Here is a 54,713-nt window from a genome sequence, read left to right on the forward strand (position 1 = left end):
GCCGAAGTGAACGACAGTCAGGGAAACTTCAACCGTTGGTGGCTGTGGACCGACCTCGACACCCCCGGCGGCAGCCAAGGCTGGGTGTCGGCCTACTACCTGTCCGGCCAGGGAAACGATCAGGCCGACTACTGGAACGGGAGCCGCTGGGCGTCCATCCCGGACTGCTGACCCAAGATCGAAGGCAACCCCGGCGGGATCGGGGTTGAAACACCACATCGATTTCCCTGGAGCACAGATCTGACACCGCACGGGCCGAAACGTGCTCTCCGGGAAGCGGGGGCTGCGCACTCTTTCATTCTCGTCTCAGTACAACACTCCACAACCAATGGGGGATCCATGAGGGCCAAACGAGCCGTACTCAGAACCGCTTCCACACTCGCCATGGTGTCCGCGCTCGCGATGGGGACCTCACTGTCGGCACACGCCGCGAGCTACTCCGTCAGCTATGGGGCCAACTACGCAACCTACGACACCTCGACCCAGCGGTTCGAAGTCTGCGACATGGAACGAGACGGCAACGAGGTCTACATCTACTTCGGCAACGAGTACGGCAGTAACGAAACCGGAGAGTACGCCGACTACAACGGAAGCCAGGGCGGCTGCGGCAACGGAAGCGTTGGATTGTACAAGTACATGAACATCTGTGAAGACAGAGTCGGCTGGGACGAGTGCCGCTCGGTGACCCTGGAGTCGTAGGAAGCCGTTGTCGTATCCCGATCGAGGGTGCTGATCGAACAAGGCCCCGGCGGGGCGATCGTGGGCCAGTCGTTCCATGAAGGTCGATGAGGGGCCCGTTCGATCGGACGGGCCCCTCGCTGTTGTTCTCCATGCGACCTCCAAGCCTTGAGGTGGTTCTACCTCGCTCGTGACCTGCCCCACCGGGAGCTTCGTGTGCTGGCCTGCCCATCCGGTGTTCCAGAGTGATCAGGGGGCCCGCAGGTCCCCGCGTGGCGGGTCGCCGAACGCGACGAGCAGGCTGTCACCGCGTGGAAGGAGAGGACCCGGAGGGAGGTAATGGGCCCGGGCGGCCTGCAGGGCCACGTCTGCTTCGAGGGCGAGGCCGACTTCACCCACAGACCGCCCAAGGGCCGGACCTGGGGCCGGGGCGGCCGCACCTCGCGTCGTGACCATCAGCGGCCGCCGCTCGGTACGGCTGTCTGGGTGGCCGGGCTGATCGCGATGCGGGCAGGGTCAGGGGGAGGGTCCGGATCATGCACGCCATCCTGGTTGACGGCACTGTCAACGTGACACGGCGGGTTCCGGCGGGACCACCCGCGGAGTGCTGGGCGGGGGGAGAGGGGGGAGGGGGGCGGCCCGAAGGGGAACCGCGCCGCCCCCGCCCAGCGCCCGGTGGACGCCGCCCCCCGTCAGCCGCCCACGTAGACGTCCTCCACGTAGCGGCCGTCCGCCACCAGCCCCCGGAGCCACTCCGAGGCCGTCGACCCATCCTTCCCGCTGTACCGGACGTACAGCTGCCGGAAGGCTTCGCGGACGCCCGGGGCCATGCGGGAGCCGTCACCGCAGACGTGGATGCGGGCGCCCGCCTCGGTCAGCCGCCAGACCTCCTCGCCCTCCGCCTCGATCCGGTGCTGTACGAAGCGGACTTCGCCTTCGGGTGCCAGTGAGAAGGCGGGGCGCATGGACACGGTGCCCTCGCGGTCGGCGTCCTCCAGCTCCGCTCGGTGGAGGTAGTCCACATCCGGGTGATCGCAGCCGAAGTAGCAGAGCGCGGGGGCCAGTTCGGCTCCCGACGCACGGAGCGCGCGACGGTCGGCGATCGCCCCCCGGAAGGGCGCGAGGCCGGTACCCGCGCCGATCATGATGACCGGCGTCCGCTCGTCATGCGGAATGCGGAAGGCCTCCCGGCACGGCTGTACCCGGGCGAGGATCGTGTCGCCGGGACGTACCCGGTGCAGGTACGAAGAGCCCACTCCGCGGAACACTCCGTCCCGGCCGGAGCGGTGGGGGGCCTCCAGGAGCGAGATCATCAGGTCTGCCTGCTCCGGACCTGCCGACGGGGACGAGGAGATGGAGTAGTGGCGGGGCCGCATGGGCTCCAGCAGCTCCAGCAGTACGGGCCACGGCAGACGGCCCCGGAGCGCGGGGTGCTCCTCGACCAGGTCCACGAGGCTGCCCGGGCGGGCTCCGTCGGCTCCTGCGGCCTCTGCCGCGATCCGTTCCAGCGCGGCCTTCTCCGGCGGGCACGGGTTGTGCGCCGCGAGGAGGGCTGCATGCTCGGCCGTCACCGGGGCCTGGAGCTCGACGTACCGGGCGAGCAGTTCGCGTACGGCGACGGGGCGGTCGAGCGGCAGGGTGGTCCGGCCGGGGCGGTGGGAGCGGATGTTCAGCACCGCGCCCAGGTCGGCGCCCAGGACCCGGGCCGCCCGCTCTACCTGGCCGGGGTCGTTGGCCGGGAGGACGGCCAGGTGGTCGGCGGTACGGTAGCGGACCCCTTCGGGAAGCCTGACGCGCAGGAAGCGCTTCGACCTGCCCGCCGGGTGGCCGAGGTCGGCGAGGTCCCCGGTGTGCGTCACCGTCATCGGCTGAAGGTCGTGTCGCCGGGCCAGTGCGTCGAGCGGTTCACCCGTGACCTCGACGACGTCGTACGCCGGGCCGGGCGGCTCCTCCGCCCGGGAGGGGGCCACGGATGCCGGGTCGCCGTAGCGCTCCAGCAGCGTACGGCGCAGGGCGGCGGTGAAGCCGCGTACCGCTCCTGCGAGGTCCCCGGAGGCGTCGGCTTCGGCACGGTCCATCAGCCGCGTCGCACCCGCCGAGGCGAGGCGGCCGTCGATGAGCGCGGGTACCTGCTGGTAGGTGGCTGCCCAGTTGCGGTCCCCGACGCCCAGGACGGCGTAGTGCACGCCTTCCGCGGCACCGGGGCCCGCCTGCGTCAGCCACGAGACGAATCCGGCCGCGTCGTCGGTGGGCCGTCCGTTGTACGACGCCGCGACGACGACCAGTGGCCCGTCCGTCGGCAGCCCACCGTCACGGTGGTCGTCGAGTGGCGCGACACGCGTCCCGAAGCCCAGTTCCGCTGCCGTTTCGGCCAGGTCTTCCGCGTACGCGCGGCAGGTGCCGAAGTTGGATCCGTACAGCAGCGTCAGCGTCGTACCGGGAACGGTCCGGGTGGGGGAGGCCCCCGCGGCCGGCGCCTCCGTGTCTTCGCCGTGGCCGGCCGGGAGGACCGCCCCGAGGGCCGTACGGTTGCGGGAGCGGTCGGCCGGGGTGCGCCGGCCCAGGGCCAACGTGAACCCGTCGGGCTTGAGCGTGAGCGTCTCCTTGATGCGCAGGTCATACCGCCCCTGGTCGATGAAGCGGTAGCGGTGGACCAGCATGCCCAGCAGCATCGTCGCCTCGTGGAGGGCGAACTGCCGTCCGATGCAGGCGCGTTCCCCGGTCCCGAACGGCTTGTACGCGTGCGGGGACCGGGCCGCCTCCGCCTCGGCGGCGAAGCGGTCCGGGTCGAACTCCTCGACGTTGTCGCCCCACACCGGGTCGCGGTGCAGCATCGGGGTCAGCACCAGCATCCGCTGCCCCGCCTTGACCGGGTAGCGGCCGCCGATCACGGTGTCGGCGCGCGCCTCGCGTGCGAACGCGGCGGCGGTCGGCCACAGCCGCAGCGCCTCGTTGAGGACCTGGCGCACGTAGCGCAGCCTGCCGATGTCCTCGAAGGCGGGCTCGGGGTCAGGGTCGTCGCCCCACAGCGCGTCGGTCTCGGCCTGGGCCAGGTGCAGCACCGCCGGGTTCTTCATGAGGTGGTACAGCGCGAACGAAAGGGTGCCCGAAGTCGTCTCGTGGCCCGCGATCAAGAACGTGATCACCTGGTTCCTGATGTTCGCCTCGTCGAGCACCTCGCCGGACCGGGGGTGCGGGGAGCCCAGCATCAGGCCCAGCAGATCGTCGGTCGAGGTGTCCCCCGAGGCCTTGCGCTGCTCGATCACCTCGTCGACGACCCGGGCCAGGTAGGCGGCGTCCGCGGCGAACGCCACGTCCTCGGCGGTGTGGTCCGCGCCGGGCACCCGGCCGAGTTTGGCCTGGCTGTGGGCGAGGGCCCGGACGAGTGCCTGGACGAACGGGTGCGCCTGCTCACGCTCGAAGGACGCGAAGTCGTAGCCGAAGCCGGACAGGCCTATGGTGTCCAGGGTCATCCGGGTCATGTCCTCGGCGACGTCGACCGGGGCGGACACGCCGGCGCCCGCGGTGAACCGCGCGTCCCAGGAGCCGATGAGCCGCTTGGCGACCCGCAGCATGTGCGGGTGGTAGGTGCGCATCGAGGTGAGGGCGAAGGCCGGGAGCAGGATGTCGTGCGCCTTGGCCCAGTTGGGCTCGTCGTTGTACGCGGTGAACAGTCCGTCGGCGGCGACCTCGCGTACGTTCTCCAGCGCCGGACCGATGCCCTTGACGAAGCGCTGCTCGTCGGAGAGTTCCTCCACCAGCGCCGCCGCACTCACGAACACGGTCTCCCGGTCGTGGAAGCGCTGGACGAAGACCGGACCGAGCCGGCGCGCGTGCCCCATGGCCGTCTGCAGCGGGGTGCTCGTCATCCCCGAGTCGCTCACGTCGACGACCGGCAGGTGCGCAGCGTCGTCGTCGAGGGGTCCGGTGCCGGTGGTGTGCGATTCACTCATGGCGTCTGCCTCTTCTGGTCACGTCATTGCCTGGACCTGTGCACCCGCTCGCTGATCGGATGCGTGTCGTGTCCACGGTGACGCGGCCGCCGGGGCGATCGCGTATGACGACTACCTATTCTTGTAGTGGTGTTTTCCGTTCCGGGGCTTGATCGGGGGCAGTTGGCCGTGGCAGAGGGAGAGCGCGTGACACAGCCGTCACGGCATGCGCTGGGCGAGGCGGCGGCGGCTTGGCGGTCACGTTTCGTCAGCCTGTTCGACAGGGCGCCCGTGGCACTGGCGATCAGCGACGCGTACGGTCTGATCCTCGGCGCGAACCCCGCGTTCGCCTCCGCATGGCAGCTCCAACCGGGAAAACTGGAAGGCCGCCGACTCCTCGACATCCTCACTCCGACCAACGACCGGCAGCTGCGCAGACTGGACGAGGCCCTGCGCTCGCGCCGCAGGTCCCGCTACCCGGTTGAGGTGAGCTGGCAGGTCCGGGGGACGGCCCGCCACGGCCGGGTCACCGTCGAACCGGTCTCCGACCCGCAGGACGACATCCCCCGCCTGCTGGTCTCGCTGACCGAGGAAACGAGCGGAGGCCGGCCCGAGCTGCCACCGGAGGACCCGGCCGACGGCCTGAGCCCCCAGGAGGCGCGCATCCTGCCGCTCGTCGCGGCGGGGGCGTCGGGATCGGCCATCGCCCGCGCGGTGGGCCTCACCGTCGACGGGGTCAACTACCACGTGACCCGGCTCTGCCGGCGGCTCGAGGTACCCAACCGCCCGGCTTTGATCGCTCGCGCCTACGTCCTGGGCCTGCTGGACCCGACGGCATGGCCTCCGCGTGTGACAGCGGCCGGTCCGGAGCGGCCGTGAGCCTGCACCTCCGTGCCCTGCCGCGCACCTCGGATGCCAGGGGCGCGGCCCTTGGGCTGGCGGGGTTCGGGGGAGTCGGGCACGGGTGGGACGGGCAGGGGTGGGACGGGGAGGTCCGTGGGCGTGTCCGGGGCGACACCATCCGCCGCGCACCCGGCCTACGGCCCCAGCTGCCTCGCACGAGCCGCCTGCCTGACTTTGGTCTGAACCCGGTCTTGGTGGGTCAGCGGGCGAGGGAGACGGCGAAGGGTTCGAAGCCGTTTCGGCGCAGGATGTGGGGCACGATCAGGATCATGGCCTCGGTGGCGCGGGCTGTGGTGATACCGCCGAGGTCCTCGATCCGTTCGGGCTGCCAGCCCAGGTCTCCGAGCAGGCCGGAGACGGTCTTCTTCGCGTGTTCGTCGTCGCCCGAGAGATAGGCGGTCGGTGGGGTGGCCAGGGTTTCGGGCGCGGTCATGACCATGAACAGCATGGTGTTGAGGGTCTTGACCACGTGGGTGTCGGGGAGGGCGGCTTGGAGCCTCTCGGCGAGGCTGCTGTCGGGGTAGCAGAGCTTGCCGGGCAGGCCGTCAGCGGCGTCGCGGGTTGCGTTGGAGACGTCTACGAGGATCTTGCGGGCGAGTTCGGTGCGCAGGTCGGTGAGGCGCTCCAGGGAGCTGTCGCCGGGCGTCGCGTTGATCACGATGTCCGTGGTGCGGGCGGTGGTGCGCTGGTCGGCGAAGGCGATCCGCGGGGCGAGCCCAATGGTGCGGGCGGCGGTGTCTTCGGGGTTCCGGCTGCCGATGGTGACATGGTGTCCGGCTGTGGAGAGTTTGCCGGCGAGGTTGGTGCCGACGCGGCCGGCGCCCAGGATGCCGATGTTGGTCATGCGGTGGTGTTCCTTGCCGTATTGGGTGGGAAGGGCGGAGACGTCCGGTCAGGCGATGGGTGAGAGGACCTTGAGGGCGGCAGGGTGGATGCCGGGGGCGGCGGCCAGGAAGTCGCGGCTGCCCGTGTTCCAGGGTTCGCCCGCCAGGTCGGTGACGGTGCCTCCGGCCTCGGAGACCAGCAGGGCGCCGGCGACCAGGCCAGAGCGGACGTCGGAGAACTGCCAGAACGCGTCCGTGCGTCCGGCGGCGACGTGGATGAGCTGCATCGTGGCGGGCACGGACACGCGCACGACCAGGCCGTTGATGAGCATGGCGGTGACGGAGTCACCGATCCGCCGGAAGATGCGCTCGTCCTCGCCGGGCTTGGCCTGACCGGTGCCGACGAGCGCGGCGCCCAGGTCGGTCTTGGCGGACACCTTCAGGGGCCGGCCGCCCAGGCGGGCACCGCTGCCCGCGACCGCGGTGTACGTGTCGCCAGTGAGCGGCAGGTGGACGACGGTGAGCACCGGCTGGTTGTCGCGGACCAGGGTGGCGGTGACGGCCCAGTCCTCCATGCCGTGGACGTGGTTGATGTTGCCCTCGGCGGGGTCGACGACCCACCATTCCCCGGGCGGGAGCGCGCCGCCGGCCAGCTCGTCCTCGGCCCACTGCGACCCCGGCCGGGCCCGCAGCAGCGGTTCGCGCAGTACGTCCAGTACCGCGTCGTCGTTGGCGTGGATCTCCTCGACGACCTCGTCCAGACTCACGCCCCGGGCGTTCGAGGTGTGGCGGTCGCGCAGCGTGACGCCGGCGGCCTTCACCGCGGCGGTCACGTCGGACAGGAGCGTCGCGTCGGCGTCGAAGGGCATGACTGTGCTCATGGTGGGCTCCCTGGGGGATTGGTAGAAGCGGGGTGAAGCGGGGCGCTTGTCTCGCCCCGCACTTCGAAGGTAGGGCGCCCGATCATTAACAACAAGTGCATGCTAGACACTTGTAGAGTTACTGCCATGCAACTGGATCTGAACCTGCTCACCGCCCTGGACGCCCTGCTGGAGGAGGGGAGCGTCGCCGGCGCGGCAGCACGCCTCCACGTCACCGCACCGGCGATGAGCCGCTCCCTGGGCCGCATCCGCAAGGCCACCGGTGACCAGATCCTGGTCCGCACCGGCCGCAGCATGGTCCCCACCCCCCGCGCGCTGGCCATGCGCGCCGAGGTCCACACCCTCGTGCAGCGAGCCCATCAACTTCTTTCCGCGCAACAGGAACTCGACCTGGCGGCTCTGGACCGGGTCTTCACCGTGCGCTGGCACGACGCCCTGACCGCCGCGTGCGGCACCGCATTGACCAAGGCCGTCCACCGCCAGGCCCCCGGCGTCCGGCTGCGCCTGTCCGCCGAACCCGGGACGGACGACGCCGAGCTGCGCCGGGGCGAGGTCGACCTCGAATCGAGCTCCAGCGCCCCGACGCTCCCCGACATCCGCCAGCACCTCGTCGGCAAGGACCGGCTGGTCGTCGCCGTCCGACCGGGGCACCCGCTCACCGAAGGCCCGCCGAGCCTCGAGCGCTACGCAGCCGCCGAACACCTCACCGTCTCGCGACGCGGAAGCCTGCGCGACCCGATCGACGACGCCCTGACCACACGCGGCCTCCAACGGCGCGTCGTCGCCGCCGGGCCCACCACCGCCTTCGCACTGCAACTCGCCCTCGACACCGACCTGGTCGTCACCCTCCCCGACGCGGTCACCCGCACAGCCCGGGAACAACTCGGCCTGGTCACGCTGCCGCCGCCGATCCCGCTGCCCGACGTCCCCCTGTACCTGCTGTGGCACCAGCGCCACGACAACGACCGCGCCCACACCTGGCTGCGAGACCTGGCCACCGAAACCGTCCAGGCACTATTCACATCACCGACCGCCTCTCAGCAGCCCCTCACCAACCGGACCGGGCAGTGACGGATACGCCCGGGCAAAGGCCTGGTGCACCTCACTCCTGCTCTCGCGAACATCACCTATTCGTGCGAGCGTGCGACTCCCGATCTCACGCCTGGCCTCTACTCCTTCAGGAGCTTGCTTGTGGATGGTGGATGGCTGCAGATCCTCGGAAGCCCGGGTGACACCGGGCTGCCTGGCCTGGCCGAGGTCAACGCGATGCCCTCGATTTTCGATCCCGCTTGGCGGCCCGGCGCTGGTCTCGTGGTTGCGCACGACGTGGTGGGCGGGGTCTTCGCCCTTAACGGGGGCAACCCCGTGAGGCCGGTCGTCCTGGCGAGCCATGCGAGATCATCTACTTCGCCCCGATGCGCTCGGCTGGGAGGCCTTGGGCGCCGGCCACTCGGCGTGGCTGTCCTGGATCCTCTCCGGAGGACTCCAGGGGTTCTATGAATGCCTGCGGTGGGACGGCTGGCGCAGTGAGTTCTCCGTGCTGAACGGTCGGCAGGGGCTCTCGGTCTTCCCGCCGTTGTGGTCGGCCGAGGCCCGCCAGGATCTGTGAGCGACTAGGGCCTGTTGCGAAGGTGGGAGCCGGTGCATTGCGGGGTGCGAGCAGGGGGGACCGCGCGCCGAGCGGGCCGGACGGGCGTCCGGCGATAGGTTCTGGTGCCATGGCGGAACCCATTTACTACGTTGACCGCTCGGACATCCGCGAGGGTAAAATCGCGGAGGTCAAGCACGGGATGCGCGACCTGGCCACGTTCGTCGAGGCGCGCGAGCCTCAGCTGATCGCCTACCACTTCTACATCGATGACTCCGAGTCCACGATGACCGTGGTAGCCGTCCATCCTGATTCGGCGTCGATGGAGTTCCACATGGAGCTCGGCGGACCGAAGTTCCGCGAATTCGGCGCACTCATCCGCATGAGATCCATCGACGTGTACGGTCAGCCGAGCCCGGTGGTCGTGGACCAGCTCCGCCAGAAGGCCGAGATGCTCGGCGGAGGCACCGTCACCCTCCACACCCTGCAGGCGGGCTTCAGCCGGCTGCATCCGCCCCGGAACACCGGCTGAGGATCCATTGCGAAAGTGAATCTTGGTCGTGAATGATCACGTTTCGTGGGACGTGGTGATCTGACAAACGGCCAGTGAGGTCTTCTCGGCAACGTGACGGTTGCGGTGTGTGACAGGGTGCGGGTGCCCGCTCGCGGCCGAGTTCTGCGGTGCCAGGGTGAGTAGGACGTCGAACTCGTTGCCCTCGGGGTCTGCCATGACCACCCAGTTTCCGTCTGAGCCCTGGCCCGCATCCGTCTTGGTGGCGCCGAGGCCGAGCAATCTGGTCACCTTGTCCTCGGTGCTGCCGTCGACCGGGCTGACATCGAGGTGAAGCCGGTTCTTCACGGTCTAGCCCTCGGGCACCTGGATGAACAGCAGGGTGGGCGGCATCTGGAGGGCCCGGACATCCTCGACAGTCGGCACCCAGGAGCCGATCTCGACCTTGCCCTCGCTCCGGTCGATCACCTGGATCTTTGAGCCCTTCTTGCCGCGATCTACGGGATTCGGACCCCTCAGGTCCCCCTTTGAGGCCCACATGTTCGCCGGGTCGATCGCGCACCGGGACCAGTCCAGACCCCCACGTGCACCGAGTTCGTCCAGGACCACGCGGTGGAGCTTGCCCCAAACCCTGGCTCGGCTCCACCCGGTGAACCGGCGGTGCGCGGTCGGTCCAGACGGGCCGAGGGTCGACGGCAGCTGTCGCCAGGTACAGCCCGTCGTGGCCACGAACACGATCGCCGCCAGCACCTCGCGATCCCGGTGCCGCCGTCGACCGCCGCCCTGCGGACGCACCGGAGCGGCCGGGACCACCCGTTTGAACAACTCCCACAACCCGTCCGGAATCAGACGCTCCACCCACGTCATCACAACAGACAGCCTAGTGATCAAGCCACTTGGAACGCCCTCTGAGACCAGGTACGCGCGTACGGGCTTCCCGCGCCCGAGAGCGGAACGGCGCCGCGCGCCGGCGGGCTTCCCGGAGCGCCGGAGAACCGTTGGCGAGACTCGCTGGACCTGTCGGGTCAGCCCGGGCTCCGGCCGTCGTCGCTGAGGCTCGAGGGCAGGGGGCCGGCGAGGTAGTGCTGGATGGTGGGGGCGATGAGGTCGGTGACGGAGGAGGCGGGGAGGGTGGCGATATCGCCGACCTGCCAGATGTAGCGGTTCATGACCATGCCGACGATCTGGGTGGAGATGAGGCTGGCCCGCAGGTTGCGTTCGGTGTCGGGCAGGCTGTGGGAGACGACGGCCAAGACGAGTTCGGAGAACAACTGCCGCAGGCGTTGCAGGGCGGCGGGTTCCTGGGCGGCGGTGAGGATGATGGAGCGCAGGATCTCGGCGGCGACGGGGTCCTCCCACAGGTTCAGGGTGGCCTGCACGAAGGCCTGCCCCCGGCGGTCCATGGGCTGTTCGGCGGCGGCGGCCACGGCTGCGCCGAACGCCTCGGGGGGTTGCATCACCTCTTCCAGCAGCCCGGTCTTGGTGCGGAAGTAGTAGTTCACCAGGCCGGGGTCGACGCCGGCCTCCTGGGCGACCGACCGGAGTGAGGTCGCGGCGTAGCCGCGCGTGGCGAAGGATCTGCGGGCGGCGGCGACGATCTTGTCCGCCTGCTCTCCGCGTTCACCCCGAGGGCCTCGACCAGTCACACCGCATCACCTTCCGTAACGGTTGGAAGAGGGGGCTTCCCCTCGGCAAGAGTTTCAGCATACGTTGAAATTAGTTTCCACGCATGAGGAAATTAGGAGTTGGTCATGCGTACGATCAAGAACGAGTGGATCACTGCGTCCGACGGCGTCCGCATCTGCGCTGATGTGTACCTGCCGGAAGGGGGCGGGCCGTTTCCGGCGCTGTATGCGGTGGCGCCGTACCAGAAGGACCTGCTGTACCTGCCGGCGGTGTCGATGTTCCGGTTCATCGAGACCGGCCCCCTCGACTACTGGACCGGCCACGGCTATGCCGTCGTGGTCGGCGATCAGCGCGGTACCGGCAGGTCCGAGGGGCAGTTCGAGCTGTTCGGCCCCGCCGAGCAGCGCGACTTCTACGACACCATCGAGTGGATCGCCTCCCGCCCCTGGTCGACCGGCAAAGTGTCGATGATCGGGGAGAGCGCCTACGCCGTGAACCAGTGGCTGGCCGCCGCGCAGCGCCCGCCGCACCTGACCTGCGCGCTGGTCTACAGCGGTTTCACGGACCTCTACCACGACGCTGTCTACCACGGCGGGGTCTACTCCTTGGGGTTCCTCAACTTCTGGTCGACCGAATACCTCCGCGCCGGCGCCGCGATCGGCGGCGGCACTCCGCCCCGGCCCGGCGGCATCACCGCCGACCTCATCGGCATGACCTTGGACCGGCCCGTCTTCGACGACTGGTGGGAGCAGCGAGCGGTGAAGGTGGAGGACATCGACGTCCCGGTGCTGAACATCGCCTGGTGGTACAGCGTCGGCCTGCACCTGCGCGGTCAGCTCGACGGCTACGAACGGCTCAAGGGCACCGACAAGCGCCTCGTCGTACTCGCCGGCACCGACAGCCACGAGCGCTACTACCAGCCCGATTTCCTCGACACCCACATCCGCCCCTGGTACGACCACTGGCTCAAGGGCGTCGACAACGGCGTCATGGACGGCCCTGCGGTCCGTATCCAGGTCGCCAACTCCGGGCGCCTGCCGCGGCAGGAATCCGAATGGCCACCCCAGCGCGCCGTGCCGACCACGCTCTACCTGGACCCCGCTCCCGCACACGCCGTCCTCTCACTCAACGACGGCAGCCTCGCCACCACCCCGCCCACCCGGCCGGCTGGCGGGCCGACCATCTACGACTACCCCAATCCCGAGTGGACGGTGGGCACCACAGTCATCACCGACGGCATCCCGCAACCCACCCGGGGCATCCTCACCTTCACCACCGCGCCCCTGGAACACGACACCGAGGTCACCGGGAAGATCACCCTGGTCCTGTACGCGGAGTCCGACCAGACCGACACCGACTTCCACGTCAAGATCTCCGAGCAGAAGGCCGTGCCCAAGCTCAAGGAGGCCCTCATGCGCAGGGTCGCGAAGAACGTGCCACCGCCCTCCGCCATGGTCACCCGCGGCTGGCTGAAGGCATCCCACCGCACACACCCGCCCCAGCCGATCGAGCCGGGAACCGTCGTCCGCTACGAGATCGAGGTCTGGCCGACCTCCTATCTGTTCCCCAAGGGCAGCCGTATCCGCCTGGAGATCGCCAACGGTGACTCGGCGGTCGCCGACGGCCTGTTCCACCACTACTACGGCCACAAGACGGGCCGCGACCTCATCCACCACGACGCCGACCACCCCTCCCACCTCGTCCTGCCCGTCATCCGCTAGCTCCCCGACTCGGCCCGCTGTGCAGCTCCTGACGCCCGGCTCAGGCCGTCCGACGATCGAGTGCTTCACATCGCCGAGGTCACCGAGGTGGTCTGCGCTGTCCCGCCGGCCGAACGGCCTTTGCCCCGTACCTCCCCGCCGACGTCCCCGTCGGCGCCGACGCCTCGGCCTCCTCCTCGCCCGGCCCAACCCCCAGCGGGCCGCGGCTCCGCCCACCCCCCCCGGAGCCGCCGTGACCATGGCCTGCCTCGCCCAACCCGACCAGCAGCAGGCCCTTGAAAGGATCGACGGCGGACTGATCACGGCCCTGCTCGACAGCAAGGCCACCGGAGGACAGCTCACCGTCGGACGGTTAGACATCCCCAAGGGCGAGGCCCCGCCCTTCCACCTCCACACCCGCGAAGACGAGGTGTTCCTCCTCCCCAAGGGCGAGGCCCTGGCGTGGGTCGGAGGCGAACGCCACGAACTGTCCGAAGGCGGCGCCGTCTACCTGCCCCGCAACATCCCCCATGGCTAATGCATTACCTCCGACCGCGAGGACCTCCTCCTCATCGCCACTCCCGCGGGCATCGAGGAAATGTTCCGGCACGCCGGACGCGACACCAGCACTCCCCGCCCCGACGGGTTCGAGATCACCAAGGACCGGCTCGCAGAAGCCGCAGCCCTGCGCGGCACCCTCATCTTCGGACCACCCCGCTGACCCCCACACTCACCCGACCGCCTCGCACCAGCCGTCCCGCCTCCCCGAGGGAGGCGGTCGCGCCGCCGCAGGACAACCCGCCCGGCATTGCCCCTCCGCCCAATCCGCCCCGCACACCCGAACCCAGAGGAACCGTCATGACCAATGTCGCCACCCTGCTGACGGGCTCCGCAGTTGCTCAAGGTGACCGGATCGCCATACGGCACGAGACCACTGCGCTGACCTCTGCCCAACTCGACGACCTGACCGCACGGACCGCCGCGCTACTGCAGGCCCGCGGCGTATGCCCGGGCGACCGGGTGGCTGTCATCACGCCCAACGTCCCGCACTGTGAAATGCGGGGCCCCACCACAGCGACAGGAGGCCCCGCCACAGCCAACCCTGCCCTGATCTACCCGATCGCGGCCGCCATCGGCGCTACGTACACGGCTGCCGTCGGCGCTACGTACGCGGCCGCCGCATGGGCTTGGCGCCGCTACAAGGCCGCGGCCCTGGACGGCGTGTACCCCGGATCTCCGGAACACCAGGCCGCGCTAAAGTCGGTCGAGGACCGCACCGCACCCCAGTTCACGTACTGGCCGCACCTGCCGACCGCGGTGCAGGCTACCCACGACCAAGCTGCCATCGACCACGCCTCCGCGGCGACCGACACCGAGCCGGGGCAGCCCAACGACTTGGTGATCGGGGTCGTGTCCGACGGCGTCGCCTACGCCGAGCAAGGCAACCCGCGGGCGGGATAGGTCACCGAAACGGGGTCCGGCGTGACGTCGATCGCTGTAGCCGCCGACGAAAGGAACGGCCCGTTGATCGCGGTAGCCACCAGTTCCCTCCTCGGCCCACTGATCAGCCTCCTGTTCGAATGCACCTACTACAAGACAGGCAGCCTGAGAGCGCCCTGGCTGTACGCGTTGGCCGGGCTTTCATAGGAGTGGAACACCCCCACGTGTCCTGTGGCTCACGACCACGGAGCCGCAGGACACGGCGTTTCACACGTCGGCTCAGACCCACCGGTCCGAAATCACGTAACGGCACTGACCTCCGGCACGGTTCCAGCCTGACCCCGAGACCCGAACTCTTTGATGTTGCCCGGCTGTTGCCGCGTCTCGACCACGAAACAGACCTTCGACCTGCAGCTGGACGCGATGGTCGGCCTCGAGATCCAGAGCGGGAGCACGTTCACGGACAACAAGACCGGCGCCTCGATCGAGTGGGGACGCCTCGATGGTGGACCGCTCACAGGAGCGGTCCTCGCGCCCTGCTCGCCTGACACCGGGCACACCGCCCCGCACCCGCCGACAGCCCCAGAGCGCCGGATACGGCCACCAATGGCCCCGGCACACGACTCATGGGCCCCAGCCTCACAGCTCACGGGTGCCCGATCTGGCCCCCGCGACCGGTCGCGACCCCTCCCGCGCCCGTTCGCAATACCTCGACCCACAGACCAGGAGCGCTGCCCCCGTGCCCCGCACCCCCGATGTCGTCACTCACGCTTCCCTCGACACCCACCGCCTGATCGTCACTCTTCCGAACCAGGGTCCTGTCGACGTCCGCTCGAACCTCCCGCGCGCCACGGCCGCCGCCATGCTGCGCCGCCTCGCCGACGAGCTCGACGCCGAGCAGCTTCTCGCCGCCATGCCAGGGGAAGCGTTCGCCACCCTCGCCCAGCAGCTCACCCGCCGCCACCGCCCCGCCGAGGCCGCGCGGCACGCCGCCGCCGCTCTCGCCCAACACACCCGCGAGCTCGCCGGCATGCTCGACGCCGCCCTCGACCGAGGCATCCCCGCCGAAGCCCCGTCGGCCGGCCGGCACCTGGTCTCGATGCTGCACAGCCACGCCGTCAACCTCGCCAGCCCGCGCCGCACCGCCATCGAGGATGTGCTCGACCTCGCCGCCGCCCGCCGCGCCCGCCTCACCCGCCGGACGCAGCGATGACCAGCGATGACCAGCGACACGACCCTCGCCGTGGCTACCGACGCCGACGCCGCGCCCCCAGCCGCATGACGCGCTCAGCTTGTCGTTTAACGTCCGCCTTCGAACAGGGTGGCCTGGTGATCACCTGCCCGCACGGCTGGCTGGCCTCGTGTCCGCCCTGCGGTGCGAACGCACCGCGTCGGCACCGATGTCGGTCCGCTCGGGCATGATCGGCTCCGATTCGGCGGTGGGGTGGCGTGACGTGGGCGAGTGGCGGACCGATCCGACCTTCGCGACGTGCCGGACGTTGGCGGACGGGGCGGAACTGTCCTCATTCGCGTGCAGCAGGTGAACGGCCTCCATGACATGATCCCCAGCGGGGAGTGCCCCCAGGGGACTTCGTCAAGCAGGAATCCGTCCTTGGCCTCGGGCCGGATGCCGGCAACCACCGCCCTCACATCGAACGACCCGCTCGCCCGCTGCTTCGGTGTCGCCTCCCGCGGTGAACTGCTGCTCCACCGCGCCAACACCCCAGGTGATTTCCGTGCATTGGTCAGGCTGGCTTCGCCGAGCCCCCACATACACGGGTTCTGTCAGACGGCCAGCGCGGTTGCCTCCGCCTCGGTTTCGGCGGGTTCCAGGGTCCCGGGCCGCACCCTTAGGTGCCGTTGCGCCCCGGCGTGGACGAGACGCTGGACCTCCTGGACACCCTCGCCTGTGCGGCAGCCCAGGGCAATGTCGATATTTTTGTGGTTTCCGACAAGCCTGACGGTCTGCCAGGTTGGGAGAGACTGCCAGCCAGAGGCCGCGGCCCGCCCCGACCGCGGGCGGCCGGGGCCGCTGACATGGTGAAACACACGGGGAGGACGGCACGATGAGTGCGCAGCAGCAGTACGACGAGATCGGTGAGGCGTACGAGGGGTTCAAGGCCCTGCCTCTGGAGCAGTACGCGGTGGTGCCCGGTTTCCTGGCCTTGGTCGGGGACGTGAGCGGCAAGTCGATCCTCGACCTGGCTTCCGGCACCGGCTTCTACAGCCGGGAGTTCAAGCGACGCGGCGCCACGGACGTGCTCGGAATCGACATCTCCGGCGAGATGGTCGCCGTGGCGCAGAAGCTGGAGGAGCACGACCCGCTGGGCGTGCGCTATGAGGTCGGCGACGTGTCCGCGCTGCGGACCTTCGAGCAGCCCTTCGACGTGGGCCTGGCGGTCCAGCTGCTCAACTACGCACCGGACATCGCCACCACTGAGCTGATGTGCCGCAACATCCACCAGAGCCTGAAGCCCGGCGCCGAGCTGTTCGTGCTCAACCAGTCGCCCGACTTCCGCTTCGACGGGCCGTCCCCGGACAAGTACGGCTTCCGCAGCGAGCTCACCGGCGAAGAGGTCGAGACCGGACCGCAGGTCCGGACCACGGCGCTGCTCGACCCGCCCGTCTCGTTCGTCGCCAACCGTCCGCGCCGCGAGGTCTACGAGGACTGCCTGAAGGCGGCCGGATTCAGTGAGCTGACCTGGGTCCCGGTGGAGGTGTCCGAGGCCGGTGTACGCGAGTTCGGCGCGGACCACTGGGCGGACCTCTACGCCAACCCCCCGCTGGAAATGCTGCGCTGCCGCGCCTGACGAACCACCGGCCGTCCCTGCGACCCGACCCCCGATGCGCCCGCACCCGGGGCCGGGTCGCCGGCTCCGGTGCGGGCCCGGAGCCCGGCGCGGCTCCTCGCTGCTCAGGGCAGGAGCCTGCCATGGACGCCAGCACCGACATCGAAACGGCCCCTCCCCGGCCGCCCCGACGCCCGTTCCACCACAGCCCGCCACCCACGCACGGGCCGACCCGCGCCCTTGCGTCTGGAAGCTCCCGCACCACCCCGCGTCCGCCGGCACAGCCCGCCGCACCACCACCGCCGTTCTCGATGGACGGGACGTGGACGATGAGACCACCGCCCAAGCACTGCTCGTCGTCTCCGAACTCGTCACCAACGCCGTCGAACACGCCCTGCCCCCGTCGCCCTCCAGCTCCAGCGCCCCGGAAGCGACGGCGCCCTTCGCATCGAGGTCGGCTACGGCGGCCCCGCCGACGACCAGGGCACCTGGACTGGACCACCAGCTGCGCACCGGAAGAGCACGGTCGCGGCGTGAGCATCATCGCTCTTCTGGCAAGCGCCCACGGCACCCGCATCCCTGCGAGGCCGGTGGCCTACGCCCGAGCCTGGCTGCCGACGGGGTGATCGCGGCGTGGCGCGGCCAGCCCCTGCAAGGTGCCCGCATGAATGACCGTGCATCCGACGTCTCCGGCAACGGCCTTTCGTCGTGCGGAGTCCGGCCGCAGTCCCCAGGTGCTGGCCACACCATCTATCGCCGCGTGCACCTGGCCGGTTGCGGAACACCCTCTTTGTCGCGGGTACGGCAAGGCGCCCCGCACCGTTTTGCGTTTGAGTGCGGGGCGCCGAGGTGTCCGGTCAGGCGAGGGTGACGTTTTCCGCCTGCGGGCCCTTCGGGCCCTGGGTGACGTCAAAGTTGACCTTCTGGTTTTCCTGGAGCTCGCGGAAGCCGGTGGCGTTGATCGCCGAGTAGTGGACGAAGACGTCCGGACCGCCGCCGTCCTGCGCGATGAAACCGAAGCCCTTTTCCGCGTTGAACCACTTCACGGTGCCCGTGGCCATGTGTTTCCCCTGTCGAGGATCGCGGGGTACTGGCTTGTCAGTACCCCTGGGTGAGGTGATCGCCCTGGTCCTCGGACACTGCTGCACAGCACGACGCCCGCGATGCGAACCATGGGCGCTCAGACTTCGGAGCCACGACTACTAGCAGGGAAGTTAGCCGATCCGCAGTCATCTGGCTACAGACCGCAGCGAGAGGCGAGTCAGGACGCCGCCCGCACCCGTCTGACCCGCTACGCCCTGCTGCAGAGACGCCGCCGCGCGGGATCTCGTACGGCGCCGGCATCGGCAGCCGGCGCCGGCCGAGCCGCACGGCCGACGCACCGGTGGATCGTTTCTCCGTTGAATTAATCCACTCACCCTGGTGAATTGATCGCCAACGCCGTGATGGTGGGGCTGCGGAGGCGCAGCGGTTAGCCGCGTTCGGCAGCGCCCGGCTTCACATCCGTGCATCACGGGATAACGCCTGCCCCAAACAGAACAGCAGCTATTCACGTGATTACATGACAAGTAATCAGTAGGGGTTGAATTGATGCAAACGCCCTATGCCTTCGGAACGCTGCGCTGTCATATTCGCATCAGATCGCCCCGCTCATCTCGTTGCACCCATCAGGGGGAAGGCAGGAACATGGGCAAATTCAGGTATGGAACCACGGCGTCGGCCATCGTGCTGGCCGCCTTGGGATCGCTCGCGGCCGCGGGCGGCACGGCTCACGCGGAAGCGGGCCAGGACACCATCAGCATGCTGAAGCAGGAGAAGACCCAGTGGTGCTGGGTCGCCTCCGGGCTGACCATCGCCAAGTTCCAGGGCTTAGGTTCCACACAGACGGACTTCTGTAACCGGGCCCAGCCCTACTACGGCTGCAACAACCAGCCCGCCACGCTCGACGACATGGCCAGGGGCTGGAGCAGCCTCGGCATGGCCCACACCGGCTCGGGCCTGAACAGCGCGGCCACGTTCAACCAGGTGTACACCGACGTCAAGGCGGCCCGGCCGATCGGTGCCCGCATCGGGTGGACGTCCGGTGGCGGGCACATGAACGTGGTCTACGGCTTCGACACGTCGAACAACACGATCGCCGTGGCCGATCCGTGGCCGGACACCACCACGTACACGTGGTGGAACTACAACGACTACGTGAGCAACAGCTCGTCCAAGTGGACGCACTCCCGCATCGGCATCTCCCGCTAAGGCAGGCGACATGCGCGACACCGAAATGTCCAGCAAGCGGACGGGCTCTCGCTTCTCCCGCCTGTCCATCGTCATCGCACTGAGTGCATCCGCGCTGCTGTCCGTCTTCGGTCCGGCCCATGCGGTCCCGGCCAAGGACCCTCTCCCGGCAGACATCCCCGACTATCAGGCTGCCCTCGACGCGGTGAAGTCCACCGACGTGCGCAACGCGGTCTGCCGCTTCCTGCGCACTCCGGTGCCCACCGGGGGTGCCGGCGGGCCGGTGCAGACGATCCCCGAAACGGCCGAGCCCTGCCAGGACCTCCCGGTCTTCACGATCAAGGACCCGGTGGCACGGAACGAGATCACCCCCGGGTTCGTAGCGGGCACCGCCAAACCGCTGCCCACCGAGGCGGTCAAGCTGACGCAGCTGGTCTCCTCGCTCAGCACCACCGTCAACGGCCGCAACGCAACCGTCATGCTCGCCCCCACTCAGGGCGGCGGCTGGCACTTGGCGGCCATCCGCGACGGCGACAGCGACGCCACATACGCCGGCAAGGCCACCCTGGGCACGCTGGTCTTCACCGAGCCACAGATCCGCGGCTGGTACCAGCTCAAGCTCACCACCGTCGAGCCACTCAACGACGAGGCCCGGCAAGGCCTCGGCGGCCAGGCGTCGGTGTCGCTCAGCGACTACCAGAAACTGGTCAAGGCCCGCTACGCCGACAAGCTGCCCGGCTCGGAGTACGACACCAACGGCTACTCCAGCGGCTACAGCCCCCAGCGCAAGGCGGACGACCCCTCGTCCTCCACCCTGCTCCTTGCCGGCGGTTCCAGCGCGGCACTCGCCCTGGTGGGAGGGGCCGCTGTGCTCCGTCGGCGCCGGAGCGCAGGCACCCGCTGAGCCCGACCCGTACGCGCTCTCGCTCCGTCCCGGCAGCCAGCCGGGACGGTTCGGGGGGATTGGCGGGTGGGGTTCACAGCCCGTCCGGGACGCCGAGTGGCGCGGTGAACCGCGACTGCCAGCCTTCCTCCGTCAGCACCGCCAGTTGGACCGCTGCCGTACGGGTGCGCAGAGGCAGGAGGCTGCCGATCGCAGTGCGGACTTGGGCGGTAGTCGTTGGGTTGTCTGCACCCATAGCGACCGTGACATGGGCGGCGGGCCGTGCCCCGAAGCGGCCGCTGTACGGGCGCAATCCCGGCCACTGGGCGTGGAACGCATCGACGATCGGCTGGAGTTGCGGAACGGTGACGGCGACGAAGCCGGGCGCCGTCACGAGCTCCTCCAAGAGCAGATCAGCTGTAGGGAAACTCGCTGCCAGGGAACGCACGGCCTTCTCGTCCTGACCTGTCAGCGCCGGTTCCGGCACGAACGGGTAGAGGAGCGAGACGTGCGCCGGCAGCCCACGACGCACCAGAGCCGGGTCGATACGCCACGCCGCATCGAGGAGCGGGGCGGCATCGGGCAAGACAATGACGACGGCAGTGGTCCCTGGCTCTGGCACGCCGTCATCATCGCAGGCCGGTCCGCTACTGCGCCCATTGCACTCCGAGGTGGGCGAGGGTGCGGACCAGGCGGTCGGGCTGGGCGTGGCGGCCCCAGGAGTACGGGCACGTCTTGTACACGATCGAAAACGTGCGTACTGGCAAGGTCTTGGAGGTTGTCGGACCACAAGAGGCGGCCGGGGCAGTTCACCCAGCGGGTGCAGGAGCAATCGCCCGAGGCGCGAAGCCTCCGGGGGTGATGTACCAGAGGCCGTCCTCGCCGGCTTCGCGGCCTCTACCGTCTTCGTCCTGGCCTTCACAGCCGGAGCGGGCCTTGGCCTGCTGTGGCTGTGCGCGGTGACGACACGCCTGGCTTCGTCCCAGTGAACCGCTAACCGCTGGTCGACGGCCGCTCCCGCCTCGGCCCGTCGTCGCTCACACCCTCGCCGAGGACGCCGCCGCGTACTCGGGCTCGAGCGCTGCGTCGTGCTACACCTCGCCCAGGCGGCCCGGCAGGCCGAAGAGTGAGAAAAGGCGGCCGGTGTCACGGTAGGCCGTAATGCCGCTGATCCGGTCGTCGCGGAATTCGACGACTTGGAGGGCCCAGGGCCCAGGGCACGTAGCCGGCGCCGTCCGCGTGGGGGCGGTACTGACCGAAGCCGGGGGAGCCGTTCGCCACGGTCGGGACGAGACGCGAGCCGCGGTAGCCGATCGCGGGGCCGGTGAGCCACGCGTGGATGTCGGGGACACCACGCATCCACTTCGCTTTACGGGGGCAGGCACAGCGTGGCGTCAACGTGGAGGAGCATGTTCAGCTCCTCCATGTCGTACCGGGAGAAGGCCGTGGCGTACCACTCGGCCAGGACCCGGCGGACGCTGTCGTCGGGCGGACGGACGGACGGACGGCCCGTCCGTCGCGTGGCGGCGGTGCAGTTGCGCGCAGTGCCGGGGCTACGTGCAGCGCCGCGATACGGCGACCGGCCCGTTGCGCGGGACGGTCGCCACCGACATGCAGTGCTCATGAAGCGCTGCGCGCAGGGAGGCCACCAGTGACGGGCGACCGGTTCAGCGTCGGTGAAGCGGTGTTCCACCGTGACCGGCAGGGCAACGGCGAGGTTGTCGGGGGTCTACCCGTCCTCCCTCGTGGTGCGCTTCACGGACACCGGTGGGTTCCACTGGATCCGCCCGCACCGTGGCATGTGAAAAGGGCGGGGAGACGGCCGGCAGCGGAGCGCGAGCCGGGCGCGGTGCGGGCTCCGCCGGGACATGTGGCGGTGGACTGCCCGCCCACCGAACTGCGCATCGGGGACCAAGTCCTTGCGGGCGGCCGCCTCGTCGCCGTCGCTGACCTCCGCTACCGGCTCGGCGCCACCCGCACGATGATCCTGCGCAACGGAGCGGTCTGCGTCGCGGAGCGGACCGCGCCGCCCGGTCTGACGGTCCTGACGAATGGCCCGGCTGCCGGCAAGCGCTCTGAGCATGCCGGAAAGAATCTCCGCCGGCCCTGTCACACTTCCGCGGGCCCATCCGTCAGTGCTGTGTAGACGCCAACACGGTGACCTGAAAGAGAGCAGCCATGACGAACACCTCCATCTCGCGGATGCCGAACCCCGGTGACTTCGTCCCCGAGCTAGCCGACGTCAGCGCGGCCCTCTTCCGCGCCACGGGCAACCGCTCGGTGCCGCGGAGCACGATGAGCCTGGTCCACCTGCGTGCCGGGCAGATCGTCGGCAACACGTACCTGACCATCCTGAACACCGCCTTCCTCCGCAAGGCCGGGGTGTCCGAGGAGCGCATCACCGCCGTCTCCTCCTGGCAGGACGCCCCCTACTTCACCGGGGCCGAGCGGGCGGCCCTCGCCCTGGTGGAGGCCACCCTCCAGCCCGCCCCGCACGGCAAGGAACGCGTCTCCGACGAGCTGTACGCCGAGGTGGCGAAGCACTACGACGAGAAGGCCCTCGCCACCCTCACCATCGCGATCGGCCAGATAAACTTCTTCATCGCCCTGGCGGTCATCGGCAAGCCCCAGCCGGTCACCTCTCTCGCCGACGAGCAGTGGGACTGACCCCGCGACCAGGCCCTCGCGTGGGGGCCGGGCGTATGTGGAGTCGTCGTGGCCTGCTCGTGTGCGGGGTACGGCTACGTCGGGTGTGGTCCGGCACGAGGTTGCGCATGCTGGTGTCGGGGAGCAGCGCCGGTGCACGCGGCATGACTGTGGTGGCTTCGTCCCGGCGTCCCGGCGTCCAGGTGGAAGGAGCACGGGGCCGCCTCGCCCGCGATGGAGTGGCACCCCGGCGGCCGCATCCGCTGCGTGGCACTCGCGCGGAGGCGTACCCGGCTGCCTGTCGCACGGTGACATCCAGGGCGCTGTGCGAGGACCATCGAGCGAACTGGTTCCAGGGGCGGTGGGACATAGCCCTCACGGCCTTCTTTACGTGGTGACTGCCTGGGTTGAGGGCGCGGGTGGCGCGCGGGTGAAACGTGACTGACAGCCCCGGTCCTCGGCCAGTGAACCGCGCATACGTGCCGCCTTTTCCCTGAAGGTCGTGCAGGCCGGTCGCGTATGCGCGGTTCCACTTTCCCAGGAGCCTGGCCGGGGACGGCTGCCGAGTGCCAGACCTGAACAGCGCCGCCGAACGCAGGGCGGGCCGTGCCGAAGTCGAGAAGGCGGTGGCACCGGGGCACCGGTGCCTGTCGACGTCTCGGGCGCGGAGGGCGCCCACGCGATGACCATCATCGCCCGGGAGGGTGACATGCTTCGGGTGTCCGACCCCTGGGTCTCGATCACCTGGGTCAGCGAGGACGACTTCATCAACGGCTACATGGGCAAGGCTTGCAACAGTGATCTCCCTGACGCGTACAGCGCATGTCTTCCGCGGTAGCAGGGGCGGTGCGGCGATCGCGACGGCCGCGCTCCTCGCTCTGGCCACCGGCTGCGGCTCCGGCACCGACGAATCGGCAGGCGGCTCCACGAGCCGCCCAGTGAAAGACACCAGCATCACTGCCGAGCCAGGCGAGCGCTTCACGCTGACCGTCGACCAGAACGCCTCCACCCGCGAGTACTGGTACCTGGTCGACCCCGAGCCCGACAGCTCCGTACTCGTCAGCCGCACCCCGGTCTACGCGTCGGACTCCGGCGACAAAGCGGTGGCCGGTGGCGGCGGCCGGCTCACCTTCACGTTCGAGGCCAAGAGCAAGGGGACCACTCGGTTCACGCTGCTGCACTGCACTTTCACCACCTGCCAGGGCAACACCTCCACCCTGCCCCCCGAGACGACTGGGCCGTCCGCCACACCCACCACGGGGGCGACCACTGCCTCCCAGGCGCCCGAACGCATCACCTACACCGTCACCGTCAACTGATCCGAAGCGGCCAAGTCCCGGCCTACGACGGGCAGGCCCGCCGTCCGCGCGCGGAGGCCTTCCGGGCGGTGTCTGCGTGCGGATGGCGCAGCGCCGCGCAGTGTCTCCTGGGTTGGGACGCGATCGGCCACCAGAGCCTGTACGAAGCAAACGTCGGCCTCGCGGGACCGATCGCAGACTGACCGCGCACCTATCCGTTGTCCGCAAGGCGGCCGTTCCGCTGCCTGAGCCGCTGGCCGCGCACGGTGCGGGTGCGCGCCGAAGGCTGTCGGCCGGTGAACCAGCAGGGCGCGGGAGCGAAGGCCTCACGTGCTGGACAGCCGATTCCGGAAGCCCGAACAAAAACCCCTTGCCCAATGGTCAAGAAGTGTTGACCATTGGAGGCATGCCTACCGATGATCTTCCCCAGACGTTCCACGTCACCACTGACGAGCAGCTACGCGCCGTTTCCAATCTCACGCGCCACCGGATCATGGCCGTGCTCCGCTTCGAGCCCGCGACGATCACGCAGATCGCCGAGCGGGTGGGCCTTGCGAAGGGGAGTTCCAGCTACCACGTGCGGCTGCTCGAGCGGGCCGGCCTGGTGAAGGTGGTGCGAACGCGGAAGGTCCGGGGGGTCACCGAGCGGTACTACGCCATGGCCGCGCGGTCGATCGTGCTGCCGGATCGGGGCGAGGGAGGGCCGGATGTGCTGATGCGGCATGCGGTGGCGGATCTGGAGGCAGCGCCGGTGGACGGCGAGCGGCACGTACGGATGGCGCATCTGCGGCTCACCGAGGAGCAGTTCGCGCAGCTGGGGGCGCGGCTGCAGGCACTGGCGGACGAGTACCGGGAGCTGTCCGATCCGTCGCTGCCGGACGCGTCACTCGTCTTCGCGCTGTTCCATCCGGCACCGCGCGCGCAGGGCGAAGGGGACGTCAAGTGACTTCAGACCTACGGAAGTTGCCGACCGGGTTCGGGCGGCTGTGGACCGCTCAGACGGTGTCCTCGCTCGGTGACGGGGTGTTGCATGCCGCGCTGCCGCTGCTCGCGTTGACGTTGACGCGGGACCCGATGGCGCTCGCCGTCGTCACGGCCGCCGGAACTCTGCCGTGGCTGCTCTTCGGGGTGCTCGGCGGTGCGCTGGTGGACCGTTGGGACCGTCGGCGCACGATGTGGGTCACGGACGCGGCGCGTGCGGTGCTGCTCGCGATACCGGCGGCAGCGGCCGCGCTCGACGTGCTGAGCATTCCGCTGCTCGCGGCCGTCGCCTTCCTCCTCGGCCTCGGCGGACTCTTCTTCGACACGGCCGCCACGGCCTATCTGCCGGATCTGCTCGGCCGCGACCCCGCGCTCCTGGAGCGCGCCAACTCCCGCCTGCGCGGCACCCAGACCGCCGCGTCCGGCTTCGCGGGGCCGCCCGCGGGCAGTGCCCTGCTCGCGCTCGGGCGGGCGGTTCCGCTGCTCGCCGACGCGGCCTCCTTCGCGCTCTCCGCACTGCTCGTACGGTCGCTGCCTGCCGCACCCCGGCCCGTACCGCAGGCCCGTGAGTCGCTGCTGCGACAGGCGCGGGCCGGCGCCGCGTACGTGTTCCGGGATCAGTTGCTGCTCGGACTCGCGCTGCGTCCGGCGGTCGGGAACGTCGCCTTCATCGCCGTGGAGACCGTACTCGCCCTCTTCGCGCACGACCGTCTCGGCATCGACACCTTCGGCTTCGGCCTGCTCCTCACGGCGGAGGCCACCGGCGGTCTGCTCGGCGCGGGCATCGCCTCCCTCCTCGGCCGACGACTCGGCACCGGCACCGCGCTCACCTGCACGGCCGCAGTCGAGGGACTCGCCATCCTGGGCCTTGCCGCCGCCCCGAACCCGTACGTCGCCGGCCTCGCGCTCGCGGTCTGCGGAGCGGGCGTGGGCGCCACGATGGTGCTCGGCCCCTCCCTCCGACAGGCGATCGTCCCCGCCCATCTGATGGGCCGGGTCGCCTCCACCTCCCGCATGCTCGCCATGTGCGCCGCCCCGTTCGGCGCCTTCTTCGGCGGCTGGCTGGCCACCACTTACGACGTACGCACCCCGCTCTACGCCGCCGCCGGCCTCCTCCTCACCATGACCGCCGTCACGTCGACCATGACCGGCAACCGCCGGGTCGAGGCGGCGCTCCGTGCCGCCGCCCCGGCCCGCGGTCCAGGTCACCCGGAATCCGCGGTTCCCGTTCGGGAGGGCGCACCCGAACTCCTCCTCGGCATGCCGGGCCCGGGCCAGGCTCGCGGTCAACGTGGTCCGTGAGGTGGAATGGGGGCGCGTTCAGGACTGTGCTCGGCTGCTGATTTCGTGCATCCGTTCCCGCCCCTCTTGTGGGGGCGGACGGTCGGCGCGTGCTGCGGCACCCCTGCGTGGTGGGGGCCGCAGCTGCAACCGTTGCCGCAAGGTCAGCTGTGGTCGTGGCCGTAGTACAGGCTGAGCTGGTCGCGGTAGGCGGTGTCGCCGCGGTGCTCGTCCTTGTCGTAGTCGGGGGAGTCCTTGATCTGGTTCTTGGTGAGGTTGACGTGGACCTCTTCTTCCTTCAGGTCGATGCGTGCGATGGTGCCGGCGGGGATCATGACGTGCTTGCCGAAGATCCAGGGTCCGGTGTCGACGACAAGGTAGGAGGCGTCGACCTCCTCGGTGTGCTCGTCGACTTTGCCGATGTGTCCGTCGCTGGCTTCGACCTTGAAGCCGATCAGGCGGGTGCCGGGCTTGTAGTGCGACTCCGGGTTGTAGCTCCACATGTCTGCAGTCACGGGGTCTCTCCACTTCTCTGGGGGCGGGGGCGGGGCCGTTGTGGTGCGGCGTTCAGGTGTGGAGGAGGCTGTTGCGGCCGTCGTGGCCGTCTGCTTCCTCCTCGTCGAGCCAGTGACCGTCGTGGGCGAGGTAGCGGAAGCCGTGCTGCTCGTTCATCGGGAAGGCGATGGTGACGGCGCGGGTCCCGTCCCGGCGCTCGGTCAGGGGGTGGGCTCCGGGCCGCCAGTCGTTGAAGTCGCCGACCACGCTGACCTCACCGGCCGGGTGGCCGACGGGTAGGACGAACGTGATCTCGGTGCGCTTCTTGCGCCGGGTGCGCTCCAGCACGGGACATCAGCTCCTCACCTGCAGGCGGATGGCCTGGCCATTCCTGCCCGCTCCAGCGGCCGGCGCAGCGGGGGACTACGCCACACGCCGCACATGTGCCACCCCAACGGCCGCACGTACCAAGGCAGAGCCCTCATGACCACCGACGGAGGCCGCCGCGATGAGCTCAGAGGGCCACTGGACTGCTGCAACTCCGTCGCCTGGGGCGGGGGAGACAAGATCATGCTGACCATCGACGATTACTGGCGGAAGGGAACCCAGCGCAAGCACTTCACCATCTGGATCAATGACAAGGAAGGCGCAGCCAAGGACGGCACAGCGGCAGCCGTGGTGCTCAGCTACCCGCCGAGCAACTCTCAGATGGCCTACACCGTCGGTCCCTTCCTGCTGCCAGGAGAGACCAGCTGGAAAGCCGTGGCTCCCAACCTCAGTCCCGACAGCCTCGGGTGGTTCGCCAAGGACCAGACGACCGCCTCGGCCTACGTGACGCAGTCACCGCTTCGTGCCATGGGGCGGCCCGAGGACACGGTATGCACGGGGCACGCGATCAGGGCCGTCGCGTGCCCTGGTCGCAGGCCTCTGGTCAGGATGGCTTCGCCTACCACCACGGGCCGTCGTATCGCGCCGACCACGGTGTCAGCGCCACGACGGTTGCTCACACCGTGCGTGCAAGTCGCCGCGGCCAGCCCGTGGAACCCGACGGGGATGACCACACAACCGAGCCTCCGGCGACGGGTTCCTCGCAGCTCGAGCTGCAGATTCCGGGCCCGTTCGCTTGGGCGTTCGACCTGTTGCGGATGGGCGGGAAGGAGCACTTGACGCGCTCGTACAAAGACCGGCGTGCCCTCCTGGAGCAGTTGTTCACCGACCAGGCTCTGACGGCCCCGGGTGGCCCCTCGTCCCGATGACGACGGACCTGGCCAGGGCCCGGGAACGGCTGGAGACCTGGACCGGCGTGTCAGGGGTGGAGGGCATCGTGTTCAAGGGCCTGACCACGCCGCGACCGTGGAACGGAGGTGCGCCTCTACTGCGGGGCTGGTTCGGTGAGGGTGGCGAGGCCCGCGCACAGCAGTTGTACGCCGCGGGCGAACTTGTCGTCCTCGGTGAAGGCCGAGGCTGCGGCCACGGTCAGGGGGAACCGCGCGTGCAGGGCTGCGGCCTCCTCGGCGCCGACGGCCGCAGCGGGGGATTGGCTCTGCTCCTGGAGGACGAAGCCGGTGGCGTGGCTCAGGAGCGCGTCCGCGCCGATCGCTGCGTGCCCGGTGGGGATACCGGCGTCGCGCAGGGTTTCCAGGAGCCGTTCCATCAGGGACAGTGCGCCGGCGCTGAGGACCTTGGGGCTGTCGGCGAGCATCACCGCGCCGCCGGGGTGGAGGCGGATGCTCTCGCGGAGGGTGACGAGCTGGGCCTGGACCCTGTACTGCCAGTCCGCTGCCGGGTCCAGTGCGGACAGGGCCGCGGTGCCGGCGTCGTAGGCCCGGCGGGCGACGCGGTCCGCCATCAGCTGGATCAGGGCGTTCTTGTTGGGCACGTGGTAGTAGAGGCTCCCGGCCTGCGCGTCGAGCCGCTGCGCCACCTTGCGCATGGACAGGCCGTGGTATCCGGACTCGGCGAACTCGGCCATGCCCGCGTCGATGATCCGCTCTCGCGTCAGCTTCATGGGAGCACTCTATCCCCAATTTCTAACAGTGTTTGAATTCTGGGGTGGTCAGGGCTACTGTCGTCCCCGAAGCACACGACCGGGGACCGAAGGGGGGTGGTGGCGATGGACGCAGTGGTGTTCAACGTGACCACGGCAGCACTGATGGTTTTGATGTTCAAAGGCGGACTGGCCCTGCTCGCCGAGGACACGCTGCGTGGCCGGCGTATCCCCTGGGCCGCCGTGGCCCTGACCGCCCTCGCCTTCGCCGGGGTGGCGCTCCAGCTGTGCCGGTCCGGCGCTATGGACACCCTCGACGCCGACCCGGCCAGGTCGGGCTGGTAGCGGGTCCTCACCTCGGTCTTCATGCAGAACGGCGGCCTGTTCGGCGGGGCCTGGAACATCGCCACGCTCGCCGCCGTCGCGGCCCTGGCCGACTGGTTCTGGGGCACCCCGCTCACCCTGGCCTGTTCCTCGCCGGGATCCTCCTGCCCGAGCACATCGACGCACTCTTCGGCGCGGGCGGCCACCACAGCACCGACCCCCGCAACTTCGCGGGCAGTTCGGGAGCCACCTACTTCCTCGGAGCGGCCCTGGCCGCCGCCCTCCTCCTGCGCGTCGTACGCGACCTGCGCACCGGAGGGGACAAGACGCAGCGCAAGGAAGCCCTGCTCGCGGCCGGCGTGCCCGTACTCGGCCTGGTCATGTGGTTCACCCAGTCCAACGGCCACGGCCTCGTGTCCGTGTACGGATTCCTCCTGGGAGCCCTGGCCTGCCTGCTCGCCCGTCCGGCAGCGCTCCGCCCACGTCCGGCCTGCCAGAACGCCACCCGCCCGGCCTGAGCCCCGGATCCGACAGATCCCGCTCAGCGGGAGTGTGCACTGCCGACGTCCCGTATCCGTCAGCGCCGGCAGCGGCGACGGGGTGCGCGGTTCGTTGCTGTGTCCGGTTTCGTGGGCGGCCCCAGCGGTTGCCGCCAACCGGCGGCACGGGGCATTCCCTTCGAACGAATGATCCGTCTGCGGCCAGGCCGGATGTGCTGTTGTCCCGGACATTGCTCCCTTCCGCTTGGCAAGGGAGCAGCACACGGCCCCAGCCTCACGCCCCAAGTCCCTGGGCCCGCTTCCCAGACGCGGCACATCGCTCCCAAGGTCGTAAACGACTGGGCAGCAAGGGCGGCCGCCCGACGGCCTTTCGACCGCGAGGCCTAAAAGCAGCGGAACAAAGTCGAGCGGTGCATCAGCCAGCTCAGGCAGTGGCGAGGGCTGGCCATCCCCTACGACAAGACGGCAACCGTCTTCCGGGCGGCCCTGCACCTCGCGGCCATCCACATCTGTGCCGCGAGGTGATCCCTGAGAAGTCGCTGTCGTACCGATCAAGGAGCTTGTCGATCGAACGGGGGTCTCGTTCGGGGGATCGCGGTCGGTGCCGGGCGTGATCGAAAACGCCGAACGGCCGCCTGGACTGCGCCGTCAAATCACCTGGGCCGCCGCCGGTGGCGCGTCGATCGCCAGCAGGAGGCTGACGTTCCGATACCCGGCTACTCGGGCCGCTTCGTTGCCGTGGCGCCGACGCTGGCGCTGGCGCAGACGGGGTGGGTGCGGGCGGCATAGGAGCGAGCGGCCACGACGAGGCCGATGCCCAGGCCGGCGAATGCCAGGCCACCGAACTCGATCATCCAGGTGATCCCCGAGCTGGTGGTGAACGGCGGGGACGGCTTGATCGCGGGCAGCACGCCGACGGCGATGAGCGGGGCCATGACGACGAGTACGGCCCCGTACATCGTCAAAGGGATGCCGGTCAGCCAGGCCGGGATCAACGGCAGCAGGCGCGGGACCCGCCGTCCGGACAGGATCAGCGTCCAGCGGGGGAACACCTGCCCCCACACGTACAGCAGCCCCAGCAGCAGGAAGACGCCGACCATCGCAGCCAGTACGGTCACGTCGATCCCCGCCGCCGCGGCCGCCTTCGACGGCCCCGACGCGCCGACGCTCGTCGTCCGCCGCCAGTCATCGGCCGAGACGCCGAGTGCGTCGCCGCCCAGCGTCCAGATGCTCTTGACTCCTGCCCACGGAAGGAGTCCACACATGAGCAGGTACACCGCCCTGCGGGTCCGCTTCGGGGCCGGGGAGACAGCTGGGTGGGCAAGCGGGCCGTCGCTGGCGCCGGCGTGCGGCCGCCCGCATCGCGGACAGTCGCCGCGCAGCCGTCGACGGTATGACAAGCCGACGAGGAGCACAAGCGCGGCGCCGAGCGTGTTCAACAGCACCTGAGCCAAACCGGTGGCGCTCTCGATCCCCGAGAGCGTTACCAGCGACACGAAGTAGATCGGCAGGCCATTCGTCCCCACGACGAACACCGGGATCGTCACGATCAGCGCCGTTGCCACCGAGGCCCGCCAAGGCCTGGCAAGTGTTCGGGTGCTGGCCAGGCAAGCCCCGCCGGCCAGGACGGCGAGGGCCGCCAGGGAAAGCTGGACCGCAGGCGCGTATGAGGCGTGCTCCTTCCATGGCACGGTGATGCCCGCCGCCGCCCACGTGACCTCGACGCCGGCGTACAACACGCCCCACAGTGCAGCGGCCACGGGCGTCCACATGGGCCACCGCCGCCACCACAACATCCGCCCCGGGCTTGCGGTCGGTGGCCTAAGAACGCCGCCTACCTCCGAGTTCGCAGGAACAGCCACCGTGTGACCTCCGTACATCCCGATTTCCGAGACTCCAAGAATCCCCGCCACCCGCGCTGATCACATCCACCCCACGGATCATCCGGCCTCCCCCGCGCAGGGGAGGCCGGCAGGCCAGCGGTCGGCGTGCTGTCCTGCCCGGGTCGCGGGGCCGGGCGCCGCGGCGCTCAGGCCTGCGGCTTGCGGTTGTTCCACGCGGCGAGGACCGCGTCGTGCTTGTCCTTGTCCAAGCCGACGGGAGTCTTCCCCTGAAGGTATTTGGGCCGTGGATACGTGCCCTCGCCGAGCGCCCGCCAGGTGTCCGCGACGGTCTCGGCGACGGGGCGGCAGCGTAGACCTGCGGTCAGGGCCTTGGCAGAAGAAGCGGTCCAGGTTCCGATCACCTCGGGAATGTCAGGGGCCCACAGCGGGAGCTCGGCCCACGGAGCCACGCCGTGATCATGGAGGAACTGCTCGTCCATCCATACGAGTTCGGTCGCGGCACCGGTGGCGTCGACGCAGGCACTCAGCAGCTCGCCCATGGTGGTGCTCTCGCGGACACCGGTGGTCAGATATCGGCCGGTGCCGCGCTCGGCGAGCCGGTCGAGCATGAAGTTGGCGATGTCACGGGCGTCGATCAGCTGTATCGCGCGGTCCGGGGAGCCTGGAGCCAGCACACGGCCGCCACGTGCGATGGCCTCCAGCCACCACGGGAGGCGCCCGACGTTCTCTCCGGGACCAACGATGATGCCGGGATTGACGATCAGGGCGCGTTCGGGGAAGCCCTCCTCGACCGCCCGCTCGCATCCGGCCTTGAGTGCGTTGTAGGGCACGTCGTCCGGCGAGGCGTCCGGAGCGCAGGCGTGGAGCGGGAAGGACTCGTCCACACCCTTTGCGGGCCAGTCCGAGTAGGCGTGGAAAGACGAGACGAAGGCGTAAATCTCAGCGTGCCCGGCCAGTGCCCGGACCGAACGCTGCACGATCTGGGGCTCGAACCCGCAGGTGTCGACTACACAGTCCCAGGTCCGCTCTTCTACCAGCGCACGCAGAGCGGCTTCGTCTTCTCGATCGCCCTGGACCGCTTCCGCCCCCGAAGGCGTCGGGCCCGCCTGTCCGCGGTTGAACAACGTCACCTCGTGACCACGTCGCAGCGCCTCGTCGACGAGCGCACGGCCCAGGAAGACGGTTCCACCGATAAAAAGGATCTTCATGGTCGCAAGACTTTCATCATGCAACGAATCCGCCAAGATCGTCTGCACCAGCGTTGAGTAGGTTTCGTACCGGCCGATCCGATCAACTTCGTCCATCTCGAGCACGCCGAGGGCGACGTCGGGCCGGCAGTACGGGCAGGCGGGTACACCCTTCGGCCAGCACCCGGCGCGCCTCCTCGCTGCTCATGGCCGTACAGCGCTTCCTGGCGTCCCGGCAGTCCCCGGCGTGGACGCGGACCGGCAGCCGCCCCGCTCCGATGCTCCGCTCGATCAGCCACGCGGGCGGCCCGGGCGGCGGCAGCCGCCGCTGTCTGGCGAGGGCATCCGGCTCCTCCGCCAGGTTGAGTGCCCGCTCGGCCCGGGCGAGCTCGCCGCACAGGTAGGTCACCACGGTGCGCAGGCGCGGCAGGTCGGGCGGGAGCTCGGACACCGCTCCGCCCCCGTCCTGCGCCTGCCGCAGGGCCTTGCATGCCGCGCAGAGAGGCGAAGACCCAACCCCTTACCTGCATGTCGGAGCGTGGCTTCTCTGCACTAAAGGTCGTCCCGTAGCGGCGGGGCGCAAGTGAGATGATCTCTCATGCCGTCAGTGTGCTCGCGACCACTGATGATGCCCACGGAGGCCCGGTAGCGCCGTCTGGATCTGCCCAGGATGGGCGGCGACCACCGGCCGGTGCTGGCGGTGCTGTCCCGGACGGAAACGGCTGACCCCAGGCGCTCGCCGAAGGCCCGGCCGACGCCGGGGTGGCGAAGGGTTGGTGTGCGGGGCCGACGGAACCGGGTACCGTCTTTGTCATGTTCTTCCAGAGGCCGATTTACGAGTGAGGGCGTGATGGGCCACTGCTGACGTCCTTCGACGTCGCCGCCCGGCCCCACCGATGAATCCGTAGATCACTTCACATCATTACCGGGAGAACCCGTGACCGTGAGCAAGAACATCAACAACCCCGTGGGCCAGGGCGGCGGCCAGCGCAAGAGGCTGTCCCGCGCCGAACGGCAGAACAACGGTCCGCACCGCAACCTCGACCGCCGGGGTGCAGCCGACCAGAAGGCGGAGCTGGTGCGCAAGATGCGCGAGAAGGCAGGCGCAGCTGAGGGCGCCGGGCAGGCGGGCGACGACACCGCACAGAGCTGACGCACCGCCGCCGCGGGGCGGCACCGCACGGGGCAGGGCCCGGACCGCGACGCGCCGTCCGGGCCCTGCCGCCGTCCGGGGCTCTGCTGCTGCACCGGGCGCGGCCGGTCCCGCTCAGCTCTCGGCCGCCCCCCCCCGCGTCTCAGCCGACCACCCGGGGCAGCCGCAGATTCAGCAGCCCCGTCGGCTCGTTGCCGGTGCCGGTGCCGGTGCCGGTGCCGGTGCCGGTGCCGGTGCCGGTGGCGGCCTGGCGGTGGGCGGCCGGTTCCGGGCTGGTTTCGCCGACGGATGCCGGCCGGGGAGAGTGGTCGCGGGCGGTGGTCCCCGCCGCCGACCCGGAGGCGGTCCGCGGGGCCCGGTCGGGGCGGGGTGGGTGGCGGACCGGCTGACGGAAGCTCTGGGCGTAGCGTGCCGCTGCCGCGCTGCCGGCCGAGGGTGACCGCCTCGGCGGTCGGTCGCCTCGTTCGAGCCGGCCTCCTGGTCTACCTCGTCGGGGACGTCTGGTGCTGTGACCGGGAAGGTTCGCCGGGTTGCTCGTTGTGCTGGTTGGAAATGAGTTCTCCAACCAGCACGGGGAGGCGGGATGGCGCAACCAGTCCGGGTTCGCAGGCGGACCGGGCAGGAGGGCCAGGAACTCCAGCACATCGTCCGGCGGGGCAGTACCGGCTCGGTGCGGTTCCGACGAGCGATGATGCTCCTCGCCTCGGCTGGCGGCAGCACCGGGATTCGGCGAGGGCCGCCGTGGTCGACTTCGGCCGGTCGCGTGCACGTACGTCTCCGTCGGCGGCAACTCGCCCTCGACACCGACCTGGTCGTCACCCTCCCCGACGCGGTCACCCGCACAGCCCGGGAACAACTCGGCCTGGTCACGCTGCCGCCGCCGATCCCGCTGCCCGACGTCCCCCTGTACCCGCTGTGACATCAGCGCCACGACAACGACCGCGCCCACACCTGGCTGCGAGACCTGGCCACCGATACCGTCCATGCACTATTCACACCACCGGCCACCTGCAAAGGCCTGCGGCAGCTGACTCCCGTTCTCGTGAACATCGCCTATACGTGCGAGCGTGCGACTCCCCGCCTCCCGTCGAAACGACGTCGTAAGTTTGGCGGCCGTTGTCCTGGTTACCGACCTTCAAAGCGTGGTGTCGTAGGGGCTGACGTCTCGTGATCCCTGCGGTATGCCGACGTGGTCAGCAGGACGGTGACGGGCGGTCAGCGACAGGTCGTTCAGCGTGGAGTCCTGGTGTCAATCGTCTCCTGACGGCATCGGGTCTTCCCCGAAGCCGAGTATGGCGGTGGACTCAGCGCCAGTCGTCGATCACGTAGGCGTCTGGGTGGCTGTAGCCAGGTTCGTTGGGCTTGTGCATGGCCACGCCTTGCAGCCAGGTACGGAAACCGCGGTCGACCATGCGCCGGTAGGCATCCTGGCGGGCCAGGTTCATTCCGGCGTCCAGTTGCCTCAGTCCCTTCTCTGCAGCCAGCTGCTCGCACGCATTCAGCAGTCGTTCGAACCGGTCCGCGGCGCCCGGGCCAGGGCGTACGGCGCCGAATTTGACGAAGCACACATCCTCACCGGCCTCCGAACCTGCTCCGCAGTGGCAGACAGCCAGACCGTCGAGGTCGGGGCCGGCGCCCTCGAGGAGGATGGTGTCACCGAGTCCCTGCGCCTGTGTGGCCATGATCTCGCGCTCCAAGCTCAGGCCCTCGTACACGGCCCCCGTCAGTGCGCGACTGAGGCTCAGTGCGTCGGGCCGCTCAGCGGCGGTCAGCTCGCCGTACAGCACTCGGCCGGGGACTGCGGCACTGACGGCGACCTGTTTCTTCATGATGGCTGTAAGGAATCGGGGCCAGAAACCGTACCGGCGGTAGAGCTCGAGGTGCTTGGGACTGTGCGAGAAGGTGAACAGGCCGAGGTGGCGGTTCTCCCAGGTGTCGAAGCAGGCCATGACCGGTTCCATGAGGCGCCTGCCGATGCCCTGGTCCCACAGATCCGGACGTACGGTCAGCGGGCCGAAGAACCCGACGCTGCCCCAGTTGGCGGCGAAGTTCGAGGCGACGACCTCGCCCTCGACGGTCGCTGCGAAGGCCGCGTGTGGATCTGCCGCCCAGCGGGTGCGGACATAGTCGGCGGTCCCGAAGAACGTCTCCGGCTCAGGAGCCCCGAGGAAGGTGCCGAAGGCGACCCTGAAGATCTCGTCGGCCCGATCCAGGTCAGGCTCAACCAGCGGGCGGACCGACACCGAGGCGGCGACACTCGTTCGCTTCGCTGCGGGCATGATCGCTCTCCTTTCCGCCCCAGTTCCATCGGACCACGGACGTGCGCCGCGGGCGAAGCGACAGCTCCGGCGGTACCTCAAGGATCGAGTGGCCGCGTTCCCCGACGACCGGGCGGCCGTCTTCCTGCCGATCGACGACCCGCTGGGCCCCGGTCCGCCGGGGGCCTCCGAAGAGCCAGAGGAGCGCCGACTGCGCCTGCTCTACCGCCTCGCCCTGCCATGGCTATCACCGCCTCGACAAGTTCGCCGAGCGAACCATTGGAGCCCGCCATGGCTACTTGACCTTGAATGCGTGATGTCGTCATGGTGGCTGGCGTCGGAGGCCGGTGCCGGTGAGGCAGTGGTCGAGGACGTCGTGGCGGTACGGGAGCTGGCGGAGGCGGCGTCGGACGGCAGTGATCAAGTCATCGGGGTCGGCGAAGGCACGATTGGCCACGGTGGTGCGTCGTAGGACGGACCAGATGCCCTCGACCGGGTTGAGGTCGGGTGCATAGGGCGACAGTTGGAAGACAGTGAGCCGGTCGCGGTCGGCAATGTCGCGGCGCATGCTGGCGGTGAGGTGGGTGTTGAGGTTGTCCCAGACCAGCACAACCAGACCGCCAAGCTGCTGGTGGGCAGTCTGGATCAGGTCGCGGTAGTCCTTCCGGGAGGCGCTTTTGCGCCCATCGGCCGGGCGTCCGGGCAGGGCCGGTAGATCAGCCGCGCGGACTCCCCGGCCTTGTAGCAGGCCTGGGCGGCCACCGATAAGCGGCGGCGGGAGCGGCCCCGCACGCGAACCACAGGGGTGTGGCCGCGGCGGGACCAGGTACGGGTGGTAGGCGGCGTCATCGAGAATCCTGCTTCGTCCTCGAAGACGAGCCAGGCGTCGAGCGCCGCCACGGTCCTTCCACCTGCGGCCAGGTCTCCTTCATCCAGCTGGCCATCACGTTCTCGTCCCGCTCGACCACCCGCCGGGCACAGGGATCTGGCAGCTCCAGCCGTGCCGCTTGAGCAGGGCGGCCACCCCTTGCACGATGTAGCTCCTGTGAAATCGGCGCCCGATCAGCGTCTTGATCCGCGAATGGGTCCACGTCTGGTCCGGCCACCCATGTGCCACCGGCCCCTTGGCCAGCTCACGCTCCAGCACGGCGAACAGTTCGTCGCTGAGCAGTGGCAGCGATGCCGGGCCCTTCGAGGCCAGGGCTCTCGGCCCGTCCTGCGACAAAGCCTTGCGCCAACGCTGTATCGACCGGACGCTGACCCGCAGGTCGTGGGCGATGACCGTGTCCTCGTCGCCCTGCCGGAACCGCTCGGCCGCCTCCAACCGCAACTGCTCGCGGAAAGCACGCACGGCTGCGCAACCCCCGCCACGAACAACAGCGACCCCCCTGAGACAGGCAACACACCTCCACGCGAACAGCCACCGCCCAGCACCCCCCCACGGCTGCCCCAAAACTGGCAGACAAGTGCGCGAAGCCGGCCAACGTCGTCGTCGCAGACTGCCTGGCGTACGGGTGTCGCAGACTGCCTGGCGTACGGGTTGGGAGAGGCCTGAGCCGATGCGGAACCGCATTTCGTCCGCGGCCCGGCGGATCTCCTCGCTCTGGACGGTGTCATCGAGCAGCCCCAGGAGCACCATCAACGCCCGCGCCTCGTGTTTGCTGATCAGTTTCAGCCGTGGTCGGTGACGCCACCGAGGACGGTGTCCAGCAGGTCCAGTGTCTCGTCCATGCTGGGTACAACGCCGCACAGATCGCAGGTCACCGTGCTTCCCGGCGCACCGAGCGAGTGGCGGCGCGGGGCAGCCGCGATCGTGTCTCCCCGGATCTGGTGTCTGCGGTCAGCGCAGATCTGGGGGAGGGGGCGACCGTGGTGGGGCTGGCTGCGGCCGCCGGGTGAACGGTCGGCGGGTGCCGGAGCCCCAAGCCGCATCGGAGGTCTTCGCCAGGTTCGAGACCTGCTGATCAACGTGCCCTGTTGGGGGCGGGCGGCCGCGTGGGAGGGCTCAGCTGCTCTTGCCGAGGTCGGTCATGTACACGGCCGTGCTCGACATCTTCGTGGAGTACTTCTTGCCGACGGACGGGCCGCCTCCTACGTAGATGGCAGGGCTTGACTGCTTCGTCTTCCTGATGACCTTGACGTTGTTCGAGTAGACGTAAGAGTCACTACCGGTGGCGCTTCCATCGCCAGAAGTGACGTTCCCGTCACCGCCAACGGCGCTACCGTCACGGGATTCGTGCTTGACGTCGGGCTCCTCGGCGTCAGTGGAGTTCTCGTCGCGCACGTCGCTGACGACGGTGGAGGCTGCGGTGATGTGGGCGGTGTGGGGGGCTGCCGGGGCGGCGAATGCACTGGACGACATGGAGACGGCTCCTACGGCCAGCGACGTCGATGCGGTGAGCAGGACAAGGCGCCGGGTGCGGATGCCGTTCATCGGGGGTGCTCCTTGCAAGCTGAGGGGGGAGGGGAGGGCCGTTCTGGCTGCTCTTCCATTACGCCCCGGCACACCGGCTGCGTCACGCCACTGAAAGTCGTGACTTGACAGCCCCCCGCTCCGCGCACTCGCGTCACACGCCCCAGGCCCCGCGGGCCCAGCCGCGCCGGCGCTTACGGCCTCAGACCAACATGCAGTGATCCGCCTGGGGCATCACGGTCGCTCTGGCGGTGCGCTTCGCCGCACGCCTGTTCCCGGATGCCCTGGGCGGACACCATCAGCGCCGCCTCGGCGCGGGCGTGGCCCTTGCGGGTCTGGCACCGCTGTCCGGCACCTTGCCCGACAGGTAAAGGCGGATCCGGGCCAGGCCACGTCCGCCCCACACAGTGCGGACCGCTGCTCAGGTCAGCCTGCGACGGGGTGTGTCGGGAAGCCCGGTACCGTCGCGTCGTCTTACGGTGCGCTCATGCCCGACAAGCTCCCGGACCGCACCCGGTCGCTGTGCTGCCCGGCTGCGCACCGGTGAGGCCGCCCAGGCGGTGCCAGAGGATCTGAGAGTGCTGGTCCGGGGGGTGTTCCGCGCGGCCCGCACGGATACGGGGCTGGCGCTCGCGCTGGCCGGCGTGGACGCGGACAGTGCCGAGACGGTGGGCATCGTCGGCCGCGCGGACTACCTCAGGCTGCTGGCCCTGGGGGCATCTCCCAGCCTGGCGTCGCAGATCCTCTTCGACGGCGCTGGTCAGTCCAATACCTGGCGCAGCGAGCAGCCGGCGTTCCCTGCCGTGCGCGGCGCGGTGGCCGCCGCGACCTCGAAGCGGGCGGAGCGCCGTCCGTCCCGTTTCACGGCGGAGCTCCGTCGCCAGTTCCTCGAGTAACTGCGGGCAGGGATGGCGACGACGACGGCCGCGGCCGAGGTCGGCATCACCAGCGCGACGGTATGCCAGCGCCGTCGCCGCGATCCCGGCTTCACCGAAGCCATGGACCGGGCCACCGCCACCCGCAGCACCCCGGAACCCGCCGGCAGCCCCGCCGATACCCAGTGCACTGCCTTCCACGAGCACCTCGCCGCCCATGGCGTGCTCCGCCAAGCAGCCCTCGCCGCACGCATCCGGCCGGAGACGGTCCACGACCGGCGCAGATCCGACCCCGATTTCGCGAAGCAGACCGGCCACCTGCGGTTTTGAGAGGAGCCAGCGCCGTAGACGACGATGTCCTGGTGGCGGGGGAGGGTCAGGCGAGGCGGGAGCCGAGTCGGAAGGGCATTTCGCCCGCGGACCGGCGGATTTCCTCGCTCTGGGCGGTGTCCTCGAGGAGCCCGAGGAGCACGATCAGGGCTCGGGCTTCGTCTTCGCTGATGAGTTTCAGGTGGGGTTCGGTGACGCCGTCAAGGGGGGGTGTCGCGCAGGTCCAGTGCCTCGTCCGTGCCGGGCACAACGCTGGACGCGCCTACAGTCACCGTGCTTCCTCGCGAACCGCATCGGGGCCCGCTGGCACTGGCGTGGCCGTCTCCAGTCGTGGGCTGGAGGCGCGGCCTTTTGGCGCTGGCTGGGTGAGCGACTGATGCCGGCCGGGGGCATGGATGAACCGGTTTGTAGCAGTGAACACGGTGGTTTTGTTTTGCACCGAGGTTCTGCTGAGGGGCGTTTCGGCCTGCGCGGGAGCGGGATACAGGTGTGACGTGATCAGGTGTTTTGCGCTCCAGGCCGACCTGGTCTGGAGCGCGACAGTAAGAATGAAGGTGTGTTCAGACGTGAGTGGCCGGAGCCATCGACCGATGCCCGGCTTGACCCATACCGCCGAGCTGCCGCACGTCTCATGGATGGAGACGAACAGATCGGCGTGCTTGTAATCCGAGTCACCACCTGGTGGTGGAGGGAAGGGCCCCTCTGGCGAAGGCGGTGGGGCAGTCCGCGAGAGCTTCCTGAGTGGGCGTTGTCCCGTGTCGGCCCAGCACAGCAACTGCCCGACTTCGACGACGGGATCATCTCCGCTGACGAGCTCGACGAGGAGCTCGCTGACTGGTCAGCGGGGATCTTTCGACTACGGGGCCAGCAGTTCAGCCTCGCCTGGCTCGGCGAAGAGGAAGCCGACGCCGCGCATAGGGAGCACGGCTGGACGATCGACTGACCACCCCTGCCGCACCGCATACCGCGACGGAACGGGGGAGCTTCATCCGTACGCAGCTGGAGATGAGAGTGGAAAGTCCGTACGCCGACAGCCGGGCTCGCGTGCGGCGGCCTTGGCGTGCCGCCGGGGTGGGCAAGCGCTCGTGCAACCAGGTGAAACCGGTTCTGCTCGCGCGGTCCGCCGTCTTCGCGGGGCGGCTGCTCCGTGCCGGACGCCCGGGCCTGCCGCTCATGGAGGGGCGGCCCGGGTAGACCGGCCCGGCGTCAGCCGGGCATGTCGTGTGGCTCGGTGGTGCGGGGTCGTGGGCCCGTCTCAGTTGCCGATGCCGGAGCTGCCGATGCCGGAGTTTGCGATGCCGTGGCTGCCGATGCCTGTGTTGGCGATGCCCGCGTTGCCCAGACCCCAGTTGGCGATGCCTGCGTTGCCGATGCCGTCGTTGAGTGCGCCCGCGTTGCCGATGCCGTCGTTGAGCGCGCCTGCGTTGCCGACGCCCGAGTTCCCGAAGCCTGAGCTGCCCACGGAATGGCCCGGTCCCGTGTCGTCGGCGCTGGCCGCGCCGGCGCCGCAGACGGCCAGCACCGCCGCGGCACCGAGCGCGGTCGTCACGCGGAGAATCGTTGTGTGCATCGTTGCATACCTCCCATTTCGGGCATCTTTGCTTACTATCCCTAGCACGTGGCCATGTCCAATACGGGGAGGAATGCCTCGAAGCTGCCGTGTCGTCCAGGGGTCTCGTCCGACGGTGTGCAAGTCACGGGTCCACGGTCCAGAGGCCCCGCTCAACGTCTGGGTGGCTGTGGCCGGTGCGCTGGCCGATCATGATCAATTCCACCAGGATTTCCTCTGTCGCAGTCACCCGCACCCGCTGTCGCGGAGCACCGTCGCGCTGATGTTCCCCTGCGTGCGGACCCGACCTCCGGCGAGGCCCAGACCGTCAGTACGAGGTCCCGGTGATGGGCGGTGCCTCCCGTTGTCGTGAACAACGACTCGGTGTCGACGTCCAGGGTGACTCCCGACTGCTGTCGAAACGCTGCCGGCCCGGCAGGTGGGTCCGGCCGGCGGTTGCCAAGAGCGGCATCAGATCGGCGTTCTGGCCGTGCCGGGCACTGCCAGCGTGTGGCCGACCCGGAACTGCTCCTGGCCGACGAGGCCGGAGTCAGGACAGCCTGTCCGGCTGGACGGTGGAGTGGCGCCCCGGCGGCGGCATCGGCTGCGCGGCACAGGAAGCGCGCAACCACGACGCCCGTCATCTGGGCAGGCGTTCCTGGCGTGGCCCTGTGGTGCGCCTGCGTGCTTCGCGTGCGCCCCTGCACGGCGACATCATCCGCCTCCAGGTAGCGCTCGTAGAGCTCGTCGTAGGTCGAGCCCGCTTGGTGGTTGTCGAGTGGGCGGTCGCCGTCCCACACGGCAAGGTCCGTGGCCCTGAGATCCCTTCTCGATGACGAGACGTGTGCAGCGGCAAGTGGTGTTACTCCAGATAGCGCCGGTAAAGGTCGCACCTTGTTGTCGTGGCGCCCGTGCGGCGCTCAACTGCCGTTGAGGACCGGAAGGAGGCCTCGGAGTCGATCACGGAGTCCCTCCGCCGGGTGTCCGGGGTGGCCGACGCGGAGGGTTCTGGATCCGACGTCGCGGTGGGGGTCCGGCGAGGTGGCGTTGGCGGTCGAGGTGGCGGAACTGGCCTAGACGGGGTGGGGTACACGTACACGGGGTCGGCGTACAGCCTGCGGCGCCTGGTACTCCCGGCATGCTGCCGGGGGTACCAGGTGGCGCGGGTTCGTCAGACCGCGAGCAGGTCGCAGACGAAGATCAGGGTCTCGCCCGGTGCGATCTTGCCGCCTGCGGCGCCGTGGTCCCCGTAGGCCAGGTGTGCCGGGATACCGAGCCGGCGGCGGTCGCCGGCCTTCATCCCCTGGAGGCCCTGGTCCCAGCCTGCGATGACTCGACCGGCGCCGAGTTCGAACTCGAGAGGGGTGTCCCGGTTCCAGCTGGCGTCGAACTCCTCGCCGCTGGAGAAAGCGACACCGACGTAGTGGACCTCGACCTTGTTGCCGACCTGCGCCTCGGCGCCGGTTCCCTCCACGATGTCCGTGATCTCCAGCTCGGCGGGCGGGTTGCCCTCGGGGAAGTCGACCTCGGGCTTTTCGAGGCTCGTCGCGCGTCTCCGTCGCTGTGATGCCGGTTGCCGGGTGGATGCCTCCGGCGGCAGGGGCTCATGAGTTCCGACCACGCCGGTCACCCGACGTAGCTGAAGGATCACGCTATCGAAGTCGGTCAGGCTGGTCGGCTCGCCGATCCGATGACCGCAAGGACGGGCGGGACCGGACGCTCTTCAGGCCCGCTGGGTCCCAACGCCCTGCGGCCTCGGGGCCGGGTCGCGTACTGGCGCGCGCGTGGACCTTCGTAGCGGGCTCCCACCTCGCTCATGGGGCCGCTATTGCCAAGCGGTGCAGGCGAGCCGTCTGGATTCAGGCCGTGCGCCCACTGCGACGGATCGAGCAGTCGTCCATTGGCGAGCCCGCGGTAAAGGCGTCCCTGTGCTCGCGTGGTGACCGGCCGCGAGGAGTGCTCAAGTGCGGGAGCCGTCGAGGACGAGGTCGACCAGGCGTGGGGCGAGGGCTTCTTCGAGGGGTTCGCCGGTGAGGAGGACTCTGGCGAGGAGGGGGCCTGTGATGGCTTCCACGACGAGGTGTGGGTCGGTGTCGGCGGCCAGTTCGCCGCGGTCGATGCCGCGCTGCACGAGCGTTTCGGCGCGTTCGAGGCGGGCCTGCCAGTACGCGCGTCGCCCTTCCTCCAGCGCACCTTCCTCGCGGACCGTCCCCAGGAGCAGCAGCGCGGCGCCGGCGGGTGTGGCAAAGAAGCGGATCAGCGCCGTGAACAGCTCGCACAGGTCCTCGCGGACCGCGCCGGTGTCGGGTGTGGGCAGGGCCTGCTCGGTGTGCGTGGCGAGCGCGTCGAAGATCAGGTTCTCGCGGGTCTTCCAGCGTCGGTAGACGGAGGTCTCGTGGACCCCGGCCGCGCGCGCGACGGAGGCGACGGTGGTGGCGGCCAGCCCCTGAGAGGTGAGCAGGTCGACCGTGGCGGCCAGGACGGCCTGCCGCATCCGTTCCCCGCGCCGCCTCAGCGGCGGCGCTTCCTGCCTATCTGGCACGTCGTCGCTCGTCACCCAGCCACACTATCGCAAGTTTCCTTGCGATATGAAGCGGCTGGCGTTACGTTGGAAAGCAAGTCGACTTGCGTTAGGTCGTGGGTTAGCCCCTGGGGCAGACCTGCCGGGCCTCGCCTCTGAAGCTCCCCGGGCATCGCCACACCGGCTTCCTCCCGGGCCCGCCATGTCTCAGATCGGAATGGATCACCCGCAATGGAACTCATGCGTGCCGCGCGCCTGCACATCCCCTCGCGCACCCTGACCGTCGAGGAGGTCCCCGTTCCCTCTCCCGGTCCCGGACAGGTGCTGGTCAAAGTGGAGGCCGCAGGCATCTGCCTGTCCGACGTACACCTCATCGACGGCACACTCACCCCAGCCCACCTGCCGGGCGACACCGTCACCCTGGGCCATGAGGTCGCCGGCCTCGTCGCCGAGTGCGGACCGGACGTCACGGACTGGACCGTGGGCCGACGGGTCGTCCTGCAGGCGGGCGAGGTGCGCGACGGCCGGGTCCTGACGCGGGGCGTCGACTACGACGGCGGCTGGGCCTCGTACGCCCTCGCCTCCGTCGAGACCCTCGTCGCCCTGCCCGAGGCGATCCCCTTCGAGCAGGGCGCGATCATCCCGGACGCCGTCTCCACCCCGTGGGGCGCCATCACCACGACAGCGGACATACGCCCGGCCCAGGCCGTCGGGGTGTGGGGCGTCGGCGGTCTCGGGGTCCACGCCGTCCAGCTGCTGCGCGCCCTCGGCGCCTGCCCGATCGTCGCAGTGGACCCCGCCCCGGCCGCCCGTCGGCGCGCACTCGACTTCGGCGCCGACCTGGCGCTGGACCCGGCCGACCCCAGCCTGCGCGACCGGGTCCTGGCCGCCACCGGTGGCCGCGCACTGGAGGCCGCATTCGACTTCGCCGGAGTCGCCGAGGTACGGGAACAGGCCCTGAGCATGCTCGGACCGAAGGGACGCCTCGTCCTGGTCGGGCTCACCGACCAGCCGCTGACCGTCACCGACGGCACCCTCTTCAGCTACCTCCAGCACCAGATCCTCGGCCACTACGGATCCGCGGAGGACGCCGTGGCGCAGCTGATAGCTCTGGCCGGAGGCGGCAGGCTGGACTTCTCCCGCTCCATCACCGACGTACTCCTGCTCGCCGACGCGGCCAAGGCAGTCGAGCGCCTGCGCACTAAGGAAGGCGATCCCATCCGCCTCATCCTGCGCCCTTGACCCCCGCCGTCCAGCCGCTCCATCCAGCCCCCTCCCACCACGAAAGGCCCCGTCATGCCCGTGGACCCCGCCCTCGTCGCCCTGCTCGACCAACTCAACGCCCAGCCTGCCCCACGCATCCTCGACACCGACCCTGCCGCACTGCGCGAAGCGAACCGGCAGCTGGGCACCGATGGCAACGCGACGGAACCGATCACGGTCGGCTCGGTGGAGGACGCCACCGTCCCCGGCCCTGCGGGGAACATCCCCGTGCGCGTCTACCGGCCCGCGACGGACGGCCCCGTTCCCACCGTGGTGTTCTTCCACGGCGGCGGTTGGCTCACCGGCGACCTCGACACGCACGACGACGTCACCCGCAGGCTGAGCCGTGACGTCGAGGCCGTGGTCGTCGCCGTCGATTACCGCCTGGCCCCCGAACACCCCTTCCCCGCCCCCTACGACGACTGCCTTGCCGCGGCCCGCCACATCGCCGACCACATCGACGACTACGGCGCCCGACCCGACCGGCTCGCCCTGGCCGGCGACAGCGCCGGCGCGAACCTGGCGGCCGCCGTCGCCCTCGCCTTCCGCGACGAACACCGGCCACTGGCAGCCCAACTCCTCGCCTATCCCGCCACCGACTTCGACGGCGACTACCCCTCCCGCACCGAGTGCGCCACCGGATACCTCCTGAGCCACCAGGACATCCTCGACCTGCAACACCTCTACGCCGGCGACGACCCCGCCATCCGCTCCTCCGCGCCCGTCTCCCCCCTGCGCGCAGACAGTCACGCCGGGCTCGCCCCCGCAGTCATAGGCACCGGCCAGTACGACCCCCTGCGTGACGAGGGCAACGCCTACGCCGCCGCCCTCGCCAAAGCGGGCGTGGACGTCTTCGCCCGCACGTACGACGGGCTGATCCACGCCTTCCTCAACCTCTTCCGCCTCTCCCCGGCAGCCGACGCGGCCGTCACCGAGCTGTACGCCCAGCTCAAGAAGCGGCTCGCCTGATCCACCGCAGGACCTCGAGCAGGTCTTTGGGGCACCGGGCACCCCGTGTGGGGGCTTCCACGACATCGAGGACACACAGCCTGCACGTTGCATTGCCGTGTGGCACTCCTGCCACCCCCTGCTGCCTGGCACCTTCAGCGTCGGCAGGAGCAGGTCGGGTCGTCAGCGGGCTGGCTCGAGGAGGTCGAAGGTGGCCAAGGCCCGCACTGCTCTACGCAGATCAAGGCCTGTTCCCCGGTACCCGCCCCGGCCAGGACCTCTCCGCCACCATGCTCGCCCGCCGGCTTACCGCGCGCGGCATTCCCATCCGCCCGGGCCGCAACACCGCGCTCACCCAACTCGCCCAAGACCTCCCGCCAGCCGTCCTGGCCCCACTCCCCGGCCTGCACGTCGTGACCGTCACACAGTGGCGCCGCCGCGCCGCGACAGACGGGACCGCCTACCTCGAAGCACGCACGTCTCAACCCCACGGCTGATCCCGGGCTGTCCGGTTGCGGCGATGCGAACACGAAAGACGGTGCGATCCGCTGACCTGGTACTCAACCAACATGGCGACGTACATGGCTGGCTTCGACGATTCCGGGCGCACACACCAGACGTCGGATGGGAGCCTGGAGCGGAATACGGAACACTTCGAATGACGCTCCGCGCCGGCTGAGCGGACGGCGTCGAGTGCGGCGCGGCGTGAGGCGTACGCGAACGACCAGAACAGCCCCGACACCCTCATCGCGGTCTCGGCCTCCTCCAACCGGTCCAAGGCCGCCGACAAGGACCCGGGGGAGTGGCTGCCGACGGACGGCTCCTGTCACTGCACCTACGAGGCGACCTGGGTGGGTACGAAGCTGCGCTGGGATTTGGCTGTGGACGAGGCCGAGCGACAGGCCCTCCTGGGCCCGTTCACACCCGGCGCGTACGACCGCCTACCGCGTCAGGAATCTGACGCAGAACAGCGACCTCTATCTGACGGCTCCCGGGATGAATGGCTGCCTGGTTCTGTTCGAGAAGCGCAGGAGCGAGGCGACACTGGCCGCCTTTGCAGCTGGCTGACCAAGGTCAACTTGACCCGTTGGCCGCATGGGATAGAACCTCCCCCGCGACTACAGGGGGAGGTTCTATCCCATGACAGGGGCCGCGTAGGGCTCAGCTGCTCTTGCCGAGGTCCGTCATGTACACGGCGGTGCTCGACATCTTCGTGGCGTACTTCTTGCCGACGGACGGGCCGCCCCCTACGTAGATGGCGGGGCTCGAGGTATTCGTCTTCCTGACGTACTTGACCTTGTTCGAGACGACTTCACCGTCATAGTTGGTGTCGCGTCCGTCATCACTGGAGATCTCGGGTGCGTCACCGCCGGTGGCGCTACCGTCACGGGATTCGTGCTTGACGTCGGGCTCCTCGGCGTCAGTGGAGTTCTCGTCGCGCACGTCGCTGACGACTGTGGGGGCTGCGGTGATGTGGGCGGTGTGGGCGGTGTGGGGGGCTGACGGGGCGGCGAATGCACTGGACGACATGGAGACGGCTCCTACGGCCAGCGCCGTCGATGCGGTGAGCAGGACAAGGCGCCGGGTGCGGATGCCGTTCATCGGGGGGTGCTCCTTGAAAGCGGGGGGTGGAGGGGAGGGCCGTTCTGGCTGCTCTTCCATTACGCCCCGGCGCACCCGCTGCGTCACGCCACTGAAAGTCGTGACTTGACAGCCCCCAGCTCCGCGCACTCGCGTCACACGCCCCAGGCCCCGCAGGCCCAGCCGCGCCGGCGCTTACGGCCTCAGACCAACATGCAGCGATCCGCCTGGGGCGCCGCGGTCGTGCTGGCGGTGCTCTTTGCTGAGGCTGTTCCCGGGTACCTGAGCGGACGCCATTGGCACCGCCTGCGGTGCGACCGGGGCGCTTGCGGTTCGGCAGCCTGGTCCGGCGTCTTTCCGTGACCAGCGCACGTACGCCCCACGTAGGGGTGACCGTCGCCCGGGTCCGCCTGCGCGGGGGTGTGTCGGGAGGGCCGGCAGGGTGGGGCGTCGTCCTACGGTGCGCTCATGCCCGAAAGCTCCCAACCCGCACGTCCCCGCTGCTGGCCCGGCTGCGCAGCGGTGAGGCCCTCCAGGCGGTGGCGGAGGATCTGGGAGTGCCGGTCCGGGAGATGTTCCGCGCGGCCCGCACCGATACGGGGCTGGCGCCCGCGCTGGCCGGCGTGGACTCGGACAGTGCCGAGATGGTGGGCATCGTGGGCCGCGCGGCCTACCTGCGGCTCCTGGCCCTGGGTGCGTCTGCCAGCCTGGCGTCCCAGATCCTGTTCGACGGTGCCGGGCAGGCCAATACTGGCGCAGCGAGCAGCCGGCATTCGCCGCCGCGTGCCACCCGGTGGCGGCCGCGACCGCGAAGCGGGCGGAGCGCCGTCCTTCCCGGTTCACGCCGGAGCAGCGCCGGCAGTTCCTCGAGTCTCCGGGGCCGGGATAGCGACGACGAAGGCGGCGGCCGAGGTCGGCATACGACCGCGACGGTCTACCAGCGCCGACGCCGCGACGCCGACTTCGCCGCTGCCATGGACCGGGCCGCCGCCCGTAGCACCCCGGAACCCGTCGGCGCCGCTGCCACCGATGCGCAGTGGACTGCCTTCTACGAGCATCTCGCCGCCCAGGGGGTGCTCCGCCAGGCCGCTCTTGCCGCGGGGATCCGGCCGGAGACGGTCTACGACCGGCGCAGATCAGACAGTGATTTTGCGAAGCAGACCGACCACCTGCGCCTTGCAGACGAGGCTGTGCCGTAGACGAGCACGGCCTGGCGCCAGGGGGAGGGTCAGGGCGAGGCGTGAGCCGATCCGGAACCGCATCTCGCCCGCGGACCGGCGGATTTCCTCGCTCTGGGCGGTGTCCTCGAGGAGCCCGGGGAGCACCATCAGCGCCCGTGCCTCGTCTTCGCTGATCAGTTTCCGGCGGGGTTCGGTGACGCCGTCGAGGAGGGTGTGCAGCAGGTCCGGTGTCTCGTCCATGCCGGGCACAACGCTGGACGCGCCTGCACGTCACCGTGCTTCTTTGCGAACCGCATCGGGGGCCCGGTGGCGTCGCCGAGATCGCCATCGCCGCAGGCGAAAACGACCCGCGCGGTGTCTCGGCCGGGTGACGGGGTCCCCCTGATGGGGCGGCGCTGCCGCAGCGAGCCACGGCTCTGAGTGTCGAAGTCGTCCTGTGTGACCCGTCACCGGTCGATGACGGCCATGTTTCCTTCGTCGTGGCGCTCGCCAGCAGCCGGGGTGAGGTTGTTCAGCCTCTCAACCTGCGCGTCGGTCAGCTCGATGGCGTCGGCAGCGGTGTTCTCCTCGACCCGGGCGACGCGCTTGGTACCGGGAATGGGGGCGATGTCGCCGCCCTGGACGAGTAGCCAGGCCAGGGCGATCTGTGCCGGGCTAGCGTCCGCTTCGGTGGCGACGGCCTCGACCTCGTCGACGATGCGCAGGTTGCGCCGGAAGTTCTCGCCCGTGAAGCGCGGGTTGGTCTTGCGCCAGTCGTCGTCGGCGATGTCGTCGGTGGAGCGGATCTGGCCGGTGAGGAAGCCGTGGCCGAGCGGCGAATAGGGCACGAGGCCGATGTGCAGCTCGCGCAGCAGCGGCAGGATCTGCGCCTCGACGTCCCGGGTCCACAGGGAGTACTCGGTCTGCAGCGCGGTGACCGGGTGCACGGCGTGGGCGCGGCGGATGGTGTCGGGGCCGGCTTCGGAGAGGCCGATGTGGCGGACCTTGCCCTCGGCGACCAGCTCGGCCAGTGCCCCGACGGTGTCCTCGATAGGAGTGCTCGGGTCGACCCGGTGCTGGTAGTACAGGTCGATGTAGTCGGTGCCGAGACGCTTGAGGGAGCCCTCGACGGCGGTGCGGACGTTCGACCGGCTGCTGTCGATGACGCCGGGGCCGCCACCGGAGTGCTGCACAAAGCCGAACTTGGTCGCCAGCACGACCCGGTCGCGGCGCCCCTTGAGAGCCCGGCCGACCAGTTCCTCGTTGGTGTAGGGGCCGTAGATCTCGGCTGTGTCGAGGTGGGTGACGCCCAGGTCCAGTGCACGGTGGATGGTGCGGATCGACTCGGCGTCGCTGCCCTCTCCGACGTTGTAATAGCCGGACATCGACATGGCGCCCAGACCGATCCGGGAGACGTCGAGACCACCCAGTGAGATGTGCTTCATCAGAAGTTCCGTTCCTCGGTTTCCGGGCGATCTCACGCCCGGGGGCGGAGCAGCCGCTCGCGGCGGACGCCCGCCAGGGCCGACCGTCGAGTGCCATGATCAGCGCGACGCACTGAGCCCGCCATCCAGGCAACCACCCGCAGCCACCGCGTGGGCCGCCGTACGGGGCACCCTTGTTCCAGGGGTCTGCCAGTACCCCCTTCCAGGACACTGGCGGGCCCGGGCCCGCCGTACGGTGGATGCATGGACCGCAGCGCCGAGATCCGTGAGTTCCTGCGCACCCGCCGAGCCCGGATCACCCCCGAGCAGGCTGGCCTCGCCCCGCATCCCGGAGCCCGGCGGGTGCCGGGGCTGCGCCGCGAGGAAGTCGCCCAGCTCGCCGGGGTCAGCGTCGACTACTACGTCCGCCTGGAGCGGGGCCGCACCCAGAACGTCTCCGAAACCGTCCTGGACGCCGTCGCCCGCGCCCTGCGGCTGGACGACACCGAACGCGCCCACCTCTTCGACCTGGTCCAGCCCACCGCTGCCCGCACCCGCAGCAAGCGGCCGCTCAGCCCGCAGCGGGTCCGCCCCGTCCTGTATCGGGCCCTGGACGCCCTCGCCGTCCCCGCGATGGTCCTGGGACGGCGCATGGACATCCTGGCCGCCAACCGGCTCGGCTCCGCCGTCTTCACCGACTTCCAGGCCCGACCCCACCGCGATCGGAACTTCGCCCGCTACGTCTTCCTCGACGAAGCGGCCCACAGCCTGTACGCCGACTGGGAGAAGGCCGCCGGCGACTGCGTGGCCACGCTGCACCTGTACGCAGGACGCCACTCGGACGACCCACAGCTCACCGAGCTGATCGGCGAGCTCTCCCTGCACAGCGACGCCTTCCGCCGCATGTGGGCCGACCACGACGTCCTCGCCCACACCACCGGCACGAAACTCCTGCACCACCCGCTCGTCGGCGACCTCAGCCTCGACTACGTGGCCCTGGCCGTCGAAGACGATCCCGACCAGACCCTCGTCATCCTGACCCCTGAGCCCGCCTCCCCCTCGGCCGAAGCCCTCGGCATACTCGCCAGCTGGACCGGCACGCCCACCATCAGACCGCACGCCCCCGAAGAGACACGCACCCGAGCCAGCTGACACCCGCACAGCGGCGCGATGGCGGGCCTGGTCACACGTGCGGCGCGCGGCAAAGCTCCGCGATCTCTGCGGCTCCCGTTCCGGGTGCGGGGCGGGCTGGGCGATGCGGCGCCGCGGCGGGGGCGGGGGCGTCCAACCGTGCCTTGGCCTTGGCTCGCGGTTTCGTTGGGGGTGCGCGGCCCGCTTCCGTGCGGTGACCGGGCAGGCCTCTGTCCGTTCGCCCGGTCGCGGCCGGCGCGTTCCCAACCTCAGTGGCCGGCAGATGGCCTCCAGGTCGCAACCACGGCAAGTTGAGTCTGGTTTGCACTTAATGAGTTCGTATGCCTGGATTCCCCTTTCCGTTCGCATGTAGACGTGGGTGGCGCTGGCGGCGAGGAAGGCGGTGTCGAGATCGGAGGAGAATCTCCAGTTGCCGCCTGGCGGTGGGCGGCCGGCTCGGGTCATGTCCCGGCGCTGGCCCCGGCCTGTGGCCGGGAACGCTGCAGCTGGGCGAAGAAAGACGTGGACAAGGCTGCGGACGCAAACGCAGATGCGGAAGTGGTACGAACGCGAACCGAATGCGCTGATTCGCAAAAAGGATTCGGACGACGTTGGTGACGATGCCCAGCGGGCTGTGCTGGACGGCTGTGTGCGTCGTCGTACAACGGCCCAGGCTCTGGCTCAGCGGTCGCGGATCGTGCTGGAGTGCGCGGACGGGCACTCGATCATGGAGGTGTCGCGCCGACGCCTGGCCGACAGGCCTGTCATCGACTGCACGAAGCCGGTCGACGACACGACCGGACGCACGGCGGAATGTGGCACCGGGTCGCGGGCATTTGTGCGGTAGCGGCTCGCGTTCCGTGGTCAGAAAAGCCTAGGGCTCTGGGAATATTGACGTGGGCTGGCGCAAGACCGCAACCATGTACCGCCTTCGCTTTTGACCGGGAGAGAAGTATGACCATCAAGGACATTGGGCCGGAACCTCAAAGCTTCGACCTTGAGAAGGCGACGCTCGAGAACACGAACTATCGCGCGGTCGCCTGGTCTGGGAAGTACCTTCAGTTGACCCTCATGTCGATCCCGGTGGGTGAGGACATCGGCTTGGAGGCGCACCCGGAGACTGACCAATTCCTACGACTCGACGCAGGCCGGGGCCGCGTCCAAATGGGCCGCACGAAGGATCGACTCGACTTCGACCGGGAGGTCGAGGATGGCTGGGCGATCTTCGTGCCCGCCGGCACTTGGCACAACGTCACCAACATCGGTGAGGAGACCCTGCAGCTCTACGCCGTATACGCGCCGGTCCACCACGCGTCGGGCAAGATCCATGCGACAGCCGCCGACGCGGAGCGCGACGAGGACTCAGGCAACGACGAGCCGCCAAGCTGGTCGGTCCAGCCTGCCCAGCAGCCATCGGACGAGCACGCCTGACCAGCGAGGGCTTATCGCGACAGTAGTTCCTGGCCCCGAGGCGAGCCGAGAGAATCACGATCTTCCCTCCCGCCTGTACGCCCGGGCTATCGCCATTTCATGGAATCCGAGGTCCTGATCGGCGCCGGTACCCATGCGGCGTTGCTCGTGACGGACTTCTTGAGCGTGACCGCGACCGAGGAAAACCGGGACGCTGCCCGGAAGCCGTCGCGCTCGGCGGTGGATTCGAACGCGGCCGCGTCCGGGCAGGTGACAGAACCTATGGAGACGACGTATCGCCACCTCAGGGCTGTCCCGTAAATGATCTTCTGTCGCCTGGGGCAAGGTTGGCCGCTGTGCTCGCTGCCCTATCCGGCGAGTGCGAGGTTGTACATGCGGGCGATGCCGAGCATGGCGTGGTGGACGCCGTCGCCTTTGAGGCGGCAGTCACGGAGGATCTTCCAGGTCTTCATGCGAGCGAAGACGTGCTCGACGCGGGCGCGGACCTGCTTGTGGGACTTGTTGTGCGCCTGCTTCCACTCGGGCAGTTCTTCGCCTTTGCGGCGGCGGTGGGGCATGACAAGTCCGGTGCCCGGGTAGCCGCCGTCGGCGATGGTCATGGTTCTGCTGACGGCGGCTTTGGCGCCGGATTCCTCCAATACGGGAGTCAGCCCTCGCAGGAACCTTCCAAGGCCCCTGCTGACGGCGGGCTGTTCGATTGAGTGACAGCAGCTGCGTGTGGCTCGTCGGGATGCATCGGATTCCTCTGGCTCCCTGAAGCCCCGCGTGGGACAAGCACTCGGTGGTGACACGGGCGACCCCGAACTGCCGTGGGAAAACCGCGATGACTGCCAGTACGACGGCGAGACCCGGCCATGCGACGACCTGCTCGACCTCGCGTCACCTTACGGGGATCACCCCGACTACCCCGTCAGCCCCGAGACGTAGATCGTTTTACGGGACAACTCTTCGGTGAAGTCTTCGTCTTCGCTTGTTGATCTTCTTCTTCTTGCTCCAGGCAGTCTGTCCGTCCTGAGCCGCGCCGTCGAAATCCCGCGCGGGATGGCGGGCGTCGGCGTGCGTGTTGGAGCGGGCCCGCGTGCCGCTCGGGGCGGCGGCGCGGTGGTGGTGCTCACGCTTCTGGTGGCGCTGGTGGAGGCTGCCCGCATGTGGCACGAGGCGCAGCCCCCCCGCGCAGGCGAGGCCCGCCGCCGACGCCGCGAAGCTGCTGCGCGAGGCCGCGGCCGGCGCACCGGCCTCCCGGTCGGACCCGGCGCGCGCCGAGAGGACCGCGCGGACGTCACCGGTTGCGGGCCCGTGGCTCGACCGGCCCGGGGGCCGTTACCGGGTTACCCCGTACGCCGCCTGGCCCGAAGGGGGCCCAGGTAAGTTCCGCTGACCCTTCGTTGCGATCTCTCGGCTCGGGGACAGCGGTGTGAGAGACAGTGAGTCCTTGGGGCGTTGATGCTGGGCGGGGCTTGTTTCGGGTTTGGCGTCACTGTCTTGGACGTGAGAGATCGGTGTGCGATCGCTGTCCTGGGCCCTTTCGCGTCAGGGGTGACGCTGTCTCAGTTTCGTGAGTGCTGATCCATCGACTGGTGGGGTAGGTGTGATGGGCGGGTGGACGAGGAAGTTGTCGCCGGTCAGTGAATGTGAGCAGTCGTCACGCTTGTGACCTGGGGTTGGGCGGTTGGCTGAGCGGACTGGCGGCTGTGCCGGCTCACTGAATCTGCGCAGAGTAGCCGTCGCCAGTTCCTCGTGTATCTGCGGGCCGGGATGGCGACGACGAAGGCAGCGGCTGAGGTCGGCATCACCAGCGCGACGGTCTACCAGCGCCGTCGCCGCGATCGCGGCTTCGCCGAAGCCATGGACCGGGCCACCGCCACCCGCAGCACCCCGGAACATGGCGCCGCTGCCACCGATGCGCAGTGGACTGCCTTCTACGAGCACCTCGCCGCCTATGGCGTACTCCGCCAGGCGCCCCTCGCCGCCGGTATCCGGCCCGAGACGGTCTACGACCGGCGCCGATCAGACCCCAGCTTCGCGAAGCAGACTGACCACCTTCGCCTTCAAGACGAGCCGGCGCCGTAGCCGCAGCCGGCCTGCCGCCGGGGGAGGGTCAGGCGAGGCGTGAGCCGATCCGGAACCGCATCTCGTCCGCGGCCCGGCG

Annotated in this window: 55 protein-coding genes and 8 pseudogenes (1 of these 63 running past the window's edge); 39 read left to right on the top strand and 24 right to left on the bottom strand. The window is 69.6% G+C overall.

Features of this window, described 5'->3' with window-relative positions:
• The 3 genes and pseudogenes from ACZ5WG_RS23630 to ACZ5WG_RS23640 all read left to right on the top strand — a co-directional run.
• Positions 1-171: the final stretch of a hypothetical protein gene (locus tag ACZ5WG_RS23630; protein WP_468725685.1), read on the top strand. The gene continues 249 nt to the left of window position 1, outside the view; 171 of the gene's 420 nt are visible here — the last part of the coding sequence; the start codon falls outside the window, past its left edge; the stop codon is at positions 169-171.
• Between the two features lie 213 nt (positions 172-384).
• Positions 385-699: a hypothetical protein gene (locus ACZ5WG_RS23635; RefSeq protein WP_468725687.1), complete on the top strand. Its 315-nt coding sequence runs from the start codon at positions 385-387 to the stop codon at positions 697-699.
• 237 nt (positions 700-936) lie between these two features.
• Positions 937-1,197 (top strand): annotated as a pseudogene (locus tag ACZ5WG_RS23640) (IS630 family transposase); the annotation flags it as partial.
• A 173-nt stretch (positions 1,198-1,370) separates the two neighbouring features.
• Here ACZ5WG_RS23640 and ACZ5WG_RS23645 read toward each other — a convergent pair.
• Entirely contained in the window at positions 1,371-4,631 is a 3,261-nt protein-coding gene (locus ACZ5WG_RS23645; RefSeq protein ID WP_468725689.1) for a bifunctional cytochrome P450/NADPH--P450 reductase, read from the bottom strand.
• Between the two features lie 186 nt (positions 4,632-4,817).
• Between ACZ5WG_RS23645 and ACZ5WG_RS23650 the strand changes: the two genes are divergently transcribed.
• Positions 4,818-5,489: a PAS domain-containing protein gene (locus ACZ5WG_RS23650; protein ID WP_468725691.1), complete on the top strand. Its 672-nt coding sequence runs from the start codon at positions 4,818-4,820 to the stop codon at positions 5,487-5,489.
• Between the two features lie 223 nt (positions 5,490-5,712).
• Here the strand turns inward: ACZ5WG_RS23650 and ACZ5WG_RS23655 are convergent, their stop codons facing one another.
• A complete protein-coding gene (locus tag ACZ5WG_RS23655; protein WP_468725693.1) occupies positions 5,713-6,357 on the bottom strand; it encodes an NADPH-dependent F420 reductase in 645 nt (214 codons plus the stop codon).
• A gap of 48 nt (positions 6,358-6,405) precedes the next feature.
• Positions 6,406-7,218, bottom strand: a complete 813-nt coding sequence (locus ACZ5WG_RS23660) for an inositol monophosphatase family protein (protein ID WP_468725694.1) — start codon at positions 7,216-7,218, stop codon at positions 6,406-6,408.
• A gap of 126 nt (positions 7,219-7,344) precedes the next feature.
• On the opposite strand from ACZ5WG_RS23660, the gene ACZ5WG_RS23665 reads away from it, so the two are divergent.
• The 4 genes and pseudogenes from ACZ5WG_RS23665 (at position 7,345) to ACZ5WG_RS23680 (ending at position 9,338) form a co-directional block, all read left to right on the top strand.
• A complete protein-coding gene (locus ACZ5WG_RS23665) occupies positions 7,345-8,289 on the top strand; it encodes a LysR family transcriptional regulator (protein ID WP_468725696.1) in 945 nt (314 codons plus the stop codon).
• 120 nt (positions 8,290-8,409) lie between these two features.
• A pseudogene (locus ACZ5WG_RS23670) lies at positions 8,410-8,520 on the top strand (hypothetical protein); the annotation flags it as partial.
• Between the two features lie 88 nt (positions 8,521-8,608).
• Positions 8,609-8,827: a DUF2625 family protein gene (locus ACZ5WG_RS23675; RefSeq protein WP_468725698.1), complete on the top strand. Its 219-nt coding sequence runs from the start codon at positions 8,609-8,611 to the stop codon at positions 8,825-8,827.
• A 109-nt stretch (positions 8,828-8,936) separates the two neighbouring features.
• Positions 8,937-9,338 carry a hypothetical protein gene (locus ACZ5WG_RS23680; RefSeq protein ID WP_468725700.1) on the top strand — a complete coding sequence of 134 codons (402 nt, stop codon included), beginning with the start codon at positions 8,937-8,939 and terminating at the stop codon, positions 9,336-9,338.
• A 147-nt stretch (positions 9,339-9,485) separates the two neighbouring features.
• Here the strand turns inward: ACZ5WG_RS23680 and ACZ5WG_RS23685 are convergent.
• The 3 genes and pseudogenes from ACZ5WG_RS23685 to ACZ5WG_RS23695 form a co-directional block, all read right to left on the bottom strand.
• A pseudogene (locus ACZ5WG_RS23685) lies at positions 9,486-9,788 on the bottom strand (VOC family protein); the annotation flags it as partial.
• Positions 9,789-9,941: 153 nt separating this feature from the next.
• Positions 9,942-10,184: pseudogene (locus tag ACZ5WG_RS23690) on the bottom strand (transposase); the annotation flags it as partial.
• 158 nt (positions 10,185-10,342) lie between these two features.
• Entirely contained in the window at positions 10,343-10,963 is a 621-nt protein-coding gene (locus tag ACZ5WG_RS23695; protein ID WP_468725701.1) for a TetR/AcrR family transcriptional regulator, read from the bottom strand.
• Between the two features lie 105 nt (positions 10,964-11,068).
• Here ACZ5WG_RS23695 and ACZ5WG_RS23700 point away from each other — a divergent pair, with 105 nt between their 5' ends.
• The 7 genes from ACZ5WG_RS23700 to ACZ5WG_RS23730 all read left to right on the top strand — a co-directional run bounded on the left by ACZ5WG_RS23700 (position 11,069) and on the right by ACZ5WG_RS23730 (position 17,743).
• Entirely contained in the window at positions 11,069-12,664 is a 1,596-nt protein-coding gene (locus ACZ5WG_RS23700) for a CocE/NonD family hydrolase (protein ID WP_468725703.1), read from the top strand.
• Between the two features lie 238 nt (positions 12,665-12,902).
• Complete coding sequence (locus tag ACZ5WG_RS23705) at positions 12,903-13,181, top strand: cupin domain-containing protein (protein WP_468725966.1); 279 nt, start codon at positions 12,903-12,905, stop codon at positions 13,179-13,181.
• Between the two features lie 60 nt (positions 13,182-13,241).
• Positions 13,242-13,364, top strand: a complete 123-nt coding sequence (locus ACZ5WG_RS23710; RefSeq protein ID WP_468725705.1) for a hypothetical protein — start codon at positions 13,242-13,244, stop codon at positions 13,362-13,364.
• A gap of 137 nt (positions 13,365-13,501) precedes the next feature.
• A complete protein-coding gene (locus ACZ5WG_RS23715) occupies positions 13,502-14,104 on the top strand; it encodes an AMP-binding protein (protein WP_468725706.1) in 603 nt (200 codons plus the stop codon).
• A gap of 718 nt (positions 14,105-14,822) precedes the next feature.
• On the top strand, positions 14,823-15,296 hold the full coding sequence (locus tag ACZ5WG_RS23720) for a hypothetical protein (protein ID WP_468725708.1): 474 nt from the start codon (positions 14,823-14,825) through the stop codon (positions 15,294-15,296).
• An 853-nt stretch (positions 15,297-16,149) separates the two neighbouring features.
• Entirely contained in the window at positions 16,150-16,893 is a 744-nt protein-coding gene (locus ACZ5WG_RS23725) for a class I SAM-dependent methyltransferase (protein WP_468725710.1), read from the top strand.
• A gap of 34 nt (positions 16,894-16,927) precedes the next feature.
• The gene (locus ACZ5WG_RS23730; RefSeq protein WP_468725711.1) at positions 16,928-17,743 is read left to right on the top strand and encodes an ATP-binding protein; all 816 of its coding nucleotides are present in this window, start codon (positions 16,928-16,930) and stop codon (positions 17,741-17,743) included.
• Here ACZ5WG_RS23730 and ACZ5WG_RS23735 read toward each other — a convergent pair.
• On the bottom strand, positions 17,730-17,933 hold the full coding sequence (locus ACZ5WG_RS23735) for a cold-shock protein (RefSeq protein WP_468725713.1): 204 nt from the start codon (positions 17,931-17,933) through the stop codon (positions 17,730-17,732). The genes ACZ5WG_RS23730 and ACZ5WG_RS23735 overlap by 14 nt on opposite strands.
• Before the next feature lie 625 nt (positions 17,934-18,558).
• Here ACZ5WG_RS23735 and ACZ5WG_RS23740 point away from each other — a divergent pair.
• Both ACZ5WG_RS23740 and ACZ5WG_RS23745 read left to right on the top strand, forming a co-directional pair.
• A complete protein-coding gene (locus ACZ5WG_RS23740) occupies positions 18,559-19,122 on the top strand; it encodes a papain-like cysteine protease family protein (protein ID WP_387290568.1) in 564 nt (187 codons plus the stop codon).
• Between the two features lie 10 nt (positions 19,123-19,132).
• On the top strand, positions 19,133-20,005 hold the full coding sequence (locus tag ACZ5WG_RS23745; RefSeq protein WP_468725715.1) for a hypothetical protein: 873 nt from the start codon (positions 19,133-19,135) through the stop codon (positions 20,003-20,005).
• 73 nt (positions 20,006-20,078) lie between these two features.
• Here the strand turns inward: ACZ5WG_RS23745 and ACZ5WG_RS23750 are convergent, their stop codons facing one another.
• On the bottom strand, positions 20,079-20,606 hold the full coding sequence (locus ACZ5WG_RS23750; protein ID WP_468725717.1) for a 2'-5' RNA ligase family protein: 528 nt from the start codon (positions 20,604-20,606) through the stop codon (positions 20,079-20,081).
• A gap of 1,556 nt (positions 20,607-22,162) precedes the next feature.
• On the opposite strand from ACZ5WG_RS23750, the gene ACZ5WG_RS23755 reads away from it, so the two are divergent.
• From ACZ5WG_RS23755 to ACZ5WG_RS23775, 5 genes are all read left to right on the top strand, one after another.
• Positions 22,163-22,651 carry a carboxymuconolactone decarboxylase family protein gene (locus ACZ5WG_RS23755; RefSeq protein WP_468725718.1) on the top strand — a complete coding sequence of 163 codons (489 nt, stop codon included), beginning with the start codon at positions 22,163-22,165 and terminating at the stop codon, positions 22,649-22,651.
• A gap of 622 nt (positions 22,652-23,273) precedes the next feature.
• The gene (locus tag ACZ5WG_RS23760) at positions 23,274-23,468 is read left to right on the top strand and encodes a hypothetical protein (RefSeq protein WP_468725720.1); all 195 of its coding nucleotides are present in this window, start codon (positions 23,274-23,276) and stop codon (positions 23,466-23,468) included.
• Between the two features lie 100 nt (positions 23,469-23,568).
• Complete coding sequence (locus ACZ5WG_RS23765) at positions 23,569-23,949, top strand: protease inhibitor I42 family protein (protein ID WP_468725721.1); 381 nt, start codon at positions 23,569-23,571, stop codon at positions 23,947-23,949.
• Positions 23,950-24,334: 385 nt separating this feature from the next.
• Positions 24,335-24,874, top strand: a complete 540-nt coding sequence (locus tag ACZ5WG_RS23770; protein ID WP_468725723.1) for an ArsR/SmtB family transcription factor — start codon at positions 24,335-24,337, stop codon at positions 24,872-24,874.
• Positions 24,871-26,211, top strand: a complete 1,341-nt coding sequence (locus ACZ5WG_RS23775; RefSeq protein WP_468725724.1) for an MFS transporter — start codon at positions 24,871-24,873, stop codon at positions 26,209-26,211. Before ACZ5WG_RS23770 ends, ACZ5WG_RS23775 begins: the two co-directional genes overlap by 4 nt.
• 143 nt (positions 26,212-26,354) lie before the next feature.
• Here the strand turns inward: ACZ5WG_RS23775 and ACZ5WG_RS23780 are convergent, their stop codons facing one another.
• From ACZ5WG_RS23780 to ACZ5WG_RS23790, 3 genes are all read right to left on the bottom strand, one after another.
• The gene (locus tag ACZ5WG_RS23780) at positions 26,355-26,705 is read right to left on the bottom strand and encodes a PRC-barrel domain-containing protein (protein WP_468725725.1); all 351 of its coding nucleotides are present in this window, start codon (positions 26,703-26,705) and stop codon (positions 26,355-26,357) included.
• Between the two features lie 52 nt (positions 26,706-26,757).
• On the bottom strand, positions 26,758-27,033 hold the full coding sequence (locus ACZ5WG_RS23785; protein ID WP_468725726.1) for an isoamylase early set domain-containing protein: 276 nt from the start codon (positions 27,031-27,033) through the stop codon (positions 26,758-26,760).
• Positions 27,034-28,057: 1,024 nt separating this feature from the next.
• On the bottom strand, positions 28,058-28,693 hold the full coding sequence (locus tag ACZ5WG_RS23790; protein ID WP_468725727.1) for a TetR/AcrR family transcriptional regulator: 636 nt from the start codon (positions 28,691-28,693) through the stop codon (positions 28,058-28,060).
• Positions 28,694-28,798: 105 nt separating this feature from the next.
• Between ACZ5WG_RS23790 and ACZ5WG_RS23795 the strand changes: the two genes are divergently transcribed.
• Both ACZ5WG_RS23795 and ACZ5WG_RS23800 read left to right on the top strand, forming a co-directional pair.
• On the top strand, positions 28,799-29,017 hold the full coding sequence (locus ACZ5WG_RS23795; RefSeq protein WP_468725729.1) for a hypothetical protein: 219 nt from the start codon (positions 28,799-28,801) through the stop codon (positions 29,015-29,017).
• The gene (locus ACZ5WG_RS23800) at positions 28,960-29,514 is read left to right on the top strand and encodes a hypothetical protein (protein WP_468725731.1); all 555 of its coding nucleotides are present in this window, start codon (positions 28,960-28,962) and stop codon (positions 29,512-29,514) included. The genes ACZ5WG_RS23795 and ACZ5WG_RS23800 overlap by 58 nt, the downstream gene beginning before the upstream one ends.
• Before the next feature lie 698 nt (positions 29,515-30,212).
• On the opposite strand, the gene ACZ5WG_RS23805 is transcribed toward ACZ5WG_RS23800, so the two are convergent.
• The 3 genes from ACZ5WG_RS23805 to ACZ5WG_RS23815 all read right to left on the bottom strand — a co-directional run bounded on the left by ACZ5WG_RS23805 (position 30,213) and on the right by ACZ5WG_RS23815 (position 32,978).
• Positions 30,213-31,256, bottom strand: a complete 1,044-nt coding sequence (locus ACZ5WG_RS23805) for a hypothetical protein (protein ID WP_468725733.1) — start codon at positions 31,254-31,256, stop codon at positions 30,213-30,215.
• A gap of 269 nt (positions 31,257-31,525) precedes the next feature.
• Entirely contained in the window at positions 31,526-32,644 is a 1,119-nt protein-coding gene (locus ACZ5WG_RS23810; RefSeq protein ID WP_468725967.1) for an NAD-dependent epimerase/dehydratase family protein, read from the bottom strand.
• A complete protein-coding gene (locus tag ACZ5WG_RS23815) occupies positions 32,631-32,978 on the bottom strand; it encodes a DUF6233 domain-containing protein (RefSeq protein WP_468725734.1) in 348 nt (115 codons plus the stop codon). Before ACZ5WG_RS23815 ends, ACZ5WG_RS23810 begins: the two co-directional genes overlap by 14 nt.
• A gap of 486 nt (positions 32,979-33,464) precedes the next feature.
• Between ACZ5WG_RS23815 and ACZ5WG_RS23820 the strand changes: the two genes are divergently transcribed.
• From ACZ5WG_RS23820 to ACZ5WG_RS23830, 3 genes and pseudogenes are all read left to right on the top strand, one after another.
• On the top strand, positions 33,465-33,680 hold the full coding sequence (locus ACZ5WG_RS23820) for a DUF6243 family protein (RefSeq protein ID WP_382546418.1): 216 nt from the start codon (positions 33,465-33,467) through the stop codon (positions 33,678-33,680).
• A 583-nt stretch (positions 33,681-34,263) separates the two neighbouring features.
• A pseudogene (locus ACZ5WG_RS23825) lies at positions 34,264-34,401 on the top strand (IS630 family transposase); the annotation flags it as partial.
• Between the two features lie 66 nt (positions 34,402-34,467).
• A pseudogene (locus ACZ5WG_RS23830) lies at positions 34,468-34,683 on the top strand (LysR family transcriptional regulator); the annotation flags it as partial.
• Positions 34,684-34,984: 301 nt separating this feature from the next.
• Here the strand turns inward: ACZ5WG_RS23830 and ACZ5WG_RS23835 are convergent.
• The 3 genes and pseudogenes from ACZ5WG_RS23835 to ACZ5WG_RS23845 form a co-directional block, all read right to left on the bottom strand.
• The gene (locus ACZ5WG_RS23835) at positions 34,985-35,959 is read right to left on the bottom strand and encodes a GNAT family N-acetyltransferase (RefSeq protein WP_468725736.1); all 975 of its coding nucleotides are present in this window, start codon (positions 35,957-35,959) and stop codon (positions 34,985-34,987) included.
• A gap of 301 nt (positions 35,960-36,260) precedes the next feature.
• Positions 36,261-37,358, bottom strand: a pseudogene (locus ACZ5WG_RS23840) (IS630 family transposase).
• A 585-nt stretch (positions 37,359-37,943) separates the two neighbouring features.
• The gene (locus ACZ5WG_RS23845) at positions 37,944-38,372 is read right to left on the bottom strand and encodes a hypothetical protein (protein ID WP_468725737.1); all 429 of its coding nucleotides are present in this window, start codon (positions 38,370-38,372) and stop codon (positions 37,944-37,946) included.
• 539 nt (positions 38,373-38,911) lie between these two features.
• Between ACZ5WG_RS23845 and ACZ5WG_RS23850 the strand changes: the two genes are divergently transcribed.
• The 3 genes from ACZ5WG_RS23850 (at position 38,912) to ACZ5WG_RS23860 (ending at position 40,499) form a co-directional block, all read left to right on the top strand.
• A complete protein-coding gene (locus tag ACZ5WG_RS23850; protein ID WP_468725739.1) occupies positions 38,912-39,247 on the top strand; it encodes a hypothetical protein in 336 nt (111 codons plus the stop codon).
• 12 nt (positions 39,248-39,259) lie between these two features.
• Complete coding sequence (locus ACZ5WG_RS23855; protein WP_468725741.1) at positions 39,260-39,556, top strand: hypothetical protein; 297 nt, start codon at positions 39,260-39,262, stop codon at positions 39,554-39,556.
• Positions 39,557-40,187: 631 nt separating this feature from the next.
• A complete protein-coding gene (locus ACZ5WG_RS23860; protein ID WP_468725742.1) occupies positions 40,188-40,499 on the top strand; it encodes a hypothetical protein in 312 nt (103 codons plus the stop codon).
• 312 nt (positions 40,500-40,811) lie between these two features.
• Here ACZ5WG_RS23860 and ACZ5WG_RS23865 read toward each other — a convergent pair whose 3' ends face one another.
• The 3 genes from ACZ5WG_RS23865 to ACZ5WG_RS23875 all read right to left on the bottom strand — a co-directional run bounded on the left by ACZ5WG_RS23865 (position 40,812) and on the right by ACZ5WG_RS23875 (position 43,599).
• Positions 40,812-41,105 (bottom strand): hypothetical protein, encoded by a 294-nt coding sequence (locus tag ACZ5WG_RS23865; RefSeq protein ID WP_468725664.1) that lies wholly within the window; start codon positions 41,103-41,105, stop codon positions 40,812-40,814.
• A gap of 1,171 nt (positions 41,106-42,276) precedes the next feature.
• Positions 42,277-42,705 carry an FKBP-type peptidyl-prolyl cis-trans isomerase gene (locus ACZ5WG_RS23870; RefSeq protein WP_468725969.1) on the bottom strand — a complete coding sequence of 143 codons (429 nt, stop codon included), beginning with the start codon at positions 42,703-42,705 and terminating at the stop codon, positions 42,277-42,279.
• 360 nt (positions 42,706-43,065) lie between these two features.
• Positions 43,066-43,599: a TetR-like C-terminal domain-containing protein gene (locus tag ACZ5WG_RS23875; protein WP_468725970.1), complete on the bottom strand. Its 534-nt coding sequence runs from the start codon at positions 43,597-43,599 to the stop codon at positions 43,066-43,068.
• Positions 43,600-43,857: 258 nt separating this feature from the next.
• Here ACZ5WG_RS23875 and ACZ5WG_RS23880 point away from each other — a divergent pair, with 258 nt between their 5' ends.
• Both ACZ5WG_RS23880 and ACZ5WG_RS23885 read left to right on the top strand, forming a co-directional pair.
• Positions 43,858-44,868, top strand: a complete 1,011-nt coding sequence (locus ACZ5WG_RS23880; protein WP_468725743.1) for a zinc-binding dehydrogenase — start codon at positions 43,858-43,860, stop codon at positions 44,866-44,868.
• 54 nt (positions 44,869-44,922) lie between these two features.
• Positions 44,923-45,858 (top strand): alpha/beta hydrolase, encoded by a 936-nt coding sequence (locus tag ACZ5WG_RS23885; RefSeq protein ID WP_468725745.1) that lies wholly within the window; start codon positions 44,923-44,925, stop codon positions 45,856-45,858.
• A 1,140-nt stretch (positions 45,859-46,998) separates the two neighbouring features.
• Here ACZ5WG_RS23885 and ACZ5WG_RS23890 read toward each other — a convergent pair.
• Positions 46,999-47,439 (bottom strand): hypothetical protein, encoded by a 441-nt coding sequence (locus tag ACZ5WG_RS23890; protein ID WP_468725747.1) that lies wholly within the window; start codon positions 47,437-47,439, stop codon positions 46,999-47,001.
• Between the two features lie 518 nt (positions 47,440-47,957).
• Here ACZ5WG_RS23890 and ACZ5WG_RS23895 point away from each other — a divergent pair.
• Positions 47,958-48,617: a hypothetical protein gene (locus ACZ5WG_RS23895; protein WP_468725748.1), complete on the top strand. Its 660-nt coding sequence runs from the start codon at positions 47,958-47,960 to the stop codon at positions 48,615-48,617.
• On the opposite strand, the gene ACZ5WG_RS23900 is transcribed toward ACZ5WG_RS23895, so the two are convergent.
• Both ACZ5WG_RS23900 and ACZ5WG_RS23905 read right to left on the bottom strand, forming a co-directional pair.
• On the bottom strand, positions 48,555-48,839 hold the full coding sequence (locus ACZ5WG_RS23900; RefSeq protein WP_468725750.1) for a hypothetical protein: 285 nt from the start codon (positions 48,837-48,839) through the stop codon (positions 48,555-48,557). The genes ACZ5WG_RS23895 and ACZ5WG_RS23900 overlap by 63 nt on opposite strands.
• Before the next feature lie 206 nt (positions 48,840-49,045).
• Positions 49,046-50,023 (bottom strand): aldo/keto reductase, encoded by a 978-nt coding sequence (locus ACZ5WG_RS23905; RefSeq protein ID WP_468725752.1) that lies wholly within the window; start codon positions 50,021-50,023, stop codon positions 49,046-49,048.
• A gap of 243 nt (positions 50,024-50,266) precedes the next feature.
• Here ACZ5WG_RS23905 and ACZ5WG_RS23910 point away from each other — a divergent pair, with 243 nt between their 5' ends.
• The 4 genes from ACZ5WG_RS23910 (at position 50,267) to ACZ5WG_RS23925 (ending at position 52,864) form a co-directional block, all read left to right on the top strand.
• Complete coding sequence (locus ACZ5WG_RS23910; RefSeq protein ID WP_468725753.1) at positions 50,267-51,154, top strand: helix-turn-helix transcriptional regulator; 888 nt, start codon at positions 50,267-50,269, stop codon at positions 51,152-51,154.
• A gap of 529 nt (positions 51,155-51,683) precedes the next feature.
• Positions 51,684-51,980: a hypothetical protein gene (locus tag ACZ5WG_RS23915; protein ID WP_468725755.1), complete on the top strand. Its 297-nt coding sequence runs from the start codon at positions 51,684-51,686 to the stop codon at positions 51,978-51,980.
• Between the two features lie 107 nt (positions 51,981-52,087).
• Complete coding sequence (locus ACZ5WG_RS23920; protein WP_365958083.1) at positions 52,088-52,564, top strand: cupin domain-containing protein; 477 nt, start codon at positions 52,088-52,090, stop codon at positions 52,562-52,564.
• A 99-nt stretch (positions 52,565-52,663) separates the two neighbouring features.
• A complete protein-coding gene (locus ACZ5WG_RS23925) occupies positions 52,664-52,864 on the top strand; it encodes a hypothetical protein (RefSeq protein WP_468725757.1) in 201 nt (66 codons plus the stop codon).
• A gap of 47 nt (positions 52,865-52,911) precedes the next feature.
• On the opposite strand, the pseudogene ACZ5WG_RS23930 reads toward ACZ5WG_RS23925, so the two are convergent.
• Positions 52,912-53,199: pseudogene (locus ACZ5WG_RS23930) on the bottom strand (transposase); the annotation flags it as partial.
• Between the two features lie 130 nt (positions 53,200-53,329).
• Here ACZ5WG_RS23930 and ACZ5WG_RS23935 point away from each other — a divergent pair.
• Both ACZ5WG_RS23935 and ACZ5WG_RS23940 read left to right on the top strand, forming a co-directional pair.
• On the top strand, positions 53,330-53,491 hold the full coding sequence (locus ACZ5WG_RS23935) for a hypothetical protein (protein ID WP_468725759.1): 162 nt from the start codon (positions 53,330-53,332) through the stop codon (positions 53,489-53,491).
• 828 nt (positions 53,492-54,319) lie between these two features.
• Complete coding sequence (locus tag ACZ5WG_RS23940) at positions 54,320-54,634, top strand: hypothetical protein (RefSeq protein ID WP_468725761.1); 315 nt, start codon at positions 54,320-54,322, stop codon at positions 54,632-54,634.
• The last annotated feature ends 79 nt before the right edge of the window (positions 54,635-54,713 follow it).

The sequence above is a fragment of the Streptomyces sp. NPDC032745 genome, assembly GCF_055579465.1.

Coding starts and splice junctions, on each gene's coding strand:
- ACZ5WG_RS23635 (WP_468725687.1), top strand. CDS start 385: ATGGTGTCCGCGCTCGCGATGGGGACCTCACTGTCGGCACACGCCGCG.
- ACZ5WG_RS23645 (WP_468725689.1), bottom strand. CDS start 4,631: ATGAGTGAATCGCACACCACCGGCACCGGACCCCTCGACGACGACGCT.
- ACZ5WG_RS23655 (WP_468725693.1), bottom strand. CDS start 6,357: ATGACCAACATCGGCATCCTGGGCGCCGGCCGCGTCGGCACCAACCTC.
- ACZ5WG_RS23660 (WP_468725694.1), bottom strand. CDS start 7,218: ATGAGCACAGTCATGCCCTTCGACGCCGACGCGACGCTCCTGTCCGAC.
- ACZ5WG_RS23665 (WP_468725696.1), top strand. CDS start 7,345: ATGCAACTGGATCTGAACCTGCTCACCGCCCTGGACGCCCTGCTGGAG.
- ACZ5WG_RS23675 (WP_468725698.1), top strand. CDS start 8,609: ATGCGAGATCATCTACTTCGCCCCGATGCGCTCGGCTGGGAGGCCTTG.
- ACZ5WG_RS23680 (WP_468725700.1), top strand. CDS start 8,937: ATGGCGGAACCCATTTACTACGTTGACCGCTCGGACATCCGCGAGGGT.
- ACZ5WG_RS23700 (WP_468725703.1), top strand. CDS start 11,069: ATGCGTACGATCAAGAACGAGTGGATCACTGCGTCCGACGGCGTCCGC.
- ACZ5WG_RS23705 (WP_468725966.1), top strand. CDS start 12,903: ATGGCCTGCCTCGCCCAACCCGACCAGCAGCAGGCCCTTGAAAGGATC.
- ACZ5WG_RS23710 (WP_468725705.1), top strand. CDS start 13,242: ATGTTCCGGCACGCCGGACGCGACACCAGCACTCCCCGCCCCGACGGG.
- ACZ5WG_RS23715 (WP_468725706.1), top strand. CDS start 13,502: ATGACCAATGTCGCCACCCTGCTGACGGGCTCCGCAGTTGCTCAAGGT.
- ACZ5WG_RS23725 (WP_468725710.1), top strand. CDS start 16,150: ATGAGTGCGCAGCAGCAGTACGACGAGATCGGTGAGGCGTACGAGGGG.
- ACZ5WG_RS23730 (WP_468725711.1), top strand. CDS start 16,928: ATGCGCCCGCACCCGGGGCCGGGTCGCCGGCTCCGGTGCGGGCCCGGA.
- ACZ5WG_RS23735 (WP_468725713.1), bottom strand. CDS start 17,933: ATGGCCACGGGCACCGTGAAGTGGTTCAACGCGGAAAAGGGCTTCGGT.
- ACZ5WG_RS23740 (WP_387290568.1), top strand. CDS start 18,559: ATGGGCAAATTCAGGTATGGAACCACGGCGTCGGCCATCGTGCTGGCC.
- ACZ5WG_RS23745 (WP_468725715.1), top strand. CDS start 19,133: ATGCGCGACACCGAAATGTCCAGCAAGCGGACGGGCTCTCGCTTCTCC.
- ACZ5WG_RS23755 (WP_468725718.1), top strand. CDS start 22,163: ATGACGAACACCTCCATCTCGCGGATGCCGAACCCCGGTGACTTCGTC.
- ACZ5WG_RS23770 (WP_468725723.1), top strand. CDS start 24,335: ATGCCTACCGATGATCTTCCCCAGACGTTCCACGTCACCACTGACGAG.
- ACZ5WG_RS23790 (WP_468725727.1), bottom strand. CDS start 28,693: ATGAAGCTGACGCGAGAGCGGATCATCGACGCGGGCATGGCCGAGTTC.
- ACZ5WG_RS23795 (WP_468725729.1), top strand. CDS start 28,799: ATGGACGCAGTGGTGTTCAACGTGACCACGGCAGCACTGATGGTTTTG.
- ACZ5WG_RS23810 (WP_468725967.1), bottom strand. CDS start 32,644: ATGGACGAAGTTGATCGGATCGGCCGGTACGAAACCTACTCAACGCTG.
- ACZ5WG_RS23835 (WP_468725736.1), bottom strand. CDS start 35,959: ATGCCCGCAGCGAAGCGAACGAGTGTCGCCGCCTCGGTGTCGGTCCGC.
- ACZ5WG_RS23845 (WP_468725737.1), bottom strand. CDS start 38,372: ATGAACGGCATCCGCACCCGGCGCCTTGTCCTGCTCACCGCATCGACG.
- ACZ5WG_RS23855 (WP_468725741.1), top strand. CDS start 39,260: ATGGCGACGACGACGGCCGCGGCCGAGGTCGGCATCACCAGCGCGACG.
- ACZ5WG_RS23860 (WP_468725742.1), top strand. CDS start 40,188: ATGGATGGAGACGAACAGATCGGCGTGCTTGTAATCCGAGTCACCACC.
- ACZ5WG_RS23875 (WP_468725970.1), bottom strand. CDS start 43,599: ATGCGGCAGGCCGTCCTGGCCGCCACGGTCGACCTGCTCACCTCTCAG.
- ACZ5WG_RS23880 (WP_468725743.1), top strand. CDS start 43,858: ATGGAACTCATGCGTGCCGCGCGCCTGCACATCCCCTCGCGCACCCTG.
- ACZ5WG_RS23885 (WP_468725745.1), top strand. CDS start 44,923: ATGCCCGTGGACCCCGCCCTCGTCGCCCTGCTCGACCAACTCAACGCC.
- ACZ5WG_RS23890 (WP_468725747.1), bottom strand. CDS start 47,439: ATGAACGGCATCCGCACCCGGCGCCTTGTCCTGCTCACCGCATCGACG.
- ACZ5WG_RS23900 (WP_468725750.1), bottom strand. CDS start 48,839: ATGGACGAGACACCGGACCTGCTGCACACCCTCCTCGACGGCGTCACC.
- ACZ5WG_RS23905 (WP_468725752.1), bottom strand. CDS start 50,023: ATGAAGCACATCTCACTGGGTGGTCTCGACGTCTCCCGGATCGGTCTG.
- ACZ5WG_RS23910 (WP_468725753.1), top strand. CDS start 50,267: ATGGACCGCAGCGCCGAGATCCGTGAGTTCCTGCGCACCCGCCGAGCC.
- ACZ5WG_RS23915 (WP_468725755.1), top strand. CDS start 51,684: ATGCGGAAGTGGTACGAACGCGAACCGAATGCGCTGATTCGCAAAAAG.
- ACZ5WG_RS23920 (WP_365958083.1), top strand. CDS start 52,088: ATGACCATCAAGGACATTGGGCCGGAACCTCAAAGCTTCGACCTTGAG.
- ACZ5WG_RS23925 (WP_468725757.1), top strand. CDS start 52,664: ATGGAATCCGAGGTCCTGATCGGCGCCGGTACCCATGCGGCGTTGCTC.
- ACZ5WG_RS23940 (WP_468725761.1), top strand. CDS start 54,320: ATGGCGACGACGAAGGCAGCGGCTGAGGTCGGCATCACCAGCGCGACG.